54 protein-coding genes (2 of these 54 cut by a window edge) are annotated in these 55,371 nt (G+C 64.7%); 22 read left to right on the top strand and 32 right to left on the bottom strand.

What is annotated here, in order from left to right; genetic code table 11:
- Positions 1-72 carry the 3' end of a response regulator transcription factor gene (locus ACIQLF_RS01050; protein ID WP_400293732.1) on the top strand. Its footprint begins 639 nt before the window's first position, so 72 of the gene's 711 nt are visible here — the last part of the coding sequence; its start codon lies off the left edge, out of view; it ends in the stop codon at positions 70-72.
- Between the two features lie 6 nt (positions 73-78).
- Complete coding sequence (locus tag ACIQLF_RS01045) at positions 79-1,359, top strand: sensor histidine kinase (protein WP_400293731.1); 1,281 nt, start codon at positions 79-81, stop codon at positions 1,357-1,359.
- A 10-nt stretch (positions 1,360-1,369) separates the two neighbouring features.
- On the opposite strand, the gene ACIQLF_RS01040 is transcribed toward ACIQLF_RS01045, so the two are convergent.
- Positions 1,370-2,725, bottom strand: a complete 1,356-nt coding sequence (locus tag ACIQLF_RS01040) for an MATE family efflux transporter (RefSeq protein WP_400293730.1) — start codon at positions 2,723-2,725, stop codon at positions 1,370-1,372.
- A gap of 139 nt (positions 2,726-2,864) precedes the next feature.
- On the opposite strand from ACIQLF_RS01040, the gene ACIQLF_RS01035 reads away from it, so the two are divergent.
- Positions 2,865-3,524 (top strand): hypothetical protein, encoded by a 660-nt coding sequence (locus ACIQLF_RS01035; RefSeq protein WP_400293729.1) that lies wholly within the window; start codon positions 2,865-2,867, stop codon positions 3,522-3,524.
- A gap of 3 nt (positions 3,525-3,527) precedes the next feature.
- The gene (locus ACIQLF_RS01030) at positions 3,528-3,812 is read left to right on the top strand and encodes a transcriptional regulator (RefSeq protein ID WP_400293728.1); all 285 of its coding nucleotides are present in this window, start codon (positions 3,528-3,530) and stop codon (positions 3,810-3,812) included.
- Between the two features lie 7 nt (positions 3,813-3,819).
- Here ACIQLF_RS01030 and ACIQLF_RS01025 read toward each other — a convergent pair whose 3' ends face one another.
- The 5 genes from ACIQLF_RS01025 to ACIQLF_RS01005 all read right to left on the bottom strand — a co-directional run bounded on the left by ACIQLF_RS01025 (position 3,820) and on the right by ACIQLF_RS01005 (position 10,599).
- On the bottom strand, positions 3,820-5,058 hold the full coding sequence (locus ACIQLF_RS01025) for an MFS transporter (protein ID WP_400293727.1): 1,239 nt from the start codon (positions 5,056-5,058) through the stop codon (positions 3,820-3,822).
- 24 nt (positions 5,059-5,082) lie between these two features.
- The gene (locus ACIQLF_RS01020; protein WP_400293726.1) at positions 5,083-5,850 is read right to left on the bottom strand and encodes a type II CAAX prenyl endopeptidase Rce1 family protein; all 768 of its coding nucleotides are present in this window, start codon (positions 5,848-5,850) and stop codon (positions 5,083-5,085) included.
- A 53-nt stretch (positions 5,851-5,903) separates the two neighbouring features.
- Entirely contained in the window at positions 5,904-6,560 is a 657-nt protein-coding gene (locus ACIQLF_RS01015; protein ID WP_400293725.1) for a pentapeptide repeat-containing protein, read from the bottom strand.
- Between the two features lie 238 nt (positions 6,561-6,798).
- Positions 6,799-8,778, bottom strand: a complete 1,980-nt coding sequence (locus ACIQLF_RS01010; RefSeq protein WP_400294987.1) for an ABC transporter ATP-binding protein — start codon at positions 8,776-8,778, stop codon at positions 6,799-6,801.
- Positions 8,779-8,865: 87 nt separating this feature from the next.
- Positions 8,866-10,599 carry an ABC transporter ATP-binding protein gene (locus ACIQLF_RS01005; RefSeq protein ID WP_400293724.1) on the bottom strand — a complete coding sequence of 578 codons (1,734 nt, stop codon included), beginning with the start codon at positions 10,597-10,599 and terminating at the stop codon, positions 8,866-8,868.
- Between the two features lie 290 nt (positions 10,600-10,889).
- On the opposite strand from ACIQLF_RS01005, the gene bcp reads away from it, so the two are divergent.
- A complete protein-coding gene (gene bcp, locus ACIQLF_RS01000; protein ID WP_400293723.1) occupies positions 10,890-11,366 on the top strand; it encodes a thioredoxin-dependent thiol peroxidase in 477 nt (158 codons plus the stop codon).
- Between the two features lie 35 nt (positions 11,367-11,401).
- On the opposite strand, the gene ACIQLF_RS00995 is transcribed toward bcp, so the two are convergent.
- Together ACIQLF_RS00995 and ACIQLF_RS00990 are read right to left on the bottom strand one after the other, a co-directional pair.
- Positions 11,402-12,007 carry a hypothetical protein gene (locus tag ACIQLF_RS00995; protein ID WP_400293722.1) on the bottom strand — a complete coding sequence of 202 codons (606 nt, stop codon included), beginning with the start codon at positions 12,005-12,007 and terminating at the stop codon, positions 11,402-11,404.
- Between the two features lie 208 nt (positions 12,008-12,215).
- On the bottom strand, positions 12,216-12,860 hold the full coding sequence (locus tag ACIQLF_RS00990; protein WP_400293721.1) for a TetR/AcrR family transcriptional regulator: 645 nt from the start codon (positions 12,858-12,860) through the stop codon (positions 12,216-12,218).
- 411 nt (positions 12,861-13,271) lie between these two features.
- On the opposite strand from ACIQLF_RS00990, the gene ACIQLF_RS00985 reads away from it, so the two are divergent.
- Positions 13,272-14,933 (top strand): MDR family MFS transporter, encoded by a 1,662-nt coding sequence (locus tag ACIQLF_RS00985; protein ID WP_400294985.1) that lies wholly within the window; start codon positions 13,272-13,274, stop codon positions 14,931-14,933.
- 1 nt (position 14,934) lies between these two features.
- Complete coding sequence (locus tag ACIQLF_RS00980) at positions 14,935-15,423, top strand: MarR family winged helix-turn-helix transcriptional regulator (protein WP_400293720.1); 489 nt, start codon at positions 14,935-14,937, stop codon at positions 15,421-15,423.
- 79 nt (positions 15,424-15,502) lie between these two features.
- On the opposite strand, the gene ACIQLF_RS00975 is transcribed toward ACIQLF_RS00980, so the two are convergent.
- Positions 15,503-16,411, bottom strand: coding sequence for an EamA family transporter (locus tag ACIQLF_RS00975; RefSeq protein WP_400293719.1), 909 nt, complete (start codon positions 16,409-16,411; stop codon positions 15,503-15,505).
- Between the two features lie 84 nt (positions 16,412-16,495).
- On the opposite strand from ACIQLF_RS00975, the gene ACIQLF_RS00970 reads away from it, so the two are divergent.
- Positions 16,496-17,395, top strand: coding sequence for a LysR family transcriptional regulator (locus ACIQLF_RS00970; RefSeq protein ID WP_400293718.1), 900 nt, complete (start codon positions 16,496-16,498; stop codon positions 17,393-17,395).
- Between the two features lie 48 nt (positions 17,396-17,443).
- Here the strand turns inward: ACIQLF_RS00970 and ACIQLF_RS00965 are convergent, their stop codons facing one another.
- The 6 genes from ACIQLF_RS00965 to ACIQLF_RS00940 all read right to left on the bottom strand — a co-directional run bounded on the left by ACIQLF_RS00965 (position 17,444) and on the right by ACIQLF_RS00940 (position 24,472).
- A complete protein-coding gene (locus tag ACIQLF_RS00965; RefSeq protein WP_400293717.1) occupies positions 17,444-17,920 on the bottom strand; it encodes a GNAT family N-acetyltransferase in 477 nt (158 codons plus the stop codon).
- Between the two features lie 201 nt (positions 17,921-18,121).
- Positions 18,122-19,519, bottom strand: coding sequence for an allantoinase AllB (gene allB, locus ACIQLF_RS00960; RefSeq protein ID WP_400293716.1), 1,398 nt, complete (start codon positions 19,517-19,519; stop codon positions 18,122-18,124).
- Positions 19,520-19,558: 39 nt separating this feature from the next.
- A complete protein-coding gene (locus tag ACIQLF_RS00955) occupies positions 19,559-20,725 on the bottom strand; it encodes a glycerate kinase (protein WP_400293715.1) in 1,167 nt (388 codons plus the stop codon).
- 15 nt (positions 20,726-20,740) lie between these two features.
- Positions 20,741-22,546, bottom strand: a complete 1,806-nt coding sequence (gcl, locus tag ACIQLF_RS00950; RefSeq protein WP_400293714.1) for a glyoxylate carboligase — start codon at positions 22,544-22,546, stop codon at positions 20,741-20,743.
- Between the two features lie 178 nt (positions 22,547-22,724).
- Positions 22,725-23,636, bottom strand: coding sequence for a 2-hydroxy-3-oxopropionate reductase (locus ACIQLF_RS00945; protein WP_400293713.1), 912 nt, complete (start codon positions 23,634-23,636; stop codon positions 22,725-22,727).
- A 44-nt stretch (positions 23,637-23,680) separates the two neighbouring features.
- Complete coding sequence (locus ACIQLF_RS00940; RefSeq protein WP_400293712.1) at positions 23,681-24,472, bottom strand: hydroxypyruvate isomerase family protein; 792 nt, start codon at positions 24,470-24,472, stop codon at positions 23,681-23,683.
- Between the two features lie 312 nt (positions 24,473-24,784).
- On the opposite strand from ACIQLF_RS00940, the gene ACIQLF_RS00935 reads away from it, so the two are divergent.
- The gene (locus ACIQLF_RS00935; protein WP_400293711.1) at positions 24,785-26,302 is read left to right on the top strand and encodes an NCS1 family nucleobase:cation symporter-1; all 1,518 of its coding nucleotides are present in this window, start codon (positions 24,785-24,787) and stop codon (positions 26,300-26,302) included.
- Between the two features lie 40 nt (positions 26,303-26,342).
- The gene (locus ACIQLF_RS00930; RefSeq protein ID WP_400293710.1) at positions 26,343-27,095 is read left to right on the top strand and encodes an aspartate/glutamate racemase family protein; all 753 of its coding nucleotides are present in this window, start codon (positions 26,343-26,345) and stop codon (positions 27,093-27,095) included.
- Between the two features lie 411 nt (positions 27,096-27,506).
- On the opposite strand, the gene ACIQLF_RS00925 is transcribed toward ACIQLF_RS00930, so the two are convergent.
- The 6 genes from ACIQLF_RS00925 to ACIQLF_RS00900 all read right to left on the bottom strand — a co-directional run bounded on the left by ACIQLF_RS00925 (position 27,507) and on the right by ACIQLF_RS00900 (position 33,954).
- Complete coding sequence (locus tag ACIQLF_RS00925; protein ID WP_400293709.1) at positions 27,507-28,298, bottom strand: hypothetical protein; 792 nt, start codon at positions 28,296-28,298, stop codon at positions 27,507-27,509.
- 68 nt (positions 28,299-28,366) lie between these two features.
- Entirely contained in the window at positions 28,367-28,603 is a 237-nt protein-coding gene (locus tag ACIQLF_RS00920; RefSeq protein ID WP_400293708.1) for a hypothetical protein, read from the bottom strand.
- Between the two features lie 215 nt (positions 28,604-28,818).
- Positions 28,819-29,655, bottom strand: a complete 837-nt coding sequence (locus ACIQLF_RS00915) for a bifunctional allantoicase/(S)-ureidoglycine aminohydrolase (RefSeq protein WP_387529248.1) — start codon at positions 29,653-29,655, stop codon at positions 28,819-28,821.
- A complete protein-coding gene (locus ACIQLF_RS00910) occupies positions 29,648-30,925 on the bottom strand; it encodes a DUF6986 family protein (protein ID WP_400293707.1) in 1,278 nt (425 codons plus the stop codon). Before ACIQLF_RS00910 ends, ACIQLF_RS00915 begins: the two co-directional genes overlap by 8 nt.
- Entirely contained in the window at positions 30,922-32,547 is a 1,626-nt protein-coding gene (gene aceB, locus ACIQLF_RS00905; RefSeq protein WP_400293706.1) for a malate synthase A, read from the bottom strand. Before aceB ends, ACIQLF_RS00910 begins: the two co-directional genes overlap by 4 nt.
- 18 nt (positions 32,548-32,565) lie before the next feature.
- Positions 32,566-33,954, bottom strand: a complete 1,389-nt coding sequence (locus tag ACIQLF_RS00900; protein ID WP_400293705.1) for an NAD-dependent malic enzyme — start codon at positions 33,952-33,954, stop codon at positions 32,566-32,568.
- A gap of 189 nt (positions 33,955-34,143) precedes the next feature.
- Between ACIQLF_RS00900 and ACIQLF_RS00895 the strand changes: the two genes are divergently transcribed.
- Complete coding sequence (locus ACIQLF_RS00895) at positions 34,144-34,908, top strand: IclR family transcriptional regulator (RefSeq protein WP_400293704.1); 765 nt, start codon at positions 34,144-34,146, stop codon at positions 34,906-34,908.
- A gap of 259 nt (positions 34,909-35,167) precedes the next feature.
- Here the strand turns inward: ACIQLF_RS00895 and ACIQLF_RS00890 are convergent, their stop codons facing one another.
- From ACIQLF_RS00890 to aceE, 5 genes are all read right to left on the bottom strand, one after another.
- On the bottom strand, positions 35,168-36,748 hold the full coding sequence (locus ACIQLF_RS00890; protein WP_400293703.1) for a solute carrier family 23 protein: 1,581 nt from the start codon (positions 36,746-36,748) through the stop codon (positions 35,168-35,170).
- A 76-nt stretch (positions 36,749-36,824) separates the two neighbouring features.
- Positions 36,825-37,751, bottom strand: coding sequence for a factor-independent urate hydroxylase (gene pucL / locus ACIQLF_RS00885; RefSeq protein WP_400293702.1), 927 nt, complete (start codon positions 37,749-37,751; stop codon positions 36,825-36,827).
- 4 nt (positions 37,752-37,755) lie between these two features.
- The gene (uraH, locus tag ACIQLF_RS00880; protein ID WP_387529269.1) at positions 37,756-38,100 is read right to left on the bottom strand and encodes a hydroxyisourate hydrolase; all 345 of its coding nucleotides are present in this window, start codon (positions 38,098-38,100) and stop codon (positions 37,756-37,758) included.
- A 45-nt stretch (positions 38,101-38,145) separates the two neighbouring features.
- Positions 38,146-38,652, bottom strand: coding sequence for a 2-oxo-4-hydroxy-4-carboxy-5-ureidoimidazoline decarboxylase (gene uraD, locus ACIQLF_RS00875; protein ID WP_400293701.1), 507 nt, complete (start codon positions 38,650-38,652; stop codon positions 38,146-38,148).
- 1,083 nt (positions 38,653-39,735) lie between these two features.
- A complete protein-coding gene (gene aceE, locus ACIQLF_RS00870; protein ID WP_400293700.1) occupies positions 39,736-42,453 on the bottom strand; it encodes a pyruvate dehydrogenase (acetyl-transferring), homodimeric type in 2,718 nt (905 codons plus the stop codon).
- A 328-nt stretch (positions 42,454-42,781) separates the two neighbouring features.
- Here aceE and ACIQLF_RS00865 point away from each other — a divergent pair, with 328 nt between their 5' ends.
- The 3 genes from ACIQLF_RS00865 (at position 42,782) to ACIQLF_RS00855 (ending at position 45,402) form a co-directional block, all read left to right on the top strand.
- Positions 42,782-43,531 (top strand): formylglycine-generating enzyme family protein, encoded by a 750-nt coding sequence (locus ACIQLF_RS00865; RefSeq protein WP_400293699.1) that lies wholly within the window; start codon positions 42,782-42,784, stop codon positions 43,529-43,531.
- Positions 43,532-43,848: 317 nt separating this feature from the next.
- Positions 43,849-44,343, top strand: a complete 495-nt coding sequence (locus ACIQLF_RS00860; protein WP_400293698.1) for an FBP domain-containing protein — start codon at positions 43,849-43,851, stop codon at positions 44,341-44,343.
- Between the two features lie 282 nt (positions 44,344-44,625).
- The gene (locus ACIQLF_RS00855; protein WP_400293697.1) at positions 44,626-45,402 is read left to right on the top strand and encodes an SDR family oxidoreductase; all 777 of its coding nucleotides are present in this window, start codon (positions 44,626-44,628) and stop codon (positions 45,400-45,402) included.
- A gap of 3 nt (positions 45,403-45,405) precedes the next feature.
- Here the strand turns inward: ACIQLF_RS00855 and ACIQLF_RS00850 are convergent, their stop codons facing one another.
- Positions 45,406-45,852 carry an SRPBCC domain-containing protein gene (locus ACIQLF_RS00850; protein WP_400293696.1) on the bottom strand — a complete coding sequence of 149 codons (447 nt, stop codon included), beginning with the start codon at positions 45,850-45,852 and terminating at the stop codon, positions 45,406-45,408.
- 85 nt (positions 45,853-45,937) lie between these two features.
- Here ACIQLF_RS00850 and ACIQLF_RS00845 point away from each other — a divergent pair, with 85 nt between their 5' ends.
- Positions 45,938-46,273 carry a YnfA family protein gene (locus ACIQLF_RS00845; RefSeq protein WP_400293695.1) on the top strand — a complete coding sequence of 112 codons (336 nt, stop codon included), beginning with the start codon at positions 45,938-45,940 and terminating at the stop codon, positions 46,271-46,273.
- On the opposite strand, the gene ACIQLF_RS00840 is transcribed toward ACIQLF_RS00845, so the two are convergent.
- Positions 46,270-46,698 (bottom strand): YybH family protein, encoded by a 429-nt coding sequence (locus ACIQLF_RS00840; protein ID WP_400293694.1) that lies wholly within the window; start codon positions 46,696-46,698, stop codon positions 46,270-46,272. The two genes, ACIQLF_RS00845 and ACIQLF_RS00840, sit on opposite strands and share 4 nt — an antisense overlap.
- Positions 46,699-46,780: 82 nt before the next feature.
- On the opposite strand from ACIQLF_RS00840, the gene ACIQLF_RS00835 reads away from it, so the two are divergent.
- From ACIQLF_RS00835 to ACIQLF_RS00810, 6 genes are all read left to right on the top strand, one after another.
- Complete coding sequence (locus tag ACIQLF_RS00835; RefSeq protein ID WP_400293693.1) at positions 46,781-47,446, top strand: HAD-IA family hydrolase; 666 nt, start codon at positions 46,781-46,783, stop codon at positions 47,444-47,446.
- 64 nt (positions 47,447-47,510) lie between these two features.
- The gene (locus tag ACIQLF_RS00830) at positions 47,511-48,614 is read left to right on the top strand and encodes a WD40/YVTN/BNR-like repeat-containing protein (RefSeq protein ID WP_400293692.1); all 1,104 of its coding nucleotides are present in this window, start codon (positions 47,511-47,513) and stop codon (positions 48,612-48,614) included.
- Between the two features lie 2 nt (positions 48,615-48,616).
- Positions 48,617-48,904, top strand: coding sequence for a MoaD/ThiS family protein (locus tag ACIQLF_RS00825; protein ID WP_400293691.1), 288 nt, complete (start codon positions 48,617-48,619; stop codon positions 48,902-48,904).
- 75 nt (positions 48,905-48,979) lie between these two features.
- Complete coding sequence (locus ACIQLF_RS00820; protein ID WP_400293690.1) at positions 48,980-49,987, top strand: pirin family protein; 1,008 nt, start codon at positions 48,980-48,982, stop codon at positions 49,985-49,987.
- 64 nt (positions 49,988-50,051) lie between these two features.
- Complete coding sequence (locus ACIQLF_RS00815) at positions 50,052-50,447, top strand: ribonuclease E inhibitor RraB (protein WP_400293689.1); 396 nt, start codon at positions 50,052-50,054, stop codon at positions 50,445-50,447.
- 10 nt (positions 50,448-50,457) lie between these two features.
- A complete protein-coding gene (locus tag ACIQLF_RS00810) occupies positions 50,458-50,790 on the top strand; it encodes a GNAT family N-acetyltransferase (RefSeq protein WP_400293688.1) in 333 nt (110 codons plus the stop codon).
- A gap of 29 nt (positions 50,791-50,819) precedes the next feature.
- On the opposite strand, the gene ACIQLF_RS00805 is transcribed toward ACIQLF_RS00810, so the two are convergent.
- The 3 genes from ACIQLF_RS00805 to ACIQLF_RS00795 are packed head-to-tail and all read right to left on the bottom strand — an operon-like array spanning position 50,820 to position 52,702.
- Entirely contained in the window at positions 50,820-51,053 is a 234-nt protein-coding gene (locus ACIQLF_RS00805) for a hypothetical protein (RefSeq protein ID WP_400293687.1), read from the bottom strand.
- A gap of 57 nt (positions 51,054-51,110) precedes the next feature.
- Entirely contained in the window at positions 51,111-51,302 is a 192-nt protein-coding gene (locus tag ACIQLF_RS00800; protein WP_400293686.1) for a DNA-binding protein, read from the bottom strand.
- Complete coding sequence (locus tag ACIQLF_RS00795) at positions 51,299-52,702, bottom strand: MFS transporter (RefSeq protein ID WP_400293685.1); 1,404 nt, start codon at positions 52,700-52,702, stop codon at positions 51,299-51,301. The genes ACIQLF_RS00800 and ACIQLF_RS00795 overlap by 4 nt, the downstream gene beginning before the upstream one ends.
- Before the next feature lie 121 nt (positions 52,703-52,823).
- Between ACIQLF_RS00795 and ACIQLF_RS00790 the strand changes: the two genes are divergently transcribed.
- Complete coding sequence (locus ACIQLF_RS00790) at positions 52,824-53,261, top strand: SRPBCC family protein (RefSeq protein ID WP_400293684.1); 438 nt, start codon at positions 52,824-52,826, stop codon at positions 53,259-53,261.
- 86 nt (positions 53,262-53,347) lie between these two features.
- Here ACIQLF_RS00790 and dnaB read toward each other — a convergent pair whose 3' ends face one another.
- Positions 53,348-55,371, bottom strand: the 3' portion of a protein-coding gene (gene dnaB, locus ACIQLF_RS00785; protein WP_400293683.1) for a replicative DNA helicase. The gene runs 394 nt beyond the window's last position; 2,024 of the gene's 2,418 nt are visible here — the last part of the coding sequence; the start codon falls outside the window, past its right edge; it ends in the stop codon at positions 53,348-53,350.

The raw sequence follows: 55,371 nt of genomic DNA, 5'->3' as shown, positions 1-55,371 counted from the left end.
CGCCTTCGCCGCAAGATCGGGGCCGCGCGAGTGGAGACGGTGCGCGGTTTCGGGTATCGGCTACATGGTTGAGCAAGCATGAGCCTGCGGTGGAAAATCACGCTCGTCACCACGGTGTCGGTGTTCATGGCGCTGTTGGTCTCCGCGCTGCTGGTGCGCCAAATGATCAACACCTCGGAGGAGCAGCGGCTGCGTACCGAGGCCACGGCATCCCTGCAGCAGGCGGTGAAAATCCTGGGCGAAACCGGCATCAGCGTGCTCGGCGCAACCGTCAACGATCCGAACCTGCCGAGGCAGGCCCGGGAGGCAGCCCGCTCCGGGGACGTGGTGACGTACCGGGGCACCCTTGAGGGGGTGCCGGTGATCTTTGCTGCCGCGCCCGTCGAGCTCGGATCCCAGCCGGCGGTGCTCTCGCTTTCGGTGTCTTGGGCCAACAGCCTGCAGGTGCGCACGCAGATGGACACCGCCTTGTTCTGGGCGGGAATCGCCACGCTCTTTGTTGTCTCGGCGCTGGGAATCCTGGTCGCTTCGCGTCTGGTGCGGCGGCTGGCGGATGGAGCGCACGCGGCTCGAGCCATCGCCGCAGGGCAACGGCACATCGTGGTGGAGGAAGCCATCGGCCCTCCCTTTGGGGGCAAGGACGAGGTTGACGAATTCGCCGCAGCGGTGGACGTCATGGCCGCGGAACTGACGGCCAAGATCGCGGCGGAGCAACGCTTCACCGCCGACCTGGCACATGAGCTACGCACCCCGTTGACGGGACTGGTCACTGCGGCAAGCCTGCTGCCGCCCTCCCGGCCCACGGAACTGGTGCAGGACCGGGTGGCCAAGCTGCGCACTCTGATCGAGGACCTTCTGGAGGTCTCGCGGCTCGAATCGCGAACGGAATCCGTCGACCTGGCGGCCACCGACCTCGATGCCTGCGTCCGGGGCATCGTCTCCCGGATTCGGGACCACTGCCCCGACCAGTGCGCATCGTTGGTCTTGGAGCTGGACGCCTCGGAATGCGAGGTGTGGCTTGAACCTCGGCGGTTGGAGCGGATCCTCGAAAATCTGCTCCGCAATGCCCTCACGCATGGAGGAGGCCAGGTACTGGTCCGCAGTTCCCCCGGCCGTCTGGAAGTCTTGGACCATGGCGCCGGGTTCCCCGACTCCATCTTGGAGACCGGTCCCGAGCGCTTTGTCTCCAAGGGGGGCGGCATCGGGCTGGGCCTCACCATCGCCTGCGGCCAAGCCGCCGCCATGGGCGCGCAGGTGAAGCTGTCCAACGCCCCGGGCGCCCGGATCACCTTGGACTTCACCGACGCATTACTGCCACGCCCGATCCCCCTGCCGGCGAACCCGTCGTTGACGGCCTAAGGCCTGTGGACTAGGCCCCCAGACGCATCCACTTGTCGTTGCGCACCCGCCATGACAGCGTCGCCGCCCGTGACGCCATGAAGCCGATCCCGAAGGCCACCCAGATCCACGCCACGGCGGAAATCCCGCCATGTTCGAACCGCGTCACGGCGTAGAGCATCGGCAGGTAGACGACGAGGTTGATCATCCCGACAACGGCCAGGTAGCGGGCGTCGCCGGCTCCGATGAGCACGCCGTCGAGCACGAAGACCAGCCCGCAGAGCGGCTGCGCCACCGCAAGGATCCAGATTCCGACCATCGTCGCCTGGCGCACGGAGTCGTCGGTGGTGAAAAGGGCTCCGGCAAACGGTGCGACAACGGCCAGAACCGCACCCGTGACAAGGCCGAAGTAGACGCCCCAGCGGCACATGGTCCTGGTCAACAGGCGCGCCCGCTGCTCATTCGCAGCCCCGAGCTCCTTGCCGATCAGCGCCTGGGCGGCGATGGCCAGCGCATCAAGGGCAAATGCCATGAAAGTGAAGACGGTGAATACCAGCTGGTGTGCCGCGAGCGTGAGCGCGCCCTGCCCGGTGGCGACCCACACCGTCGCGATCAGCGCCAGCCGCAGGCTCAGGGTGCGCAGCATCAGCCACGAGCCGACCTGTCCGGTGCTCAGCACGCCGCGGCCGTGCGGGGCCAGCGACTGGCCGGCCTTGCGGATCCTCGGAACCAACATCCACAGGTACACCACGGCCATGCCCCACTGGGCGATCGAGGTGCCCAGCGCGGCGCCGGCGACCGACATATTGAGCGGGTACACCAGGATGAAGTTCAGGACGATGTTCGCGGCGAATCCGAGTCCCGCAACATAGAGCGGGGTCTTGGTGTCCTGCATGCCCCGCAGCACGCCGGTCGCGGCAAGCACCAGCAGCATCGCCGGGATCCCGAAGGTCGAATACTGGATGTAGTCGACGGCAAACTCGAGCACGGGACCCTGCGCCCCCATGGCAGCTGCCAGGGGCCGGGCGCCGAAGAAGCCGACCAGCGCCAGGACCGCGCCCAGGCCCAGCGCCAGCCAGATGCCGTCGCGTCCCGCCGCCATGGCCTTGCCCGTTTGGCCCGCGCCGATCGCCCGAGCCACCGCAGGCGTCGTCGAGTAGGCCAGGAAAACCATGAGTCCCACAGCGGTTTGCAGCACCGTGGTCCCCAGTCCCGCCCCGGCAAGTTCGTTGATTCTCAGGTGCCCGATGATGGCCGTGTCGGCCAGCAGGAAGAGCGGTTCGGCGATCAGCGCGCCGAGCGCCGGAATGGCGAGCGCCAGGATGGTGCGGCCAAGACCCCTGGAGGACTCGTGGGATGAAACCTTGTTTTTAGCTGCTGAACTCACAGGCCAAGCCTACTGGCGTGGTTCGTCGAAAGGAGTCGCGATCGACCCATTGACACAAATAGGTTTGCGTTACAAACTAGTTTGCAGATCGATCCTCACTTCACCATCCAGCTTTCCCGAAACCCGAAGGACAGGCATCATGGACACCAACTCAACCCCCGCCCCGGAACCGCAGCTGGACCCCCGCGCGGCGCTGGCCTCCATCAACCAGGCCGCGGCCGCCACCCGCGCCTCCATCGAACCCAACACGGCGGCGATCTACTTCGTGTGGGCCGCCGCCTACCTGGCCGGCTACGGCCTGCTGCACGGCGCGGCTTTCGGCTGGCTCCCGCTGGCCTACGGCAGCGCACTGCTCGTCGGCGCCGGCATCCTGTTCGCCGCCGTGGCCTACACCGCGGTCCTCGGCATCCGCTCCGGGTCCGGGATCCGGGGGGATTCGAAGTTCGCTGGTATGGCCTACGGGCTGAGCTGGATGGGCGGCTTCGCCACCGTGGCCGTGTTCTCGATCGCCTTCTCCAAGCTGCTGTCCGGTGGCAACCAGCTGGTCACCGGCTGGCTGATCAACGCCGTGGCCATCCTCGTGGTGGGCATCATGTACATGGCGGGGGCGGCGACGTTCCAAGACCGCCCGATGTTCATCCTGGGCATATGCTTCACTCTGCTGAACATCGCCGGACTCGTCGCCGGGGCTTCGGCATTCATTTCGGTCTTCGCCATCGGCGGCCCGGTCCTCTTCACGGCCGCAGGCATCACCATGTTGGTGCTGCGACGCCGCGACAACGCCGGGGCGGTGAGCTAGGCCATGGCCGAACTCGATCCGGTTATCCACGCAGACGCCCGGCTGCGCGTCATGTCAGCGCTGAACACCCTGGGGCTGAACGAAACCATGTCGTTCCCCAAACTGCGCGAGATCCTGGCCATGACGGCCGGGAACCTCTCCACGCACCTGCGCAAGCTCGAGGACGCGGGCTACATCTCCCAGCAAAAGGTAATCGAAGGGCGCTCCCCCGCCACTTACGTGGGCATCACGCCAGCGGGTGTCGCCGCATTCGATGCCTACAAGAGGCAACTCATGGAGCTGCTCTAGGAGCGCATTACGCGCCCGCCGCCGCGGGTTCGCGATTCCGCAATCCCAGCAGCGCCAACGCAGCAGCCACCAGCAGCAGCGACGAGACGGCAAGGCTCAGCGCGGGCCATCCTCCGGCGTCGAAGGCCAGCCCGATGGCCCAGCCGAAGAGCGAGGACCCACCGTAGTAGGCCAGGTTGTACAGGCTCGCGGCCTGGGCCCTGCCGCCGACGGCCACCAGGGGGATCCATCCGCTGGCCACGGCGTGGGCGGCAAAGAACCCCGCGGTGAACAGCAGCATGCCGAACACCACCGTCGGCAGCCAATCAACGAGGGTGACCAGCAGCCCGGCCAGCATCACGCCGATCGACCCAAGCAGCACCGGCAGCCGCGCGAAGCGCGCCACCAGCATCCCGGATCGGCGCGAGGACCAGGCGCCGGACAGGTAGGCGATGAACACCAAGGAGGCCAGCGAGGCGGGGATCAGGAACGGCGGGGCCTCCAGCCGGAAGCCCAGGTAGTTAAACACCGCCACGAACCCGCCCATGAGCAGGAAGCCCTGGGCGTAGAGCACCAGCAGCGAACCGCTGCGGAGGTTCATCCACAGCTTTTTCCACAGCGGGATCGTGTGCGGGCTGGACCAGGGCACCGGGGTGAACCCCCGCGGTTTGGGTGCGACGGCGATGAAGACCGCCGCGGCGATCGCGGCCATGACGCTCACCACCAGGGTTCCCGCCCGCCAGTTCCAGAACTCGCTCAGCGGGCCGGCGACCAGGCGCCCCGCCAGTCCCCCGAGGCTCGTGCCGGAAATGTAGGTCCCCGCCGCAACCGCCGCATGCAGGTTCGACACCTCCTCGGCCAGGTACGCCAGGGCCACCGCCGGAATCCCGCCCAACGCCAGGCCCTCGACAAAGCGCAGGGTCAACAGCCATTCGAAGCCCGGCGAAAAGGGCACCGCCAACCCCAGGACCACCGCGCAAACCACCGCAATGGTCATGGTGCGCAGCCGGCCCATGCGGTCGGCCAGCAACGACCACACCAACACCGAACAGGCCAGCCCCAGCGTCGCCGAGGAAACGGCCAGCGCGGCCTGCGACTGGCTGATGCCAAGGTCGCGCGCGAGTTCGGGGAGCACGCCCTGGACCGAGTACAACTGAGAAAACGTGGCAACGCCGGCGGCAAAAAGCGCGAGGATCATGCGCTTGTAGCCCCTGGTGCCGTGCATGTGCCCCTGCCACGGCGAATCGCCGTCCCCCTGGATTCCCACGATGTGTTCTTGCTCCTCGACGGGTTACTGCTGGAAGAGCGGCAGCAACGTATAGGAAATGACCAGCGCCACCGAATTGTTGAAAACGTGCAGGACGTACGAATAGGCCAGGGACTTGCCGGTGAGGACGTAGGCGACGGACATCATGATGCCCAGCGTCGTGTAGGGAATGGCAGAGGTGATGTCGAAGGACCCTGCGCCGATGAAATGCAGCCCGGTGAACAGCACCACGGAAATGGCAACGCACACCCACACGTTGATCTTGCGGCTCAGCTTCCCAATGAGCAGGTGCCGGAAAATGTATTCCTCCACGAACGGCCCCAGCAGCGCCGTGACAACGAACATCGTCAGGAACGGCACCGAACGGGTCATGCCCTCGATGGCCAGCTGGTTTTCGCTCTTCACCGGGTTGCCCAGCAGCACCATCACGATCGCCCCGATAATCAGCGTGGCAAACCAGGCACCCGGGACCATCGGGACCTTGACCCACGGGTAGTACTTGAACGTCGCAAACGACTTTCGCAGCGTGTCGGCCCCCATGATGATCGCCGCCGTGAAGAGCACGACGTAGGCAATCAGGTTCACCCCGAAGGTCGCGGCTTCCTGGTCCTTGAACGCCTCGGTGAACCCCGGGATCACGGTCAGCAGGCCCGCACCTCCGAAGATGAACAGCACCAGGTACATGCCAAGGACCGCCCAATCCCCGCGGCGCATCTTGCCCGAATCGAAGACGGGTTGGCGCGTCCGCGGCGCAGGCGGCACGTAGTGGTGCTGGGGGTGCGGTTGATGCATAGCCCCTAGCCTATCGAGCCAAGCTGTACGTGGGCGCCGGCGCCGCCGCGGCGCTATTCGATCTTGAGGCCCAGCTCGCCGGCCAGGATCGGGGCCAGGTCCATGAGCTGCTCGTAGGTGACGGTCGCGCCCTTCAGCGAGGAAATGCCCGAAAGCGTGCGCAGCCGGGCCCCGCGCAGGTCCACGTCCTTGAGCTTGGCCCCGTTGAGCACCAGGGTGTCGATCGTGCAGTCGATGAAGGAAACGCGCTCCAGGCTTGCGGTGCCGGCATCGAGTTCCTCGATGTGCACGTCGCGGAACATCACGTCCTTGATCTTGGCGCGGCGCAGGTTCAGGTAGCCGAGCTTGGCGCGCTCGAAAAGCACCGAGCGGAAGGTCGCGCCGTAGAGTTCGGCCGAACCGATGCGCCCGCCGACGACGGCGGTGTTCCACCAACCCGATTCGGGGGCCTCGAGCACCGGTGCGTTGATCTCCTCGATGCGGCAGTCCCCGAAGGTCACCCGGGCCATCGGTGCGCCCTGCAGCGCGACGGAACGGAAGATGCATTCCGTGAAGACGGTGTCCTCGAGGTCGACCCCGTCGGCGTCGTCCGAGTCGAAGAGCAGCCCCTCGGCACGCCCGTCGATATCCAGCCCGGTCAGGTCGCCCGATCCCTGTGTGGTTGGTTCCTTAAAGGCAGGCAGACGGGGTGCTTTCACGGGTGCAGACATGGGCATTAGTTTATGCCGCCCCGGAGTGCCTGCGCCGACACGGGGCGCGTTGCATTTCTCACCCGTCGGCGGCTTGACGAATCGGGGGTCGGCGCCTCTCATCCCGGATGGCAACGCAAAGGGGGCGGAACCGGCACCCGGGTTTCGGGAATGAGTTTCATTCCTTCCGCCCCTGCACAGGTTCCGCCCCCTTGGTGGCTACGGCTTGGTGTCCACGGCCGCGCTGTCCGGATGTCCGCTAGCTGGTCGCTCCCGGGCTCGGCTCGTCCTCCGGTGCCAGCACGCCCTCCAGGGGTGCGCCACCGGTGGCATGCACGGCGTCGTCCTCCACCGGGCCGGCGAATTGCGACTGGTACAGGCGGTAGTAGGCGCCGCGGACCGCGAGCAGTTCGCTGTGGTTGCCCTGCTCGACGATCTTGCCGTCCTCCATCACCAGAATGGTGTCGGCATCGCGGATGGTGGAGAGGCGGTGCGCGATCACGAAGCTGGTCCGGTCGCTGCGCAGCGCCGCCATGGCGTGCTGCACCAGCAGCTCGGTGCGGGTGTCGACGCTCGAGGTCGCCTCGTCCAGGATCAGCAGCGACGGGTTGGCAACGAATGCGCGGGCGATGGTGATCAACTGCTTCTCGCCGGCCGACACGTTGGTGCCTTCTTCGTCGATGACCGTCTCGTAGCCGTCGGGCAGCGCACGGACGAACCTGTCCACGAAGGTCGCCTTGGCCGCTGCCATGACCTCGGCATCGGTCGCGTCAAGGCGACCGTAGCGGATGTTCTCCATGATGGTTCCGCCGAAGAGCCAGGCGTCCTGCAACACCATGCCGACCTTGGAACGCAGGTCCGCGCGCGAAATCGCGGTCACGTCCACGCCGTCCAGGGTGATCCGCCCGGAGTTGAGCTCGTAGAAGCGCATGACCAGGTTCACCAGCGTGGTCTTGCCCGCGCCTGTGGGCCCCACGATGGCCACGGTGTGGCCCGGGTGCGCCTCGAAGGACAGGTCCTCGATCAGCGGCTTGTCCGGCGAGTAGGAGAAGCTGACGTTCTCGAACTCGACGTGGCCGTCGGTGCGGGCCGGCAGCTTGTCGGTGACGGTGTCCGGGTCCTGTTCCTCGGCATCCAGCAGCTCGAAGGTGCGCTCCGCGGAGGCCACGCCGGACTGCAGCATGTTGGCCATGCCGGCCATCTGGCCCAGCGGCTGGGTGAACTCGCGGGAGTACTGGATGAATGCGGTGGCATCGCCGAGGCTCATCTGGCCCGAGGCCACGCGCAGCCCGCCGACGACGGCGATGCCGACGTAGGCCAGGTAGGAAACGAAGTTCATGACCGGGAAGATCATGCCGGAAACGAACTGGGCCCCGAAGGATGCCTTGTAGAGTTCGTCGTTCTTCTCGTGGAAGCGGTCGAGCATGTCCTTCTCGCGGCCGAAGACCTTCATGAGGTCGTGGCCGGAGAAGGATTCCTCGATCTGCCCGTTCAGGGCGCCGGTGTTCTTCCACTGCGCGGTGAACAGTCCCTGCGCGCGGGAGCCGATGACGCCCGCGGCAACCGCGGAGAGCGGCAGTGCGATCAACGCGATCAGCGCCATCTGCCAGGAGACGATGAACATCATGATGACGATGCCCACGACCGTGAGCAGCGACTGCACCAGCTGGCTGACTGCCTGCTGCAGCGCGTTCTGGATGTTGTCCACGTCGTTTGTCACGCGGGAGAGCAGGTCCCCGCGCTGGCGGGTGTCGAAGTAGTTCAACGGCAACTTGTTGAGCTTGTCCTCGACGTCCTTGCGCAGCTTGTAGACGACCTTCATGACCAGGCGGTTCAGCAGCCAGCCCTGCGCCCACATGAACAACGAGGAGACGAAGTACATGGCCAGCACAATGAGGATGTAGCGGCTGAGCAGGGGGAAGTCGATGCCAAGCCCGGGGACCAGGTTCATCTTGGACATCATGTCCGCGAGGTCGTTCTGGCCCGATTGGCGCAGGCCCTCGACTACCTGGTCGACGGGGACGTTGGGATCCATCTTCTTGCTGAAGGCGCCGGCGAAGATGACGTCCATGGCCTTGCCCAGGATCTTCGGGGCAATGACCGAGAGCACGACGCCCGCGGCGACGAGCAGGAGCACCAGGCTCATGCCGGCCTTTTGCGGGGCCAGCAGGCCGATCAGGCGCTTGGCCGACGGCCAGAAGTTCTTGGCCTTGCGGACGGGCACCGAGTCGCCGAACATGTCGGAGGATCCGGCGGTGTCGAACTCGTCGATCTCGTCGGTTGTTTCAACCGCCGGTGCGGCGTTTTCCTTGGTACGTTTTGCCATTTAGGCCACCTCCTCCGCTGCCAGCTGCGATGTCACGATTTCTTGGTAGGTTTCCGAGGACTCAAGCAGTTCCTCGTGGGTTCCGCGGGCGACGATTTCGCCGTGGTCCAGCACCAGGATCTGGTTGGCCCCGATGATCGTGGAGACGCGCTGGGCAACGATGATGACCGCCGCGTCCTTGGTTGGCTCTTCCAGCGCGGCACGCAGCCGCGCGTCGGTCGTCACGTCAAGAGCCGAGAACGAATCGTCAAAGAGGTAGATCTCCGGCTTTGCCGCAAGCGCACGGGCAATGCACAAACGCTGGCGCTGGCCGCCGGAAACGTTGGTGCCGCCCTGCGAAATCCGGCCTTCCAGGCCGTCCTCGCGCGCGGAGACAAACTCGTGGGCCTGGGCCACGTCGAGCGCTTCCCAGAGTTCCTCGTCGGTGGCCGCATCTGCACCGAAACGCAGGTTGCTCGCGACGGTTCCGGAGAACAGGTACGGGCGCTGCGGGACGGTGGCGACGCTGTTGGACAGCTGGGCGCGGGTCAGTTCGGTGACGGGTGCACCGCCGACCAGCACCTGGCCTTCGCCAGCGTCGTAGAGCCGCGGAATCAGGTTCAGCAGGGTGGACTTGCCGGAACCCGTCGATCCGATGATTGCCGTGGTTTCGCCGCGCTTGGCGGTGAAGGACACGTTGTTGAGCACCGGGGCCTCGGCACCCGGGTAGCCGAAGGTCACGTTGCGGAATTCAACGGTTCCCGGGGCGGACATGTCCGTGACGTGGTCGGTCTGGTCCGTCAGGCTCGGTTCCAGGGTGACGACCTCGTTGATGCGCTCTGCGCACACGATGGCGCGCGGGATCATCATGGCCATGAAGGTGCCCATCATGACTGCCATGAGGATCTGGAGGAGGTATTGCAGGAAGGCGGTGAGAGCGCCGATTTCCATGCCGTTGTTTTCCACGCGGTGGCCGCCGAACCAGAGGACGGAGGCCGTGGCGATGTGCAGGATCATGCCGATCAGCGGGAACATCAGCACAAAGAGGTTGCCGACCTTCACTCCGATGCGGGTGAGCTTGGCGTTGGCGTCCTCGAAACGTTCGGTTTCGTGGGGTTCGCGCACGAAGGCGCGCACCACGCGGATGCCGGTGATCTGCTCACGCAGCACACCGTTGATGCCGTCGATGCGGTCCTGCATCTGGCGGAAGAGCGGCATCAGGAAGTACACGAGCGTGCCGACCACGGCGATGAGTACGGGCACCGAGACCCACACCAACCAGGAGAGGCCAACATCTTCGCGCACGGCCATGATGATGCCACCGATGCACATGATCGGTGCCGAAACCATGAAGTTCAGCCCCATGAGCACGAGCATCTGCACCTGCTGCACGTCGTTGGTGCCTCGGGTGATCAGGGTTGCGGCGCCGAACTTGTTGACGTCCTGCGCGGAGAACGAGGTGACGGATTCAAACACGGAGTGGCGAAGGTCCCGGCCGATGGCCATGGCCGTTTTCGCGCCGAAATAGACTGCGGCAATGGCCGTGAAGACCTGCACGAAGGCGACCGCGAGCATGACGCCGCCGGTGCGCCAGATGAAGTCGGTGTCGCCCTTGACCACGCCGGTGTCAATGATGCGCGCGTTGAGGCTTGGCAGGTACAAAGTGGCGATCGTTGTTGCCAGCTGGAAGAACAGGACGGCCACGATCCACCCGGTATAGGGCTTTGAATATCTGAGTATGAGTTTTAAGAGCATCTGGTTGGGTGTCCTCAGGGTGTTAGCTTCACAGAGGTCCGGTGATTCCGGGCTTTGAAAAGCGGCTCGACGATGGTTTTCGGCCGAAGCATTGGCCACTCTACACTCGATCGACCACGCGTTGACCCTCCCTGGGAGTGATTTTTTCGTTGCCGCCTACTTCATTTGGAGTAGTGTCAGGCCAATGACGTGGGCATTCAATTTACCGGCGTCGATCCCCTGTTGAACTGGCCCCAAATCCCTTAGTATGAAAATTCAATATCACGATGTGAAAATGATTGGAGTTCTTTGTGTCGAACCTTTCAACACCTTTGACAGTCGGCGAGCGCGCGCCCGAATTTTCCTTGGCCGATGCGCGAGGCAGCAAGATTTCGCTGTCCGACTACGCCGGCAAGAATGTCGTCGTGTATTTCTACCCGAAAGCAGCCACCCCCGGGTGCACCACCGAGGCCTGCGATTTCCGCGACAACCTCAATTCGTTGCGCTCGGCAGGCTACGAAGTCCTGGGCATCTCCCCCGATCACGGCGAGGCCCTCGGGTCCTTTGTCGAGGCCGAATCACTGAACTTCCCGTTGCTGTCCGACCCGGACTTTGCCGTGGCCACCGCCTACGGTTCCTTCGGCGAGAAGGAGTCCAATGGACAGAAGTCCAGCGGGACACTGCGCAGCACGGTTGTTGTGGGCCCGGAAGGTGACGTCGTGTTGGCGGAATACAACGTCAGCGCCAATGGACACGTGGCCCGGCTGCGGGAAGAGCTGGGCGTCTAACCCCTTACCGCCGGCACGACCCCCGCAGGAATGCCTCACAGCATCCGAGGTTGGCGGGCAGGATCGACCGCGTCGATCTCCCTGGGCTCCGGGGCCAACCCGAAATGTGCCGCCAAGAGCGCAAGTTCCTTGCACTCCGGATCACTCCAGGCCTCGATGGCGCCCGCTGTGCCATCGAGGCCCGTGATCCACAGCTGTTCGCGGCGGCGTTCATCGGGGCCCGCATCCCAAGCGACAAATTGAAGTGAACCTTCATTCATGGCAACCACGCGTGCGGGACCTTGGGTGCGTTCAAGCACCAGTCCCCCGTCATGGACGTGGGCCAAGAGCACTCCGCGAATCCCGGCACGGTACTTGCGCACCGATTCAAGGACATGATGCACCAAGATCGCGAGCCCGAGTGCAGACATCGCCAGGGCAATCACCCACACGACCGGGGAGGCCGGCCTCCAGCGCCAAAGGAACAAGACACTCGCGGTGCCCACGATGAGCCCGACGACCACTCCCACGATTTCGCTTTTGAGCGAGTTGCTGTCCGCTTTCCTGCTCAGCCGCATGGTGTAGCGCCAAAGCCCCAAGCCTGCCGCGCTCGCTTGTTCGCTGGCTCGGTTGGTGATTTCCCACCCCGGGAGAGTGCTCATTGACTGGTTGCCGTTCGGCATCGCGCCTGAGACGGCCCACCCGGCGGTGCCGAGACGGAATCCCAATGGTCACGACGGATGAACGGTGCCGCAAACAGACGGGGCTTCATGCTGCGAGACTAGCAGAGCCGGGAACGAATGTACCGGGCCGCGAGGAGTTAATTTGGACCACCTACCGAGGGGTCCAGATACCGGCAAACCGGCGCAGCTATCCCCCGTCCGGACCGTCGACGGACAACCCCGGCGTTGGGCCCAATGCCTGCAGGAAGCCGATGATCGCGGCACCCATGTCCAGCTCCGGTTCACTGAGCCAGAGCAGCTGCAGGCCGTCGGCGAGCGCGTGCAGCGCCAGAGCAATCGCCTCGGCATCGACTTCCGCTGGAAGCAACCCGATCTCCTGCATCCTTCGCAATGCGTCTGCGTATTCGCGTCGGACCATTTCGCGTCGCTCCGCGAAGAAACCGTGGGCTTCGTGCGTCGCGTCGCCAGCGGCAAGGGCCATGTAGCTGTAGATCTCCACCAGCCCCGGCGTGGCGGCGTTTGCGCGCATCAAGGCCGCAAGTTCCTGGCCGAATCCCGCAACGTCACGGTGTTCCCGTCCGGCGGCAGTACCGAGACCCGCCCACCGGCTGGTTGCGAGGGCATCTCGGTCGTGTCGGCGCAGCACCTCGATGAACAGGCTGTCGCGATTCGGGAAGTGATACAGAACTCCGGGCTGGCTCAGACCAACTTCGTCGGCGATTTCCTGGATGGAGGTTTCCTTGAAGCCCTTGCGTGCCGTGAGCGCCAATGCGGCGTCAAGGATTTCCCCTTGTTTTGCCCGGCCCTTCGCATATGTGCCTCGTGTAGCCATTGAAGTATTTTGTCACAGGGGAATCACCCCGCAATGCCACGTATGAGGCGCACTCCGCGTTCGGGGTGACGGATGCGCCGACGCCTGCCCCACAGAACCGCTGCGCATGGAATCGGCGCCCTCACTGAACCGAGATTGAGTCGTCCAGTACCGGGGCAGCGCAGAACCCGACAGATTGACATCCGCGCATGCCCTTTACCCGTTGTTGCTGCCGGAAGCCCGTAGGCACGACGGCGGCTCGCCGTAGGGGGTCGAGCCGCCGCGCCCCTCGGCCACCCTGCGCAACTAGTTGTTTTTTTACAACTAATTCTATATGGTTGATATCAGTCAACCATATTCTTTCTTGTTTTGGAGCCCCTTTTGTCCCAGGCACACACCACGAAGGCGGAACCGGAGAAATCCGAATCGGGCATGACCCACCGCCAGGTAATGCAATCACTGACCGGCCTACTCATGGGCATGTTCGTATCGATCCTCGCCGGAACCGTCGTCTCCACCTCGCTTCCCGTCATCGTCTCCGACCTCAAGGGCGACCAGACCTCCTACACCTGGGTGGTCACCGCGACCTTGCTGGCCACCACCATCTCCACCCCGATCTGGGGCAAGCTGGCCGACCTGTCCAACCGCAAGCTGCTGTTGCAGCTCTCACTGCTGATCTTCGTGGTCGCCTCGGCCATCGCCGGTTTCTCGCAGGACACCTCGATGCTCATCACCATGCGCGTCTTCCAGGGCCTGGGTGCCGGCGGCCTGACCGCCCTCACCCAGATCGTCATGGCCGACATCATCTCCCCGCGCGAGCGCGGCAAGTACATGGGCCTCTTCGGCGCCGTCATGGCGTTGGGCACCGTGGGCGGACCGCTCATCGGCGGGTTCATCACCGACGCGGTCAACTGGCGCTGGAACTTCTTCATCGCCCTGCCGTTCGCGGCCGTCGCGATCATCCTGATCCAAAAGACCCTCCACCTCCCCGCCCAGGCCAAGCGCAAGGTCTCCATCGACTACGCGGGCATCGTGCTGCTCTCGGCCGGCGTCTCGCTGCTGCTGATCTGGGTTTCCATGGCCGGCAAGAACTTCGAATGGGCCTCTGCGACCACCGCGTGGATGGTCGGTGGCGCCGTTGTCGCCCTGGCAGCCTTCGTGGTCGTGGAGCTCAAGGCCTCCGAGCCGATCATCCCGTTGACGATGTTCAAGAACAACACCTTCTCCCTCTCGGTGGTCGCCTCGATTTCCGTGGGCGTATCGATGTTCGGCACCTCGGTCTTCCTGGCCCAGTACATGCAGCTTGCCCGCGGCGCCAACGCCACCCAGTCCGGCCTGATGACCATCCCGATGATGGCGGGCCTGCTGGTGGTCTCCACCGTCGCCGGCTCAATGATCTCCCGCTTCGGCAAGTGGAAGGCCATCATGGTCTCCGGCTCGGTGCTGCAGCTCGTCGGACTCTACCTGCTGGGCACCATCCACTACGACACCAACTTCGTGCTGGTCTCCGTCTACATGTTCGCCCTCGGCGCCGGCCTGGGCATGGTCATGCAGAACCTGGTGCTGATCGTCCAGAATGCAGTCACCCCTGCAGAGATCGGCGTGGCATCCTCCGGCATCGCGTTCTTCCGCTCGCTCGGCGGAACCATCGGCGTCTCGGTCCTCGGCGCCCTGATGGCCACCAAGGTCGCCGACCTGATGGGCGCCAAGAGCGCCGAACTGGGCGCCGCCATCGCCGCGCTCGGCGAAAAGGGCAAGGCCGTGACTGCCTCGCTGGCCTCCGGAAACATCCCGGCCGTCCACTCCCTGCCCGACTCGGTCCGCTCCATCATCGAGTCCTCCTACGGCGACGCCGTGGCCTACGTCTTCATGGTTGCGGCGCCGCTGAGCATCCTGACCATCCTGGCAGTGGTCTTCATGCCGAACCTGGAGCTGGGCACGCAGACCCGCCACCAGCGCGCGGAGGCCGAGGCCGCCGTGGGGTCGAACCGCTCGGAGCTCGAGTCCGCCGAGCAGAACCTGGCCGAGGTGAGCGAGGCCGCCATGGCTGCGACCCCGCGCACTACTGACGAGAACGCCTCGGCGCGCCGCTGACATGGCCGCCGCCGTCGATCCCTTTGCCGCCGCCGAACCCGCCATGGCCGATGCCACCGTCATGGCCGGGCTGGTGGGCGAGGTCGAAAAGCAGTTCGCGACGATGTTCATCAACGCTCGCAACAGCATCCGGGCCCGGGCCGCGGCCATCCACCCGGAGCTGCCCCCGATGGGGTTCAAGGTGCTCACGACCCTCGCCAATTCGGGGCCCCGGCAGCAGGGATGCCTGGCCGAGTCGCTGGAGGTGGACAAGGCCATGATGAGCCGGACGATCAAACAGCTCGACCAGCTTGGCCTGGTCGAGCGGAGCACGGATCCCAGCGACGGGCGGGCCCAGTTGGTCTCGATGACCGTCGAGGCCCGGGCTCGCTTCGACGCGAACCTGGCCAACACCCGCCGGGTGCTCCACGACAGGCTCGCGGACTGGGAGCCCGGCGAGGTCCGCCGCTTCAGCGAACTGTTGGCCAAGCTGAACGAATCCACCATCTAGCAACCGGATTCCCAGTGGTCCCTGCCCCGGAACAATACGTTCCGGGGCAGGGACCACTGGCGTTTCGGGCAGCGGCCGGCTAGATGATGGAGTGCGCAGCCGCGGCAACGGACGGCGCGGCATCCTCCGCGGGGTCGCGCCGTCCGCTGCGCGTGGCCCCGATGCCCGCAACGATGACCAGCGCTATCCCCGCGATCGCCGCGGGGCGCGGCACCTGGTGCAGGATCAAGAGCCCGACGATCATGGCGATGGCCGGTTCCAGGCACATCAGCGTGCCGAACGCGGCCGTTGTCATCCGGCGCAATGCCAGCATCTCGAGGCTGAACGGGATCACCGGCAGCAGCAGGGCCAGCACAAACCCAAGCGCCAGCAGTTGCAGATCCAGGCGCGCGATCGCCGCCGGACCCGTGACGATCGTTGCGGCCAACGCCGCGACCGGCATCGAAACGGCCAGGGCGCCGATGCCGTCGACCGCATCACCGGCGCGCTGCGTGAGCAGGACGTAGAGCGCCCAGCAGACCGCGCCGCCCAGGGCGAAAAGCACGCCGGTCAGGTCCGCCGCTCCGTGCCAGGGCTCGGTCAAGCCGAGCACGCCGGCCGCTGCAACCAACGCCCACCAACGCCCTGCACCCCGGCCCTGGATGATGGCAACGCCCAGCGGGCCCATGAATTCCAGGGCGCTGGCGGTGCCCAGCGGGATCGTTTCCACAGCTTTCATGAACCCCAGCGTCATGCCTGCGGTGGCCAGGCCCAGCAGCGCACAGATCCCCAGCACGGCGCGGTCGAGCTTCAGCCTCCACGGCCGTGCGATGGCCACCAGGATGACAGCGGCCCAGGCCAGCCGCAACCAGGCGACGCCCTCGGATCCCACGGCTCCGACCAACCCGATCGACGCGGCCAGGCCCAGCTGCACGCAACCCATCGAGGCAAAGGCCATCATGGAGCCGAGGCCGGCGACGTTGCGTGTTGATGCGGGGGTTGAAGTCATGACTCCAGTAGAGCCGAGGCAGGTTGTCAGCGTCCACGCGAGAATCATCAACATATCGTTCAGGGATCCTGCACAATGGTGGATATGGAAACCCGGCGACTGCAGTACCTTTACGAGCTTTCCCGCGTGGGGTCGATGCGCGGGGTCGCCGACCTGTTGGGGACAACGACATCGTCCGTGTCCCAGCAGATCGCGCAGCTCGCCCGGGAAACCGGTGCCCGGCTGCTGGAACCCGACGGGCGCGGGGTGCGGCTCACTCCCGCGGGGCGCCGGCTGGCCGAACACGCGCAGACCATCCTCGCCGCAGTCGACGCCGCCAAGCTTGACCTGGATCCCGGGGCCGAACCGTCCGGCACGCTGCGGGTGGCCGGATTTGCCACGGCAATCCGCAAGACCCTGATGCCCGTCATCGAAGACCTGGCTGAATTCCATCCCCGGGTGGGGATCGTGGTGTTCGAGCACGAGCCGACCGAGGCACTGAAGCAGCTTGCGATGGACGACATCGACCTGGCCCTGACCTACGACTACAACCTCGCCCCGGACGAGGTCGGCACGGAAGTCGAAACCCTGCCGCTTTGGAGCACGCCGTGGGGCCTGGGCGTACCGAGCGCCGCAGCGGAACTGTTCGCGCCGTCCGCCGGCACACCCGACGCGGCAACGGTGTTCGCCGCTTTCCGCGACCACGACTGGATCGGGAATTCCCGCAACATTGCCGACGAGACGGTGCTGCGCACCATCTCCTCGATGGCGGGTTTCGAACCCGCCCTGCGCCACCAGTCAGACAGCCTGGACCTGGTCGAGGACCTCATTCTCGCCGGGTTGGGCGTTGGCCTGCTGCCCGAGGACCGCCCACGCCGGGAAGGAATCACGATCCTGCCGCTGCACCATCCCGACCTGAGGCTGCGCGCCTACGCCCGGACCCGCCGCGGCCGCAGCGCCTGGCCCGCCCTGGCCCTGGTGCTCGAGCGGCTGCGCCCCGGCTGACCGGCACTGCTGACCCCGCGGGCAGCGGGGCCAACCCTTGGGATGTCGTCACTCGGTGGGCCTGGTGGATTCGGCCACGCTCACGGTGGCCACCTCGTAAAACGGGTGCGCGGCCGTGTCGTTGTGCTCGTTGGCGGTGAAGCCCAGCCGCGCATAGAACTCGACGGCGCCCACGGAGGACTGCCATTCCATCCAGTACACGTCCGGCCGCTCGGCCGCCCACAGCCGAGCCCGCTCAAACAGGGCCCGACCGATGCCCGAACGGCGCTGATCCTCGACCACAAACAGGTCGTGGAGCCGGGCGGCCCTCCGGCGGGCCCGGATGGTGGGACCGCGGTCTTGGACGGCGGCGTTGCCCACCAGCTCGCCACCGAGTTCGGCAACAAAGATCCCGTGGAACGGGTCCTTCAACAGGGCGGCGATGTTCGCCTTGCTCTGTTCCAGGTCCAGGTCCATGGCTTCAACCATCACCGCCAGCGCCGGGACATCGCTGCGCACTGCCGGACGGACCAGATAGGAGCTCATGGATGCGGGCCTCTCGCCATGCGTCTGGCATTGCCCGGCGCGCTCAACGGTTAACACCCAGCGTAGGTGCTCGACCCGCGTTCCGCACCCCCTCTCGTGGCCGCGCGGAGCGGTCGGTGGCATGAAAAAAACCCGGGCCGTTCCCTCTTGGTCACTGAACTGTGAGGGAACGGCCCGGGAAACTTCCGGTGTTGCTGCGGCCTAGATCTCGCCGCGGCGGATCAGCTGGCCCTTGGGGGTCTTGAAATCGACCTCGGTGCCGCGGACGAACGTGCGGCGGACCTTGCCCGCGAGAACCTTGCCCTGGTAAGGGGAAATCGGGTTCTTGTGGTGCAGCTTGTTCACGTCGACCACAAAGCTGTCGCCCGGGGCGAAGAACGCGAAGTCGGCGTCGTTGCCCAGCGCGATGGCGCCCTTGTGGTGCAGGCCGGCGATTTCCGCCGGACGGGTGGACATCCACTTGAGCACGGTTTCCAGCTTGATGCCGCGGCGCTGCGCCTCGGTCCAGATCAGGGCCAGGCCCAGCTGCAGCGATGCGACGCCGCCCCAGGCAACGCCGAAGTCGCCGTTTTCGATGTCCTTCAGATCCAGCGTGGACGGCGAGTGGTCGGAGACGATGCAGTCGATGACCCCGTCCTCCAGGCCCTTCCACAGCAGCTCGCGGTTGGAGGCCTCGCGGATCGGCGGGCAGCACTTGAACGCGGTGGCGCCGTCCGGGATTTCCTCGGCCAGCAGCGTGAGGTAGTGCGGGCAGGTCTCGACGGTCAGCTTCACGCCGTCGCGCTTGGCCGACTGGATCATGGCCAGCGCGTCGGAGGAGGACAGGTGCAGGATGTGGGCGCGGGCCCCGGTCCAGCGGGCGCGCTCGATGACCTCGGCGACGGCCACGTTCTCGGCGCCGCGCGGGCGGGAGGCCAGGAAGCGGTCGTAGTGGTCGCCCTCGGCGTTCGGCGCGCGGTCGATGGCGCGGGAGTCCTCGGCGTGGACCAGCATCATGGAGTCGAACGAGGCGATCTCGCCCATGTCGTCTTCCATCTCGTCCGGCTCGAGGTACGGGAATTCCTCGACGCCCGAGTGCAGCAGGAAGCACTTGAAGCCGAAGACGCCGGCGTCGTGCAGCTTGCGCAGGTCGGTTTTGTTGCCCGGAATGGCACCGCCCCAGAATCCCACGTCGACGAAGGCCTTGGGCCGTGCGGCGGCCTGCTTGAGTTCCAGCGCCTCGACGTTGACGGTCGGCGGGATGGAGTTCAGGGGCATGTCCACGATGGTGGTCACGCCGCCGGCTGCGGCGGCCTTGGTGGCGGACTCGAAGCCTTCCCATTCGGTGCGGCCCGGCTCGTTGACGTGCACGTGCGTGTCTACGAGGCCCGGGATCAGCACCTCCTCGTCGGTCAGGTCGATGGTCGTCGTGCCACGCAGGTTGTTGCCCAGGGGCTCGATGGCGACGATCTTGCCGGCGCGGATGCCGACCTCTCGGGCGACGGTGCCTGCGGTGGTGACGATGTGCTCGCCACGGATCACCAGGTCGAAATCGGCACCGGCGCCATGCGCTGAATCATCGCTTGGCGTCGTGTCCGCGGCGAGCTCTGTGTTGCTCATGGGATTCATTCCTTACGTTGTTGAGGTGTGGTGGGGGTGCTAGCTGACGACTGTGTTCAGGTCGGAAGGATCTGTCGTGCTCAGCAGCATCGGTGCGATGCGCTCGGCCGCCTGGGTCACCAGGGCCTCGGCGTTGTCCATTGAACGACGCACATCCGGTTCGAGTTCCTGCAGGGAGACAACGTGCACGAATCCCGCGGCTCTCAGTTCATCCGCGCCCAGCAGCGTGCGCCCGCAGATGGCAAAGACGGGGACCCCGTGGCGGGCCGCAAGTTCGGCCACCCCGATCGGCGTCTTGCCCTCGAGCGACTGGCTGTCCAGGCTGCCCTCGCCGGTGATCACCGCGTCGGCGCCCTCGAGCGCTCGTTCCAGCCCCGTGAGTTCCAGGACCACGTCGATGCCGCGCCTGCGGGTCGCGCCCAGCACGGCCAGGGCCGCGAAGCCCACGCCCCCTGCGGCGCCGGCGCCCGGGGCAACGGCCTGGGCCGCCACTGTGACGGGGTCCAGCGCCAGGCCAAGCACGCGGGCGAAGTTGGCAAGACCGGCGTCCAGGAGCTCGACGTCCTGCCGGCTTGCACCCTTCTGCGGCCCGAACACCGCCGCCGCCCCATTGGGGCCGGTGAGCGGGTTGTCCACATCTGCCGCGAGCACCACGGCGCTTTCGGCGATGCGCGGGTCAAGCCCGCCCAGGTCCACGCTGGCCAGGTCGGTCAGCGCCCCGCCGCCGCGTGGCAGCTCGGCACCGGCCGCATCCAGCAAGCGTGCCCCGAGGGCCTGGATCATTCCGGCTCCCCCGTCGGTGCAGGCGCTGCCGCCGACGCCGAGCACGATTTCCCGTGCCCCGGCGTCCAGCGCGGCAGCGATGAGTTCACCCGTTCCGTAGCTGGTAGCCCCCAGCGGATCCTTGGTCCCGCCCGGAAGCAGGTCCAGCCCGGAGGCGGTCGCCAATTCGACGACCGCGGTTCCCTCGCGGAGCCCGATGGAACCCGCAACGGGCTCCCCGGTGGGGCCCGCGACCGTCAGTTCGCGGGCAACGAATCCGGCGTCAAGGGCCGCACTGAGCGTGCCCTCGCCGCCGTCCGCCACGGGCACCACGCGGGTGCGCAGCCCGGGGATCTTGCGGCCCAGGCCCGTCTCGACGGCACTGGCCACCTGGGCCCCGGTGAGGGAGCCCTTGAACTTGTCGGAGGCGATAACTACCAGCATGATGGGAGGTTTCCTTTAGGCGGAGATGTCGGCCCGAAGACCGGTCTCGGCATCCATGAGGACCAGAGCGCTCGGCGCGTCCTCGGCCGCGGCGGCCAGGTCCTCGAATTCGTTGACCGCATCCAGTTCAGCACCCATGGCGATGTTTGTCACCCGTTCCAGGATGACCTCGACGACAACCGGCACCTGGAATTCCTTGACCAGGCGGCCGGCCTCGGCGAAGGCCTCGGCGAGCTTGGACGGATCCTCCACGCGCACGGCCTTGCAGCCCAGGCCCTCGGCGACCTTGATGTGGTCCACTCCGTAGCCGTTGGTTTCCGGGGAGTTGATGTTGTCGAAGCCCAGCGAGACGTGGTAATCCATCTCGAACGGACGCTGCGACTGGCGGATCAGGCCCAGGTAGGAGTTGTTGACGACCACGTGGATGTACGGCAGCTTGAACTGCGCGCCGACGGCCAGTTCCTCGATCATGAACTGGAAATCGTAGTCGCCGGAGAGGGCGACGACGGTGGAGTTCGGCTTGGCCCGGACGACGCCCAGTGCGGCGGGACCGGTCCAGCCCAGCGGGCCGGCCTGGCCTGCGTTGATCCACTGGCGCGGACCGTAGACGTGCAGCATCTGCGCGCCGGCGATCTGGCTCAGGCCGATCGTGGAGACGTAGGTGGTGTCGCGGCCGAAGGCCGTGTTCATTTCCTGGTACACGCGCTGCGGCTTGATCGGGATGTTGTCGAAGTTGGTCTTGCGGTGCAGCGTCGACTTGCGGGCGGTGCACTCGTCGGCCCAAGCCGAGTAGTCCGGCAGGGTGCCTGCGGCCTGGCGGTCGCGGGCTGCGGCGAGCAGCTGCTCGATCGCTGCCGCGGCGTCGGAGGTGACGCCCAGGTCCGGCGCGAAGACGCGGCCGATCTGAGTGGCCTCGATGTCGATGTGCACGAACTTGCGGCCCTTGCGGTACGTGTCCAGGCCGCCGGTGTGGCGGTTGGCCCAGCGGTTGCCGATGCCCAGCACGAAGTCGGAGGCCAGGAAGGAGACGTTGCCGTAGCGGGTGTGGGTCTGGATGCCGACCATGCCCGACTGCAGGCGGTGGTCGTCCGGGATCGAGCCCCAGCCCATCAGGGTCGGGGAGACCGGGATGTTCAGCAGTTCGGCCAGCTCGACGAGCTGTGCCGAGGCGTTGGCGTTGATGACGCCGCCGCCGGAGATGATGATCGGGCGCTCGGCCGCGACCAGCATGTCCAGGACCTTCTCGATCTGGGCGCGGGATGCCGACGGCTTGTCTGCGGCCAGCGGCTCGTAGGCGTCGATGTCGAATTCGATCTCGGCCAGCTGCACGTTGATCGGCAGGTCGAGCAGGACCGGGCCGGGACGTGCCGAGCGCATGATCTGGAAGGCCTTGGCGAAGTAGCCCGGGATCTGGCCCGGCTCAAGGATGGTGGCGGCGAACTTGGTGACCGGCTTGGCGATGGTCTCGATGTCCACTGCCTGGAAGTCTTCCTTGTGCAGCTTGTCGGTCGGCGCCTGGCCCGTGATGCAGAGCATCGGGATGGAGTCGGCGATCGCGGCGTACAGGCCGGTGATCATGTCGGTGCCTGCCGGGCCGGAGGTGCCGAGGCACAGGCCGATCTTGCCGGTGGCACGGGAGTAGCCGTCTGCCATGTGGCTGGCGCCCTCAACGTGGCGGGCCAGCGTGTGGCGGATGCCGCCGTGGGCCTTCATGGCCGAGTACAGCGGGTTGATGGCGGCACCCGGAAGGCCGAAGGCTTCGGTTGCGCCTTCCTTTTCCAGAATCAGTGCAATGGCGTCTACTGCGCGCATCTTGGTCATGGGTCCTCGTCCTTAGCTTGTGGCCCGGGTCCCGACCTGTCTGATGCGGTTGGTCATCCGGGGGAAAAATTGTGAATCGTTGGGAAGTTTTACGGTCGCCGGCACCCATCAGGGAGCGGATGCCGGCGACCGAGTCTTGCCGGGCCCCCGCCAGGAGGAAGGCAGGGGGCCCGAAAAATCAGGAAGCGGAAAGAGCCGCAACCTCGGACTTGCCGGAGAGTCGCTCGACACCGCGGAACAGTGCCGAGTGGTCAAGGGCGCCGTCGCCGCTGGCCACGGTGGAGGCCACGAGCTGGGCCACGATGGCACCGAGCGGGAGGATCACCCCGGCTTCGCGGGCGGCGGAGGTCACGATGCCCATGTCCTTGTGGTGCAGGGCCAGGCGGAAGCCGGGCTCGAAGTTGCGGTCCAGGATCTTCTGGCCCTTCTGGTCAAGGACCTTGGAGCCGGCAAGGCCGCCGCCGAGCACCTTGAGTGCCGCGTCGGTGTCCACGCCGTATGCCTCGAGGAAGACCACTGCCTCGCTGAGCGCCTGGATGTTGGCGGCAACGATCAGCTGGTTGGCTGCCTTGACGGTCTGGCCCGAGCCCGAGGGACCCACGTGGACGATGGTCTTGCCCACGGCGTTCAGGACCGCTCCTGCATCCGCGAAGTCGGCACTGTCGCCACCGACCATGATGGAGAGTACCGCGTCGATGGCGCCTGTCTCGCCGCCGGAGACCGGGGCGTCCAGCGGGCGGATGCCTGCGGCGCGGGCCTCGGTGGACAGGCGTGCCGCCACGTCCGGGCGGATCGAGGAGTTGTCGATCCACAGGGCGCCGAGCTTCGCGTTGGCGAAGACGCCGTCCGCGCCGGTGACGACGCCTTCGACGTCGGCGGAGTCCGGAACCATGGTGATGATGACGTCGGCGCCGGTGACGGCCTCGGCAACGCTGGAGGCGCCAGTGCCGCCTGCGGCGACGAGTTCAGCGACCTTTTCCGGGCTGCGGTTGTAGCCCGTGACGTTGAATCCGGCCTTGGTCAGGTTGATGGCCATGGGCAGGCCCATGATTCCGAGACCGATGAAGGCGATGTTTTGGGTGTTCGACATGTCTAGCTCCTGAAAATTCTTGGGTCCGTGACGGGGAGGTGGCGTTAGGCGTTCTGGCGGATCAGCCAGTTGAAGGCGGTTTCACGTTCCTGCTTGTATTCCAGGGCGATGCCTCCGGTGTAGCCAAGTTCGCGGGACCGGGTGATCCACTCGCCCAGCGGCAGGGTTCCGGTTCCTGGTGCGCCGCGGCCCGGCGCGTCGGCGATCTGCACGTGGCCGAATTCGTGGGCGTGCTTCTCGATGACAGCGGCGACGTCGTCGCCGTTGACCGACAGGTGGAAGAAATCGGCGAGCAGCGCGATGTTCCCGGCGCCCGTTTCCTTGACCTTGTTAACAACCGACAGGGCGTCGGCGGCGGTCTTCAACGGGTAGGCGGGGGTGCCGGAGACTGGCTCGATGAGCACAGTGCCGCCGATCGATGCCACGCCGGCGGTTGCGACGAGCAAGTTCTCCAACGCGAGCGCGTCCTGTTCCTCAGGGGTGTGCTCGTCCTGGCGGTTTCCGTACAGGGCGTTGAATGCCTTGCAACCGGTGGCTTCGCCGATAGCTGCAACAACGGCAACGTTGTCCTTGAATTCGGAGTCTCGTCCGATCCAGGAAACGAGACCGCGGTCGCCCGCGGGCATGTCGCCTGCGAAGAAGTTCAGTCCTGCAAGTTGAACGCCGGCGTTCTTAATGGAGGCAACGAAGGCGTCCACGTCTGCATCTGCAGGGACAGCCGTGGCAAATGGCCACCAGAATTCAACGCTGTCGAACCCCGCAGCCTTGGCCGCTTCGGCGCGTTCGAGCAACGGAAGCTCGGTCAGCAGGATTGAACAGTTGACGGTGTAAGACATCTTCGACTCCTTCACAGGATTATTTCCGCAGAGCGAAATATGATTATTGCTTTATGAGAACTTTAGCGAGTGGCGCCAGTCACTGTCAAGGGGTTTCAATTCCGATCAATGGGCGACTTTGCCGCGCGGCAGTGCTGATAATGACGCAGATAATACAGTCTCAAAGCGGCCATGACCCACACGTTTACCCACGTCAGCATTCCACTATATTTCCACAATGCGGAAATGCTTTTCTTTTGGGTGGAATCGTGTCATCATTTTTTCAGCAGCTGTAATCCCCATCACACCGCTCGGCCGAAAGGCGCAAATCCCATGACTACCCCAAACGTGAGCACCTCGCGACGCAAGGCTCCGGCCATCGTCGATCCACTTGAGCTCAACCCCCACGACCTCAGTGCAACGCTCTACAACAACGACCTGGCACCGACCACCAAGAAGGGCCGGACCTGGTCCAGCTACAGCATCTTCACGCTGTGGGCCAACGACGTCCACTCCCTTGGAAACTATGCGTTTGCCATCGGGCTCTTCGCTCTCGGTTTGGGCGGCTGGCAGATCCTGCTGGCACTCGGATTTGGCGCAATCTTCCTCTTCGCGCTCCTTAACTTCTCCGGGTTCATGGGCGAGAAGACCGGTGTCCCGTTCCCGGTCTTGAGCCGCATCGCCTTCGGCATCCGCGGGGCGCAAATCCCCGCACTGATCCGTGGCGCAGTCGCAGTTGCCTGGTTCGGCATCCAGACCTACCTGGCCTCGGTCGTTCTGGCGGTCATGGTCCTCGCAGTGGCACCGGGTGCCGCGGCTATCAATGACAACAACATCCTCGGGCTCTCCACGCTCGGCTGGATCTGCTTCGTGTCCCTGTGGGCCATTCAGCTGGTCATCGTCAGCTACGGCATGGAAATGATCCGTAAGTACGAGGCCTTCGCCGGCCCCGTCATCCTGTTCACCATGGGCGCACTGGCGATCTGGATGTTCATCCAGGCCGGCGGTTCAATCGCATGGTCGACCGGTGAAGCCAAGACCGGTGCGGACATGTGGCTCGGCATCCTGGGCGGCGGCGCACTGTGGGTTTCCATCTACGCCACCTTCGTACTGAACTTCTGCGATTTCACCCGCGGCGCCAAGTCCAAGGGCTCGATCGTACGCGGCAACTTCTACGGCATTCCGCTGAACATGCTGCTCTTCGGCGTGATCGTGGTCGTGATGACCGGCGCCCAGTTCAAGATCGACGGCACCATCATCCAGAGCCCTTCGGACGTTGTCGAATCCATCCCGAACACCTTCCTGCTGCTGGCCGCCTCGACGGCACTGCTGGTCCTGACCATTGCCGTGAACCTGATGGCAAACTTCGTCGCCCCGATTTACGCGCTGACGAACCTCTTCCCGAAGCACCTGAACTTCCGCCGCGCCGGAATGATCTCGGGCGTCATCGGCCTGCTGATCCTGCCGTGGAACCTCTACAACTCCCCCGCAGTCATCACCTACTTCCTGGGTGGCCTGGGCGCCATCCTCGGCCCGCTGTTCGGCATCATCATGGCCGACTACTGGATCATGCGCCGTGCCAAGGTCAACATCCCCGACCTGTACCGCACCGACCCCAAGGGCACCTACTTCTTCACCCGCGGCGTGAACTTCCGGGCAGTCATTGCCCTGGTCGTCTCCGCGGTCGCGGCCCTGATCCTTGCCTTCTCGCCGGCATTCACCCACCTCTCCTCCTTCGCCTGGTTCATCGGCTCCGGACTGGGTGCGATCGTCTACTTGGCAATCGCCAAGCACGGCCAGGACTACAAGGACGTCAGCGGCGAAGAAATCGCCGTCGCACCAACCCACTAACCGCTTCGTCCCACTTCGCTAGCCACCAAGGAGTTTCACAATGCGAATTCTGGTCCTCAACGTCAACACCACGGCCAGCATGACCCGTTCCATCGGGGACTCGGCCCGTTCGGCAGCCTCGCCAGGCACCGAAATCATCGAACTGACCCCGAACTTCGGCGCAGATTCCTGCGAAGGCAACTTTGAAAGCTACCTGGCTGCTATCGCAGTGATGGACAAAGTGGTGAACTACACCGAGCCATTCGATGCAGTCATCCAGGCGGGTTACGGCGAACACGGCCGCGAGGGCCTGCAGGAACTGCTCGACGTTCCGGTCGTGGACATCACCGAGGCCGCCGCATCGACGGCCCAATTCCTGGGTCACAAGTACTCGGTGGTGACCACGCTGGATCGCACCGTTCCGTTGATCGAGGACCGGCTGAAGCTGGCCGGACTCACCGATCGCTGCGCCTCGGTTCGGGCCAGCGGGCTGGGGGTGCTCGAGCTCGAATCCGATCCGGAGCGGGCGGTGGCCGCGATCGTGGAGCAGTCCCGCCAGGCCGTGGAAAACGACAAGGCCGAGGTCATCGTACTTGGCTGCGGAGGCATGGCGGAACTCGAGGCACGGGTCGCCGCGGCGACCGGGGTACCCATCGTGGATGGCGTTCGGGCAGCGGTGACGATCGCCGAATCCCTGGTCCGTTTGGGCCTGAGCACCTCGAAGGTTCGCACCTATGCCACGCCGCGGCCCAAGGTCGTGACCGGGTGGCCGATCACCAAGGAAAACATCGCGGCTGACGTGGCATCCCGCTGATTCCGGCTCCACGAAGAACGTCCCCGGCAGAATTTCTGCCGGGGACGTTCTTCATTTAATCAATGGCCCGGGCGGAACTTTGAAGCACCCCCGGCAACAGGGCACCAACCCCAACAAAATACAACAATGACCAGTACAAACATCGCCGCGGACTTCTAATCCGGCCACCGACTGGCAAATCCCGGAAACCAGCCTCGACTGTGGCGACGAGTGCGCCGGTTGCCGGCGTGATGGCGCCGGACACCGAGGGTTTCCCGAACATGCCTCACAGTGGCTTTGGAATGCGAGAATTTGCTTTGGTCCGGCAGATGAACCGGTGGCAGAGGAACGAAAATAGTCCGTGCCCGCTCGCTTCAAGAACGGCGGGCGCCCCGGGATACCCCGGAACGGATTGTCGTGGCCAAGGGCCGATCATGAGACCTTGACAGCCCCCGAGTACTTGGTGTTGGCCTTGAAGCCGACGTTCTTCTTGGTCCAGGCAGACGGTCGGCATGTGGTCTCCAGCCGCAGCGTCTTGCCGGCATCGGCAGTGGTCGTCGTGTAGTTCAGCCGTGAGGCTCCCTTGATGTCCTTCTTGTCCCGCTGCCATTGGAATGCACACTTGGAATCGCCATCGACCCAGTTGTTGACGGAGAAGCTGTCTGGTCGTTGTGCCCGAATTGTTTCACCGGCACGTGCGGTATTTTGCGAAACCCGGGGTGCATCGAATACGACCTTGCCCGGGGTGCAGAGGATCAGGTTCCGGCTATCGCGAACCGTGAGCCTGCCCAGATCGTAGATCTTCATCATGACGACGTCGGCCATGCCTGTTCCGGGCGACACGACGCTCATGATCTCTGAGTGCGCTCCCTGCCAACCGATTGCGATGTCGATGTACGCGTCTCCGGAGCCGCGCGGGATCGTGTATTTCTGCCCCTTGGCGAGCTTCTTGGCTTTTGTGCCCCGCTCGATGTAAACAGAATCCATGGACTTGGCTTTCAGCAGAGGCTTCAGCGACTGGTTGAAGTTGCCGGAGAACCCTGCCGCTTCCAGTTTTGGCAATTTCGCCAAGGAGGTCATGTTGACCTTGCCGGAGACAACATTGGTACTGACTGCAGCCAGCTTCGGCAGGCGGGACAGCACCGTGTAGCTCATGGCCTTGCTGGTCGACACATCCACAGCTTGCAGGCCCTTAAGCTTGCCGACGTTGGCGAAGGTGCTCACCTGGGTCGGCCCAATCCTCAGTTCGTTGACCCGCGGGAAATCCTTGAGGAAAGCGAAGGACGCGTCGGTTACGGAGTGTCGATATACAGGCTCTTGATGCCCCGCTGGCTGAGTTTGGCGGTTCCCTTGATCTTCAGCTTCTTGCCCGCGTCCAGGCTCAACGACTCCAGATTCTTGGCGCCCTTCAGCGGCCCAAGATCGGCGAGGTCCTTGCAGACGATTTGGGCGGCCGTGCCCAGGTTCTTCTTCGTCATCACGTCGCGGCTGCAGATCCCGGTCGAGTCGACCGGCTTCGTGTCGTTCACGCCCTCGCCGGGCTCAATCACCCACCTGACGCACGACGACCTCTGGCGCAACCGCAGCGTGGCCGACCTGGCCAACGTCTCCCATTTGGGCCGACACGGCCGCTGAGGGCATGGACCGGGCCCTGCCGGACAGCAAAAAACCGGGTGCATGTGAATCCAGGAAGATTGGATTCACACACACCCGGTTTTGGCCGTTGAGCCTACAAGGCGCCTATTTACAAGGCGATCTGGCGGTTCTGGTCCTTGTACAGCAGATAGCGGAAGTTCGACGGTCCACCGGCGTAGCAAGCCTGCGGGCAGAAGGCACGCAGCGACATGTAGTCGCCTGCCTCGACCTCGACCCAGTCCGCGTTGAGGCGGTAGACGGCCTTGCCCTCGAGCACGTACAGGCCGTGCTCCATGACGTGGGTTTCCGCGAACGGAATCGAGGCACCCGGCTCGAAGGTCACGATGTTCACGCCGAAGTCGAACGCCACGTCCTCGGGATCAAGCATGCGCGTGGTGCGCCACTTGCCCTCGGTGCCCGGCATTGCGCCCGGCACGACGTTCTTCTCGTTGCCAACGACCGGGCCCGGTGCTGCGACGCCGGCCAGCGGCTCGTAGCGCTTGCGGATCCAGTGGAAGGTGGCGATCTCGGCGCCGTTGTTCAGCACGGACCATTCGGCACCTGCCGGAACGTAGGCGTAGCCGCCCTCTTCCAGCTTGTGCTCGGCACCGTTGATGGTCACCGTCAGCTCGCCGGCGACGACGAAGATGAACGACTGGACCTCGGCCTGCGGCTCCGGCTTCTGCGAACCGCCGCCCGGGGTGACCTCAACGATCGACTGCGCGAAGGTGGTCGAACCGCCGGCAACCGGGCGGTTCAGCACCCAAGCCCGGGTGCCCGTCCACTCGGGGAAGACGGAGGTGACGATGTCGCGCAGCACGCCGCGCGGGATCACCGTGTACGCCTCGGTGACGATGGCACGGTCGGTCAGCAGATCGGTCTGCGGCGGGTGTCCGCCGTAGTTCGTGTAGTAGCTAGCATCGGCACGAGTCTCGGTGTTAGGCATTGGATTCCTCCGTCTGTATTGCTCGCGCCAGGGCGATCGATTCAAGGGTGGTCACGGAAATCTCGGCCTTGGCCGTGATTTCCTCGGCGGTCAGCGCGCCGCAGATCAGGCCGCGGCGGATGAAGTTCGCAAGCGCCTTGGCGGTTGCGGGCTCGTCCATGATCGCGGATTCGAACTTGTGCACGTAGTTGCGCAGGCGGGCCGCGGCTGCCTCGAAACCCTCGCGGTAGAACGCGTAGGTTGCCAGGTAGCGGGTGGCCAGCTGGTTCTGGTGCAGGTCCCAGCCCTGGTAGATGCCGCGTTCCAGGTGGCGGCGCACCAGGCGGGCATGCAGTGCCCAGGCGCGTTCCATGGCTTCGGGATCGCCCAGCGGCAGGATGTTCGTCGAGCCGTCGGAAAGGTGAACGCCGGTGCCGGCGACTGCAACCTGCATGACGTTCTTGGCGTAGTCCGCAGCGGGGTGCTCCATCGACTGGTAGGCCGCGGCGATGCCGAGGGAAGCCGAGTAGTCGTAGGTGCCGTAGTGCAGCGAGGAAACGCGTCCCTTGCCGGCGTGGATCAACGCGGCGGAAGGCACTGTGCCCTCGTGCGAGAGGATCAGCTGCGGGGTTTCCATCTGCACCTCGAAGCGCAGGCGGCCCGCGGGCAGGCCGTGCACCTCCTCGAGCTTTTCGCAGACGTAGACCATGGCCTCGACCTGGTCGATCGTGGTGACCTTGGGCAGCGTCAGCACGAGCCCCTCCGGCAACGGACCCTGGGCGACGAGTTCGGAAATGAACAGGTCAAGGGTGCGCAGCGCGCGGGCCCGGGTGGGCGCCTCGAAGCACTTGAAGCGGATGCCGATGAAGGGCGGTGCCACGCCGTCGGAAACGGCCTTGGCTACCTGGCGTGCGGCCTCGACGACCGCTGCATCTTCCTCGGCGTCGCTGCGGACCCCGAATCCGTCCTCGAAGTCCAGACGCAGGTCCTCGATGGGTTCGCTGTTCAGCTTCGCAGCCACCAGCTCGGCCAGGGCTGCGGGGTCTTCCAGCCCGAGCTTCTGGGCCAGGGCCGCAAGCCCCGCAAAGCCGCCCGCTGCGTTCAGCGCGTCGGCTCCCCATTGGGCGGGAAGCTCGGGCGTGAAACGGTCGGCCGGGACATACGCGGTGTGGATGGGCTGGCGGCGCCCGTCGTCGCCCGGGTAGCTGTTTGCCAGCAACTCGTCGGTGGCGGCCAGTCGCGATTCAACCTCGGCCAGGGCCGCGGCATCCAGTGCGTGACGGGGGCTCACTTGGCCACCAGTTCGGTGCTCAGCAGGCGGTAGGCCGGAAGCGTGAGGAAGTCCTCGAAGTCTTCCTCGCGGCCCGAGACCAGGCGCCCGATGAGGGCGGCGGCCGGGACGTAGAACTTCTCGAACTCCGCGGCGTTGTCGACCTCGCCGCGCAGCTTCTCCACCTGGACGGCGAGGGCCTTGGAGACGAGTTCGGCGGTGATGGTGTTGCCGGTGTCGGCGGCCACGACCTTGTTGTTGATCTGCTGCCAGATCTGCGAACGGGAGATCTCCGCGGTTGCGGCGTCCTCCATGAGGTTGTGGATGGCCACGGCGCCGGTGCCCGAGAGCCAGACGGCGGTGTAGGCGACCGCCACGTAGAGGTTGGCGTTGACGCCGGCCTCGGTGACGGAGCCCGGTGCCGAGGCGACGTCGAGCAGCTGGTCGGCGGTCACGGAGACCTCCGGGCGCTGGCGGTCGACCTGGTTCGGCTTTTCGCCAAGCACCGAGTCGAAGACGTCCTTGCAGATGGAGACCAGGTCCGGGTGTGCAACCCAGGAACCGTCGAAGCCGTCGTTGGCCTCGCGGGTCTTGTCGTTGCGGACCTTGTCAAAGGCCGCTGCGGTGACCTCTGGTTCGCGGCGGTTCGGGATGACTGCGGCCATGCCGCCCATCGCGAAGGCTCCGCGCTTGTGGCAGGTCTGCACCAGAAGCTCGGTGTAGGCGCGCATCATCGGGGCCGTCATCGCCACGTCGGCGCGGTCCGGCATGATGAACTTCTCGCCGGCTTCACGGAAGTACTTGATGATGGAGAAGAGGTAGTCCCAGCGTCCGGCGTTCAGGCCCGAGGCGTAGTCGCGCAGCTCAAAGAGCATCTCGTCCATCTGGAATGCCGCAGGGATGGTCTCGATAAGCATGGTGGCACGGATGGTGCCGTGCTCGATGCCCAACTCGGCCTCGGCGAAGGCGAAGACGTCGTTCCACAGGCGGGACTCGAGGGCGGACTCCATCTTCGGCAGGTAGTAGAACGGGCCCTGGCCCGATTCGCTGAGAACCTTGGCGTTGTGGAAGAAGTGCAGGCCGAAGTCGACGAGGGCGCCGACGGTTGCCTCGCCGTTGATCAGCAGGTTGGCTTCCTGCATGTGCCAGCCGCGCGGGCGGACCACGACGGTGGCCAGCGGAGCGTCGGTGCGCAGGGCGTATTCCTTGCCCTCCGGGGACACGAACTTCAGGGTGCCGCGGGCGGCGTCGCCCAGGTTGGCCAGTGCGTCGATGACGTTGTGCCAGGTCGGGGTCGAGGCATCCTCGAGGTCCGCGAGCCACACCTTGGCGCCGGAGTTCAGCGCGTTGATGGCCATCTTGGCAGGGGTTGCCGGGCCGGTGATTTCCACGCGGCGGTCCTGCAACGCTGCAGGTGCCGGTGCGACCTTCCAGTCGCCGTTGCGGATCTCGGCGGTGGCCGGGTCGAAGTCCAGGGTTCCGGTGCGGGCTGCCTCGGCGCGGGCCACGCCGCGGGCCTCAAGCAGGGAATCGCGGGTGGATGCGAACTTTTCGTGCAGTTTTCCAACAAAGGCCAGTGCCTCGGCGGAGAGGATCTCTTGGGCCTGTGCAACGGCCGGGTAGTGGGTGACGGTGATAGTCATTGGAGGCGCTCTTTCTTGCTACTTGTTCTTGGCTGCCGCGTTGACGACGGCTTCGGCCACATCGGAGGCCACATGCGGGTCAAAGACGCTCGGGATGATGAACCCCGGGTTCAGCTCGTCCTGGCTCACGCGGGCGGCGATTGCGTCGGCCGCGGCCAACAGCATCGAGTCGGTGATGTCCGAGACTCCGGCATCGAGCAAACCGCGGAAGAAGCCGGGGAATGCGAGCACGTTGTTGATCTGGTTCGGGAAGTCGGAACGGCCCGTGGCGACGATGGCCGCGTGGCGTCCCGCTGCGATCGGGTCGACCTCGGGATCCGGGTTGGCCATGGCGAAGACTATTGCGTCCTTGTTCATGGAGGCAATGTGCTCCTCTTCGAGGATGTTCGGTGCGGAGACGCCGATGAAGACGTCGGCGCCGACCATGGCCTCGTGCAGGGAACCCGTGAAATTCTCGGGGTTGGTGTTTTCGGCCAACCAGTTGCGGTGCGCATCGGGCGAGACATCTGTCTTGCTGATGGCGCCGTTGCGACCACAGGCGATGATGTTGTTTGCGCCGCGTGCGGCCAGCAGCTGGATGATCGCGTTGCCCGCGGCACCGACGCCGGAGACAACGATCCTGACCTTGTCGATCTGCTTGCCGACCACCAGGAGTGCGTTGGTCAGCGCGGCAAGGGTGACGATTGCGGTGCCGTGCTGGTCATCGTGGAAGACCGGGATGTCGAGCTCTTCGCGCAGGCGCGCTTCGATCTCGAAGCAGCGCGGGGCTGCGATGTCTTCGAGGTTCACGCCGCCGTAGACGGGTGCCAGGGCCTTGACGATCATGATGATCTCTTCGGTGTCCTGGGTGTCCAGGCAGACCGGCCAGGCGTCGACGTTGGCGAACTGCTTGAACAGTGCGGCCTTGCCTTCCATGACCGGCAGTGCAGCGGCGGGGCCGATGTTGCCCAGGCCCAGGACGGCGGAACCGTCGGTGACCACGGCAATGGTGTTGCGCTTGATGGTGAGGTTGCGGGCGGCCGCCGGGTTCTCGGCGATTGCCAAGCAGACGCGGGCAACGCCCGGGGTGTAGGCGCGCGAGAGGTCGTCGCGGTTGCGCAGTGCGACCTTGGGGACGACCTCGAGCTTGCCGCCCAGGTGCATCAGGAAGGTGCGGTCGGAGACGTTGCGGACGGTGACACCCTCGAGCGCATTCAGAGCGTCGCGAATGAGATCCCCGTGGGCCGCATCGGTCGTGTTGCAGCTGACGTCGACAACCATGTGGTCATGGCCGGATTCGGTCACGTCCAACGCGGTGATCGAACCGCCGGCCTGACCAACGGCAGCGGCGAGTTCGCTCGTTGCAGTAATCGTTGCAGGGGTTTCGACCCGAAGGGTCAATGAATAGCCTGGGCTAGGTACAGCCATGAGGTCCTCCTCGAGAAAAGTTTTCCGTATAGTGGATACTATTATCTACAGGATGAAAATACAAGCCCCAAATGTGGCTTGGCTCATACATTTTCCGCCACACTTCCGGATCGCGGAATAATTATCACGCTCTCCGGTAAGTTAAGTACAGACCCTTCCATCGATCCCCCACTTATGAGGAGCTTCGTAATGTCCGAACCCAAGGCGGCATCCGGCGTCCAATCCGTCGAACGCGCGTTTGAGCTGCTGGAAGTCATCGCCCGCGCGGGCGGAGAAGCAGCTCTCAGTGAGCTCGCCGTCGATACTCCCCTGCCGCTGCCAACCATCCACCGCTTGCTGCGGACCCTCGTAGGCATCGGCTACGTCCGGCAACTGGCGAACCGCCGCTACTCCCTGGGCCCGCGACTCATCCGCCTTGGCGAGGTCGCCAACCGACAGCTCGGCGCCCTGGCCACGCCCGTGCTCAAGAACCTGGTGAACACCCTGGGGGAATCGGCGAACATCGCGGTCCTCGACGGCGACATGGTCACCTACATCGCCCAGGCACAGTCGCCGCAGTCCATGCGCATGATCACCGAGGTCGGACGCCGTTCCACCCTTCACGGAACCGGCGTGGGCAAGGCCATCCTGTCCGTCCTGGATGACGATCGGGTCCGTCGCCTTGTCGACCAGGCCGGAATGGCCGTTTACACGCCCAACACGATCACCACCGTGAGCCGCCTCTTTGCCGATCTCGAACAGATTCGCCGCCGCGGATACGCAATCGATGAAGAAGAGCAGGAACTTGGCGTCCGCTGCTTTGCGATGGCAGTGCCCGGCGCACCGACCCCGATGGCAATCTCCATCTCCGGGCCCGTCACCCGCGTCACCGAGGAATTCGCCGAACGCGCCATCCCCGAACTGAGGAACGCCGCCCAGCAGCTGTCCAGCTCCCTTGCCGTGCGCGTCGACTGACCGTTCGCACACAATCGGCCAAGGCAGCATTCGAGCCTGGCTATAAACGCAGATCACCCGGGGCCGCATGAACGGCCCCGGGTGATCTGCGTTTTCCGCCGCGAATGGATCGCGAACCAAGGGCCGGGGTGTGTCCGTTCGACTGCGGCGGAATCCGGGCATGGCACCGAACGCAAAAGCGGGGCGGGTGTCCGAAGGCCCATCTCCTCCGATCACCCGCCCCGCCAGTCATCTGGTTGGCAGTTGTATTCCCCGCCCGCTAGGCGTGTTTGAACTCGTTTCCTTTCACCCTGTGCCCGGCATTTTCAGCCGGGACCCGAATACCGACCCTGGCCAGCTCCTGCTGGTGCTGTTCAAGGGCCTGTTTGAACTCTTCGTCGCTCACCACCGGCACTTCCTCGCCGTCGGCGTCGATAAGCTTGCCTGCCACGTAGTGGTCACCGTCCATCAGGCTGCGGACTTCCTCTTCACGCACCATGCGCGGCGGAGCCGCGACAAATACCGATGCATCCTTCTTGGGCGTGCCGAACTTCATTTCGTTGAACAGCAGGTTCAGGAGGATGGCCATGACCGCGGCCGAGCTGATGCCCGAGTGGAAAATCGTCCCGAACCAGGTGGGGAACGCATCGTAGAAGTCGGGCTTGACGATCGGAAGGCAGCCGAAGGCAACCGAGGTGGCAACGATGATCAGGTTGAGGTTTCCCTCGTACTTGACCTTGCTCAGCGTGCGGATGCCGGACGCGGCCACGGTGCCGAAGAGGACGATCCCCGCGCCGCCCAACACCGCGGTGGGCACGGCGGCAACGACCCGGCCCAGGATCGGCAGGAGGCCAAGCACCACCAGGATGCCGCCGCCGGCGGTCACCACAAAGCGGCTCTTGACGCCGGTGATGGCCACCAGGCCCACGTTCTGGGCGAAGGCGCTCTGCGTGAACGTGTTCAGGAACGGCGCCACCATGCTTGATGCCATGTCGGCCCGCAGGCCGTCGGCGATGCGGCGCGAGTCGACCTTGGTGCCAGCAATCTCGCCCACGGCAAGGATGTCCGCGGTGGTTTCCGTGAGGATCACCAGGACCACGATGGTCATCGAAATGATGCCGCCAAGCTCAAAGACCGGCCAGCCGAAGGCCAGCGGCTGCGGGAAGGCAAAGAGTGCGCCATGGCCGACCTTGGAGAAATCCGCCATGCCCAGCAGCAGCGCCAGGACGGTTCCCAGCACCATTGCCAGGAGGATCGACAGTCGCGAGATGGCTGCATTGCCGAGCTTGGAAAGCAGCAGCGCAATCAAGAGCGTGGCGCCGGCCAGCCCGATGTTCTCAAGGCTTCCGTAGTTCTCGGCCTTGGCGTTCCCGCCCATGGCCCAGTTGGCAGCCACCGGCGTCAGCGAAATGCCGATCATGGTGATGACCACGCCGGTCACCACCGGCGGGAAGAAGCGCACGATCCTGGCGAAGAAGGGAGCTATCAGGAAGCCGACGGCGGAGGCCGCGAGCACGGCCCCGAGCACGGCCTGGATTCCCCCGCCGCCGTTGACGATTGCCACCATGGTGGCCACCGAGGCGAACGACGTGCCCTGCACCAACGGCAGCTGGCAGCCGAAGAACGGGATGCCCACCGTCTGCAGGATGGTTGCGAGGCCGCCGACAAAAAGACAGCTGGCGATCAGGACGCCGATCTCTTCCGAGGACAGCCCCGCGGCACCGCCGATGATCAGGGGCGGTGCGATGATGCCCCCGTACATGGTCAGCACATGCTGCAATCCATAGGCGATCGTCTTGCCCAAGGGAAGCCGCTCGTCCTCGGGTCGAAGTTTGGTAGTTTTGACTTGCGTAGCGTTCACAACTGACCTCCTAGTCGGTTGCTGCGATGAAGGGTGCGCCGGTGGTGCTACACCGGCGCACCCTGTTACTCATCGCTTAGCAAAAACCGGGTGTGTTTTCCCAGATCGGATGCGTGGCGGGGACTCCCTCACGCGTGATGGTTGCTTCAATGAGTCCGTACGGGCGGTCCGCCGCGAAGAAGACTTCATTGGGGTTGTCCTGGCCGAACGGAGTGAGGTCCACCAGGAAGTGGTGCTTGTTGGGAAGCGACATCTTGATCTCATCGATTTCCGGATGCGCTTCGAGCACCGCACGGCCCATTTCAAACATGGTCTGCTGCAGCGCGTACGAGTGGTTGTTGGCGAATTCCGCGAGCAGGTGTCCACGGACCGAGGCGTAGATCGCGTCGAAGTCGAGCTCTCCCCCGTTGACGACCTTGGTGTTGTAGCGCCAACGGGCGGTGACATCCGTGGCCAGGATGCGGTCCGAGGTTTCCTGCAGCGTGGTGTAGCGGTCGACGGGAAAACCGTTGAACTCGCTGCCCGTGGACTTCAGGACAGTGAGCCCCTGGATGCCTGCAACAATGTTCTTCTCGCCTTTGGCAATCTCGAGAACCGCGGTGCGGACCTCGGACTTGTTGCGGGAGAACGCGTGGTCGTGGTCGTTGATGCGGTCCCAGAAGTACTGTTCGGCCGACCAACGGCCACCGGTGATCCAGTCGAATTCACCGGTGAAGTGCGTTCCCAACCGAACCAGAAAGTTCTCGATGGCTCCCACGCCGTCACGGGCCAGGCCGTAAACCGTGTTCTTCTGGGTGTCGGTGGGCACCACCAGGGCGTTGTCGCCATCGATGTGCGCACGGGTGAAATCGCCATGGAGTTGCGAAGTGACGTTCAGGTCCTCGATCTCGTGGCGCTTGGTGTCGCGGGTGATCTTGACGAGCCGGACTTCGGCCTTGCCGTACTGGTTCTGTCCCAGGACGATCTTGGTCGAAACAGGGGTTTCGATCTTTGTGGCAGTCATTGTATTAGCTCCCTCGGTACGTGGAAAATGCAAACGGGCTGATAAGAAGGGGTACGTGGTAGTGATCGGCGGTGTTGCTCACCAGGAAATTGATCGTTACCGCGGGGAAGAAGGTTTCCGTACCCTTCGACCCGAAGTAGGCACCGGTATCGAATGAAACCCGGTATTCACCTGCTTCAACCTGCACCGGACCAAGGTTTGCGATCCGACCATCACTGTCGGTCACCCCGGTTCCGATTTCTTGCCAACCGGATGCCGTCTTGGCTTCCAGCGTGGCCTTGACACCGGAGGAAGGCCTCCCGGTCCCGGTGTCGAGTACATGGGTTGTGATGTGGCTGCGATTTGTCATGATTGCGGGCTCAGAGCTCCTCAAAGAAAGTTTTGGCGAATGCCGCTAGTGCGCGGAAACGGGCTCGAAGAGCGCATCGAGGCGAAGTAACGCGATTTCGCGCAACTGCTGCCCGACCTCGCGCGTTTCCTCTTCGTCGTCGTTCAAGAGTCGTCGATCAAGCTCGGCCAGGATTTCTTCACTGCTGCGGCCGGCGGCGCGAATGAGAAAGACACGGTCAAACCGCTGTTCATAGGCACGGTTTCCCGCGGAGAGGGATTCCTTGATGCCCTCGCCCAGAGCGAGTGTCGACTGTTCCGCGCGGCTCAGTGTCGCTTCGGCCGAGCCGCCCTCGGCGCGTTCGCCAATTCGAGGGTGATGGGCCAGTGCCGAGGCGATTTCTTCCGCGGATAGCGGCGACGCGGCAAGCCCTGCATGAGCAACAAGATTGTCGATCGAGGCGAAGGGGCGCTTGCCGACGATGGAATCAATCCATCGGTCCACATCAAGGCAGGGACGAAGGACGCTTGCAGCGGCAGGGGCGTCGAGGGTGTTGAAATGCAACAAGTTCATGGGTGATCAGCTCTTTCAAAACTTTTAGGCCACGCCCAAACGCTGAACACCCTTACCACCGGCAACGCCGGCTTCGACTCGATGTTTTTGAATCGTGGAAACTTTCTTCGTTATATGTAACCCGCATCACAGCCTTGCCGTCAAGGGTTTTCCGAAAATAGCTCCCTCGACCCCTCGGCGCGCCCGAAACATTCGACCCTGGAGGCAAGATTTCACGCCAACCCCTTGTGGAAGCACCGAGATTAAGGTCATAATTATTCCGTCAGACAAAATCAATATTCCGCGATATGAAAACAATCACCTCGAAGGGGGTAAACATGAACACCGTCGATTCAGCAGCTGAATCATCCAAAGGACATGAAGCACTGGCATCCGGAGAACTATCTGTGAGGCCTTTCATCGCGATGTTCGAACCCATTCGAGGCCTGGATCCCGATTTCGGACCCGGGACTTCGCGGAACAGGAAGTCGACATCGTGGTGGTCTTGGCTGCACCGCAGCAAGGCACACAGCTAAATCCACGGATGCAGTAGCAAGCATCAACACCCCACCAGACCACGAGGGGATGCCATTGGAGGCGCCATGGCATCCCTTCGTTTGTGGTGTTTAAGGACTGTTTGCGCTCCAAGGGACGACCTTCGACCAGGTCCCGCCACACGGCCCACCCACGACATGAACTCGCCGCGTACGCGCAGCCTGGCTCCTGCTGGCTGTTGGGGCCCGACCGTCTTTCCCATGGCGATGGCGCGTCGCTCCATGGCCGCGTGGCGCGTTTCCAGCGGCCCACCCAGCGGCCAGGCCCGGTCCTCTGCGGCATCGCCCCAGACACGTTTCCAACCTGGCTCCAGCGCACTTCGAGCCCGGATGGGGCACCGTCAAGCGCGCAGACCCGGATCCAAGCCACAGCGATCGACGTGGGTGACAGGCGACCCCGATGCGCACGCCCGGAATCCACGAATTGCCTCGGCGAAAAGGACAAAGAAAATGTCCCCGGCATCATCAGCCGGGGACATTACCCCACAATCCATGTCACGGGCGGCTTCGGTTCCGAAGCCGCCCGTACTGACCGTTCGAGCTCTGGCTGCTAGGCGTCTCCGCCTGCACCTCCGCTGGTGCCGGCGTTGACGTCGTTGAGCTGGTACTTGGCGAAGGCGGCTCCCGGCGCCGAAGCGTCGACCTCCCCGCGCTTGGCCAGCATCTGCAGCGTGCGCACGACCATTGACTGGGCGTCGATCTTGAAGAAGCGGCGCGCAGCGGCGCGGGTGTCGGAGAAACCGAACCCGTCGGCGCCCAGGGTCGCGAACTCGTTCGGCACGAACTGGCGGATCTGGTCCGGCACCAAGGACATATAGTCGGTGGCGGCAATAACCGGTCCCTGCGCACCCTCAAGCTGCTGGGCGACGAACGGAACGCGCGGCTCCGAGCCTGGGTTCATGAAGTTTTCACGCTCGGCAGCCAGGCCGTCGCGGCGCAGCTCGTTCCACGAGGTCACCGACCACACGTCGGCCGATACGCCCCACTCCTCGGCGAGCAGGCGCTGGGCCTCAAGTGCCCAAGGCACTGCAACGCCCGACGCCATGAGCTGGGCGCGGGGGCCTTCCATGTGGTTCTCGGAGACCCTATAGATTCCCTTGACGATGCCTTCGACGTCCAGGTCCTCGGGTTCCTTCGGCTGCTGGTACGGCTCGTTGTAGAGCGTGATGTAGTACATCACGTTCGGGTCCTCGTGCTTGCCGCCATACATGCGTTCCAGGCCGGAGCGCATGATGTGGCCGATCTCGTACCCGTAGGCCGGGTCGTAGGTGAGCACCGCGGAATTGGTGGCCGCGAGGATCGGGGAGTGGCCGTCCGCGTGCTGCAGGCCCTCGCCGGTCAGCGTGGTGCGGCCGGCGGTGGCGCCCATGATGAACCCGCGGGTCATCTGGTCGGCGGCCGCCCAGAAGGAGTCGCCGGTGCGCTGGAAGCCGAACATCGAGTAGAACACGTAGATCGGGATCAGCGGCTCGTCGTGGGTGGAATACGCGGTGCCGGCGGCCGTGAAGGCCGCGACGGCGCCGGCCTCGTTGATGCCCGGGTGGATCAGCTGCCCCGCCGGGGATTCCTTGTACGCCAGGACCAGGTCGCGGTCCACGGACAGGTAGTTCTGGCCGGCCGGGTTGTAGATCTTGGCGGTCGGGAAGAAGGCATCCATGCCGAAGGTGCGCGACTCGTCGGGCACGATCGGGACCACGCGCTTGCCGAAGTCCTTGTCGCGCATCAGGTCCTTGAGCAGGCGCACGAACGCCATGGTGGTGGCCGCCTGCTGCTTGCCCGACCCGCGCGAAGCGGTCTCGTAGGCCTTGTCCTCCGGGAGGTGGATCTCCTTGGACTTGGCGCGCCTCGAGGGGACGGAACCGCCGAGGGCGGCGCGGCGTTCCATCATGTACTTGAACTCGGCCGAGTCGTCGGCCGGGCGGTAGTACGGCGGCAGGTACGGGTCGGCCTCCAGCTGCTCGTCGGTGATCGGGATGCGCAGGTAATCGCGGAAGCCCTTGAGGTCCTCCAGCGTCATCTTCTTCATCTGGTGCGTCGCGTTGCGCGCCTCGAAGTGCGGGCCCAGGCCGTAGCCCTTGACCGTCTTGGTCAGGATGACCGTCGGCTTGCCCTTGAACTCGGTGGCGGCCTTGTAGGCGGCGTAGACCTTGTGGTAGTCGTGGCCGCCGCGCTTGAGGTTCCAGATCTCCTGGTCGGTGAGGTCGGCGACCATTTCCTTGGTTTCCGGGGACTTGCCGAAGAAGTGCTCGCGCACGAAGGCGCCGTTCTCGGCCTTGTAGGTCTGGTAGTCCCCGTCCGGCGTCTCGTTCATGATCTTGACGAGAGAGCTTTCCTTGTCCTTGGCCAGTAGGTCGTCCCACTCGCGGCCCCAGACGACCTTGATGACGTTCCAGCCCGCGCCGCGGAAGAACGCCTCAAGCTCCTGCATGATCTTGCCGTTGCCGCGCACCGGGCCGTCCAGGCGCTGCAGGTTGCAGTTGACCACGAAGGTGAGGTTGTCGAGCTTTTCGTTGGCCGCAAGCTGCAGGAACCCACGAGCCTCCGGTTCGTCCATTTCGCCGTCGCCCAGGAAGGCCCAGACGTGCTGGTCGGAGGTGTCCTTGATGCCGCGGTTCTGCAGGTAGCGGTTGGACTGCGCCTGGTAGATCGCATTGGCCGGGCCGATGCCCATGGACACGGTCGGGAACTCCCAGAAGTCCGGCAGGGAGCGCGGGTGCGGGTAGGAGGGCAGGGCGTGGCCCTGGCGGGACTTTTCCTGGCGGAAGCCGTCCATGTCCTCCTCGGAGAGGCGGCCCTCCATGAAGGCGCGGGCGTACATGCCCGGGGAGGCGTGGCCCTGGAAGAAGACCTGGTCGCCGCCGCCGGGGTGGTTCTTGCCGCGGAAGAAGTGGTTGAAGCCCACCTCGTACAGGGTGGCGGCGCCGGCGTAGGTGGAGATGTGTCCGCCGACCCCGACGCCGGGGCGCTGGCCGCGGTGGACCATGACGGCGGCGTTCCAGCGCATGTAGGCGCGGTAGCGGCGTTCGACCTGCTCGTCGCCCGGGAACTCGGGCTCCTGGTCCACGGGAATGGTGTTCACGTAGTCCGTGGTGTGGACCAGCGGCAAATTCACGCTGGCCTGGCCCGCTCGGCTCATGAGGGAACTCATGATGCCTTCCGCGGTTTGCGTTCCGCGTGCCTGGACCAACGCATCAAATGATTCGATCCATTCAGAGGTTTCCTCTGGATCGAACGACGATGCTTGAGCGAACTCATCAACGAGGGTCATGGGTGTTTCCTTCAGATGTGGAGAGGGGTGGCTTCTTGTGGTCACCATTTGAAGCACGAGAGTATTTCACTGTACGAAATCTTTCTCTCGCATACTAAGATTAAGTGAACGCTTTCTTAAGCCCAGAAGTCAACGCCGCGTCATGAATTTCCGCAATATTTACAGAATTTCACGCCGCATGGCACGTCCTCCTGAGACGCATCCTCGCAACCCGTTTGCGATCACAAGGACATGCGGAAGACTTGTGCCCATGCCCCACGCACCCGAAAATTCCTGGCCATTCGCATCGGATAGCCACAAACATGCACGTGGTGCGGTCGGCTTGGAGATGCAGTTCGCATCGATCCCTGCGGGGACCATGCAGCTGCGGGACGCCCGATCCTCATCCACGCGCACCGTGGAACTCATTCCCTTCGAAATTGGAACAACTCCGGTGAAATTCGGCCAGTGGCCCAACCCGGGCACTACGACCAACATGCAGGACTCTTTGCCAGCACACCCAGTGATGTGGTTTGCGGCAATAGCTTGGTGCAATGCCGAGTCGATTGCCGCCGGGCTGAAGCCCGCTTATGTCGTCAACGGCCGAGAGGTCCACTGGAACGTTGATGCAGACGGCTACAGACTGCCCACGGAGGCCGAATGGGAATGGGCCTGCCGCGCGGGAACCACAGAGCCAACATACGGGCCCCTCGAAGACATCGCTTGGACGGCAGCCGACAATGTCACAGGACCGCAAGGCGTTGCACTGAAGCAGCCAAACGACTTCGGCCTTTTCGACATGATCGGCAATGTCTGGGAATGGTGCTGGGACTATGCGGACACCGCGAGGTACGGGGATTACCGAAGTTTGCGAGGAGGAGGCTGGGCGGACAAGAAGTGGAGTTGCCGCGCGGCGGTGCGCCGCGGAAGCGCTCCCGACGCGGTGTTGGAGGATGTCGGGTTCCGGGTGGCACGCGGCCCCGTCGGAAAACATCGCGACGCCGCCGCCCAAGGCTGGTCCGCCGAGGCCGACCGCCTGCGCGCCGGCATCCGCGGCCCCTTGCCTGTTGGCTGGACGCCGTTGCGCGGTCTGCTCTAATCCAGCGAGAGCCCGCAGGCGCGGACGACCGCCGCGGCTCTCCCCCGTACGGGCGTATAGTTTTTCCCATGTTCGATTTCATCTCGACCCAGCTGCCCACGCGGCGTCCGGAGGTTGCCGGCGTCTTTTCCGCCGGCTCGAGATAACACTGTCTTTCGCGGTTCTTTTCCCGCGCCATACGGCGCGGTTGATTCCGTAATGCGGACTTGGCCCGATTCCGGGCGCCCTTGAACGGTTTCTTTCCCACCCGAATCACCTTCCCGCCTCGTGCCCGGCAACTGCCGCCGAGCGGAAAAGACAGTTAGGCAACATTCTTCATGCTTCCCCTCACCGAACAGCAAATCCGGTCATCGTTCATCAACGCCTCGCTCCGCGAGCGCAAGTCACTTACCCTGCCGAGCAACTTTGACGAGCTCTCTTGGGAAAACCTCGATTTCCTCGGTTGGCGCGACGAAAAGCTTCCGCTCATTGGCTACGTGGTTGCGTTCCTGGACGGCGAACCCGTTGGCATCATGTTCCGCAAGGCCGACGGCAAAACCCGCAATCGCCCCCAGTGCTCATGGTGCGAAGACGTCAACCTGCCCAACGACGTGACATTCTTCAACGCAAAGCAAGCCGGGCCCGCCGGGCGCAACGGCGACACCATCAGCACGCTGGTGTGTGAGAAGTTTGAATGCTCGGTCAACGTCCGCACGCCGCAGTCCCTGCCGTATGTCGGCTTTGACCGGGATGCGGCAATCGCGCACAGGATCCAGGTGCTGCAGGACCACGTGCAGAACTTCACCCAGCGGGTCCGCGACGGCGAAAAGTAGGACACTTCCCGTGCAGGCGAATCAATCGTCTGCACCGGAGGTTGGCCTGTACGTGGCGAGTCGCGGACAAGACGTCGAGGAATGATGCTCTGAACTCATGGTCATTCCGTCCTGTCTCGGGACCCCCTGAACTGACGTGCGTGAAACAGCCTTTTCCCGCTCTGTAACCGACATGCACGGAAGATATTCCGCACAGTAGGATCGTGGAAACCCACCACCCAAGACCCGTTCGGGGACAACACCACGAATCAGTCGACTCGTTGACAGCCAAGGACCACCCCCATGAATGCTTCATCCCCGCAAGACACAGCATCGAACCCCCTGACCCGAACAATCCTTGTCACCGGCGCCGGTTCGGGCATCGGGCAGGCGGTGACTCGGCGCATGCTGGCGTCGGGATGGAATGTGGTGCTAGCCGGTCGTCGGGAACAGCCGTTGCTCGACACCGCGGCACAGCACCCGCAGGCCATGGTGGTTTCCGCCGACATCACGGATCCGGAGGCCGTGGAGGAACTTTTTGCGGCGGCCATTGAACGGTTCGGACGCATCGACGTGCTTTTCAACAACGCCGGGATCTTCGGGCCCGCCGCAAACATCGGCGAACTCAGCCCCGCACAGTGGCAAGAGGTCTGCGCAGTGAACCTCAGCGGCGCCATGTACTGCGCCGGTGCGGCGTTCAGGCACATGCAGCACTCCGGCGGCGGACGGATCATCAACAATGGGTCCATCAGTGCCCAGGTTCCACGCCCGTCAACGGTTGCCTACGCGGTCACCAAACACGCAATCACGGGCCTGACCAAGTCCATCGAGCTGGACGGACGGGCCCACGGCATCACCTGCTCCCAGATCGACATCGGAAACGCCGCCTCGGAAATGATGCAGGATGTCGGGGCCAACTCGGGTGCGCTCCAAGCGGACGGAAGCCGCAAGCCGGAACCAACCTTTGACCTGGAGCAGGCCGCGGCGACCATCGAATTCATTGCAGCGTCCCCCGCCAATGTCGCAGTCAACCACGTGACCATCACGGCCGCGGGCATGCCGTTCATCGGCAGGGGCTAAGGGCTACATAAAGTCCGCGAAGACCCGCTCGAGCTTGGTGAAGGAGGATTCCCAGCCGGCACGGGCGGTTTCGATGACCTCCACGGGCAACGGACCCTGGGTGATCTTCAGCAGGGAACCGTTGGGACGGTCGAAGAGCTCGACGCGCATTTCGATGACAAGGCTCAGTGTCATCTCGTGCGGGCCGTCCTGGCCCACGAGCAGCTCATGCTCGCGCACCTCGGTAAACTTTGCCTGCACCGGGGAGGTCTGGGTCGGGTCTTCCAGGGAGTGCATGACGAATTCCTGGACACCGCCGACGCGCGGGTCAATGGTGACGGTGTCAAGGTGAACGCCCCAGCCCTCGGGGCCAAACCATTCGGCAAGGATTTCGGGTTCAATAAAGGCCGCCCACAATGCTGGGCGCGGCACGGCGAATTCATGTTCAAGTACGAGTTGTCCCATATCCATGCGCACGAGATTACCGCTAATCCGCCGCCGAACCGAATGCCGGGCTCGCCCGTGCGGAGCCTCCCGGGGTGAAATGATGTAGCCCATGACAATACTCAAATCGGTTCTGCTCTTTGGTGTTGCGGCGCTGCTGGAAATCGGCGGCGCCTGGATGATCTGGCAGGGCATCCGAGAACACCGCGGCTGGTTGTGGATCGGGGCAGGAGCCATCGCGCTGGGGCTCTACGGTTTCGTCGCCACGCTGCAGCCCGACGCGAACTTCGGCCGGATCCTGGCCGCCTACGGCGGGGTGTTCGTCGCGGGCTCGTTGCTCTGGGGCGTGCTGGTTGACGGGTTCCGGCCCGACCGCTGGGATGTCGCCGGCGCCATCGTCGCACTGGGCGGCGTGGCCCTGATCATGTACGGGCCGCGCAACGCCTAGGAACCGAAGACGGCTTTGCCTGTCTCCGCGTCGACGGGCAGCGAGGAATGTTCGTGGGCGACTGACCACCGCCCCTTGGAACGGTGCAACGCGACGGTGAAACGGTTGGTGACGGAACGCAGCCTCTTGCCCTCCGGAGAAATCCCGGAATATGTCACCAGCGCCGAGACGAACGCCAGGTCGCTGCCGTTCATGGCCTGCACGTCGTTGAAGGCCACCTCGACCTTTTCGTCGTTCAACGACGAGAACCACTGCCCGACGACCGGCGCCCAAGCTTCACGGCCGCGGTACTCGGTTTGATCCCACGCGTCGAACACCACCACCTCATCCGCGTAGAGGCGCATGAAGCCGTCGAGGTCCCTGCCCCACACCGCCGCGGCGTACGAGGCCAGGAATGAATCAACGGGTTCCATCGCAACGCTCATGCGGCGGTCCTTTCTGCAGGTGCGGCTTCCACGCCGCCTGCAGGCGATGCTACACCCCGGGCACACCGGTTAGGCTGATCGCATGATTCCGGAAACCCCGCCGTTCCCCGCACTGAAAGCCCGGGCACTGCTCTTTGACATGGACGGAACCCTTGTCGATTCCACCGCCGTCGTCGAGGGCCTGTGGACGGATTTCGCAAGGCAACACGGAATCGACATCGGCGAACTGCTTGATTACTCGCACGGACGCCAGACCCTGGACACCCTGCGCCGGTTCCTGCCCGGTTCCCCCGGAGACCTGGCCAGGCTCGCCGCCGAACTCGAAGCACGGGAGGTCGACCGAGTGGAGGGAATCATCGAGATCCCCGGCGCCGGGGCATTCCTGCAGCAGCTGGGAAACGTCCCACATGCCGTTGTCACCTCGGCCGGACGGACACTTGCCGAAACCCGGCTGCGGGCCGCCGGCCTGCCCGTCCCCGAGGTCCTGGTGGCAGCGGAGGACGTCATCGCCGGCAAGCCGTCGCCCGAGGGCTACCTGCAGGCGGCAGCGGAACTGGGGATCGACATTTCCGACTGCGTGGTCTTCGAGGACGCGCCGGCCGGGCTGCAGTCGGCCGTCAATTCGGGGGCCGCCACCGTCGTCGTGGGAACCCACGAATCCCCGTTGACGAGACGCCTTCCCCGCATCAAGAACTACAGGGGTCTGCGCTACGCGGGCGGGTTCGTCACCGGCGCCGACGTCCCTTGAAAACTTCGCGCCGGTGCCCGGCCCGCCCTTGAATTCGGCATCGGGCGATGTTGCACTGTTTCCCATGGGAAACGACCAAAACACCGTGCTTGCCATCGGGACCAAGAAGGGCCTTTGGCTGGCCCAGAGCCGGAACCGGCAGGATTGGACGCTCACCGGGCCGCATTTCACGACCCTCGAGGTTCCGTCCGTCGCCATCGACACCCGAGGCGGCCGCACCAGGATCTTCGCCGGGGTCAACGACTGGCACTGGGGACCCACCGTGGTGCACAGCGACGACCTGGGTGCCACCTGGTCCGAGACCGAGAAGGGCGCGGTGAAGTTCCCCGAGGACACAGACACCGCGCTGGCCCGCGTCTGGCACATCCGCCCCGACACCGCCGATCGCCCGGGCGTCGTCTGGGCTGGCTGTGAACCCATTTCCGTCTTCAAGTCCACCGACGACGGCGAGAACTTCGAGCTGAACCGCGGGCTCTGGGACCACCCGCACCGCAGCGAATGGGGTGCCGGATTCGGCGGGGCCGCGGTGCACAGCATCGTGCCTAACGCTGCCGACTCGAACGTGGTCCACGCGGCGATGAGCACCGGCGGCGTGTACCGCAGCACCGACGGCGGAGCCTCCTGGGAACCCCGGAACAAGGGCATCAAGGCCGACTTCTTCCCCGAACCGTGGCCCGAGTTCGGCCAGTGCGTCCACCACATCACCGCGGACGCGGGAGACCCGGACAGGCTCTACGCCCAGAACCACGGCGGCGTCTACCGGACCGACAACTCCGGCGATGAATGGACAAGCATTGCCCAGGGGCTTCCCGCCGACTTCGGGTTCGTGTTCCTCGCCCACCCGCGCACCCCCGGCACCGTCTGGACCATTCCGCTGAAGGGCGCCGAGGAACGCAACCCGGTGGGCGGGCGGCTCTCCGCCTACCGGTCCACCGATGCCGGGGAGCACTGGGAGGAACAGCACGACGGGCTGCCGGAGCCCGACTACAACGCGGTGCTGCGCGACGCGGCGGCCGTGGACGACAACCCCGGCTCCGTCGGGGTGTACTTCGGCACCCGCGGCGGCGAGGTCTTCGCGAGCCCCGACGAGGGCGCCCACTTCAACACCGTCGCCCAGCGGTTGCCCGACGTGCTCAGCGTGCGCGCCGCAGTGGTTGTTGGCGGCTGAGCATGCAGACGATCCAGGTCGAGGTGCCCTCGGTGCTGGCCTCGACCCTCGGCGGGAACCGCAGGCTCGAAGCCCATATGCCGGTGGGCTCCAACGTCGGCAACCTCCTCGACGAGCTCGGCGAGGCCTACCCGCTCTTTGCCCGCCGGGTCAGGGACGAGCGCGGGCAGGTGCGCCGCTTCGTGAACATCTTCATCGGGCCTGACAACATCCGCGCACTGCAGGGGCTGGAATCCGAGCTGCCCGCCGGCTCCACGGTCATGATCATGCAATCGGTGGCCGGAGGCTGAGGCGGGCCACGGACACCGACATGCCCGGCAGCGGGCACCCTCGCCGGATCCGGAGACCGGCACTACGCTATGGTCATGAGCAACCTGGAGACCGCACCCGAAGAACTTGTGTGCAACGACCACCACGCATGCGCAGGCATCGAGCTGCTGGCCCCGCGCAACGTTCCGCTGGGCGGGCCGCGGGCCATGGATGTGCGCAGGACCCTGCCGCAGAAGCAGCGCAGCCTGATCGGCGCCTGGTGCTTCCTCGACCACTACGGGCCGGACCCCGTGGGCGAATCGGGCGGCATGCGCGTTCCGCGCCACCCGCACACCGGCCTGCAAACCGTTTCCTGGCTCTTCACCGGCGAGATCGAGCACCGCGACTCCGCGGGGCACCACGCCATGGTCCGTCCCGGCGAGGTCAACCTGATGACCGCCGGGCGCGGCATCAGCCACTCCGAGTTCTCGACCCCCGACACCCGGGTGCTGCACGGCGCCCAGTTGTGGATCGCGCTGCCGGACCGGGCCCGGCACACCGCGCCGACCTTCGTGCACCACCGCCCGGAGCCCATGGGAACCGCGGACTGGATCGTACGCGTGTTCCTTGGGTCGCTCAGCGTCTCCGGCGACCGCGGGGCCGAGCACTACTCGGCCTCCCCCGTCCACACGCACACCGAGCTGGTGGGTGCCGAGATCCTCATGGAACCGGGCGCACGGATCAAGGTGGCGCTCAAGGCGCACCACGAACACGGCATCCTGCTCGATGCGGGGTCCCTGAAGGTCGAGGCGGACGACGTCCCGGTCGACCACTTGGCGTTCCTGCCCGCCGGGTTCCAGGCCGTCACGCTGACCGCCGGAAACAAGCCCGTGCGCGCGCTGCTGATCGGCGGCGAGCCGCTCCACGAGCAGATCCTCATGTGGTGGAACTTCGTGGGTCGCACCCACGAGGAAGTCGTGAAATACCGCCAGCAGTGGCAGGCGGAAATCGGCGCCGAACCCGGGGACGGATCGGCCAGGCGGTTCGGCGATTTCCCGGACGGCGAACCCGCGCCGCTGCCCGCCCCGGTGTTGCCCACCGTCCGCCTGCGCCCGCGCGACTAGGCGCCACACGCCCGATGATTCCCGCACCCTGCGACTTCGCGGGGGCGGCCGAAGGAAGGAACCCATGAGCCTGGAGATGGAGCTTGAACGGCTGAGGCGATCGCTGAGTGAACGGGCCGAGCTCGGCGACCTGCTCCAAGCCAAGCGCGAGGTGGAACATTTCGTTTCCTACGCCTCGGCGCAGCAGGCGGAAGACGCCTGCGCGCACTTCGAAAGTGCCGGCTGGTCGGTCGACCGTTCCGACGGGCAGGATGCCAACGGACTGTTCCCGGTGCGCGTGTACCGGCGGCAGGCCCTGGACGCGGAGCACGCCGAACGCTCCATCCGCGCGGTCTACGCCATCAACGAGCAGCACCAGGGATACTACGACGGTTTCGGTGCCATGGCGGTCCTGGCCGAGGGCAGCGAGCCGCCAGGGTTCTTCAGCCGCCTTTTCGGCCGGCACACCGGTGACGGATAGGGGGCGGACCATGGGCGAAATCCACCTCGGGCAGATCGCCGAACGGCAGCGCTATGCCCTGTTCGACGGCGACAAGGTCATCGGCGCAGCCCACTACCGGGACCTGTCCACCGACCACGGCATCGAGCGCGTCTTCTTCCACACCGTGGTCGACGAGGCCTACGCCGGGCAGGGGCTGGCCGCGAGGCTTGCCGCCTTCGCCCTGGAGGACACCATTGCGCAGGGGCACAAGGTCGTGGCGGTGTGCCCCTACATCAAGGCGTACACGGCCAAGCACCGCCAATACGACGCCCGCCTCGTGGCGCCGGGGGCCCAGCACCTGCGGATCCTGCCGACGGCGTAGCCGCCCGGCCCCTGCGGTTGCGGGGCCCGTTACTTGGCGCGCTCGCGGTTGAACTTCTTCTGGCCGATCACGGCATGGGTGATGGCCGCAGCGGCGAGCACGGCGCAGGTTCCCACGCCCCAGGTCAGGATCGTGTCGCGCGGGACCCAGCTGTAATCGGTGGTGCCGAAGAGCCCTCCCAGCGTCACCCAGGCCGTCAGCGCACACAGGAGGATTACGGTGAGCCAGCGGCCCAACGGGGCTTTTGCTTCGGGGGTTCCCATGGTTTTCGTGCCTCGATCGGTAGTCGTTGTGCGGCGGTCGTTGCGCCAGTCCGGACTTCAGTCGGCCAGCTCCGAGCCCAGCTCCCGCAGCGCTTCGCGCAGTATCAGGATGGCCTTGGGGCCGACCCCGTGCATGGCCTGCAGGGCCTTCTCGCCCAAGGCCGCGGCCTGTTCAAGCGTGGTGATTCCGTGGGCGTTCAGTGCCCGCGTTGCGGGGGCGCCGATCTTCGGCAGTTCATGATCGCTCATGCTCCGAGTGTATTGCGCACTTCGACCGCCTGCACGGTCTTTTCAACGGCCCGAGTCCGCGGGGTCAAGACGATCAGCGCCAGTCCGATGAGCGCGGTGAAGGCGAACACCGCGACGAACGAGTCGTTTCCGCTGAAGGCGGCGAAGATCAGCCCGGCCGCGGCCAGCGCAAGCGCCGAGCCCATGGAGTCGGCGATGGCCAGCGCCGAGGAATTGAATCCCTGGTTCGCGGTGGTCGACAACTTGATCATGTGCACGTTCTGCCTCGGATACACCAGGCCCATGCCGGCCCCGCCGAGGCCCCAGGCTGCGATCGCCACGAAGGCCGGCCAGTGCCAGGCTGCGGTCGCCAAGACCAGCACGATTGCGGTCACGCCGAGCACCGAGCCGATGAGCATGGCCCGCTCGTTGCCCAGGCTCTCGCCCATGCGGCCCTGGACCGCGGATCCCAGCGACCAGAAGATCGCGCCGCCGGTCAGCGCCAGGCCCGCCACCGCAGGCGTGAGCGCGTAGCGGTCCATCAGCAGGTACGGCAGGTACACCTCGGTGCCGAAAAACGCTGCCGCCGCAAGCCCGCGAACCAGGATCGTGGTCGGCAGGCCACGCCCCGCGCTCAGGGTCCTTCGCGGGAACAGCGGGCGCACCGCCACGAGCACCACGGCCAGGGACAGCACCATCAGCCAGGTTCCCACCGAGGGGATGTCGGCAAGCAGGTTCATGGCCAGGACGGCGGCCGCGGCCAGGGCCGCCCAGCACAAGGGCAGCCAGGCGATCTTGCCGTCTGGGTTCTCCCCGCCGCCGAGACCGCGCAGCGACGGCAGAACCGCGGCCATTGCCAGGACCACGAGCCCCACGACGCCCAGGAACACCCAACGCCAACCAACGGTTTGAGCTGCAAGGCCGGCTGCAAACGGGCCGATCAGCGACGGAATGACCCAGGCCGCGGCAAAAGCGGCGAAAATCTTCGGGTGCAGGCGCGGAACGTAGACCCTTGCCACCACCACGTAGAGCGCCACGGTGCTGGCGCCACCGCCGAGTCCCTGGACCAGCCGTCCGGCCACCAGCGCCTGCATGCTCGGCGCCAGGCCGCATAGCAGCAGGCCGATGATGAATACGATCAATGACACGTAGAGCGGGCCCGTCGGGCCCTTGCGGTCGGACCAGCCACCCGCGGCCACCATGCCGATGACGCCGCTGGCCATGGGCGCGGCAAAGGCCAGCGCGTACAGGGATGCACCACCCAACTCCCTGCTGACCAGTGGCATGACCGTCGTGACGGCCAGGGATTCGAACGCGACAAGGAACACCAGGGAGAACATCCCCACGGTGATCCAACGGTACTGGGGAGCGAAAAGACCAAGTGGCGCATTCGCGCCGGATCCGGCAGCAGACAAGGACATGATTAGAGCTTAAAGCCTGCCCTTTGCCCTGTTGCATCGACCTGCGGAGTGTCTTGTCAGCAATGTTTTTCCAGGGCGGATCCGCTCCCAAACGGGGGCGGCCGCAGGTAGGGTTTCGAGCATGGACTTCGCTCAGGAAATAACCGTCAACATCCCGCGCAACAGATTCATCGAGCTCTTCGACGACCCGGAGAACCTGAAGCACTGGCAGAAGGGGCTGCTCTCCTTCGAAGCGGTCTCAGGCACGCCCGGGGAACCCGGCGCCACCTCGAGGCTGACCTACAAGCAGGGCAAGGGCACCATGGAAATGGTCGAGACGGTCACCCGCCGCGAGCTGCCCGACGCATTCGACGGAACCTATGATGCCAAGGGCGTCCACAACATCTGCAAGAACGAGTTCCACGACGTGGGCGGAACCGCGACCCGCTGGGTCGCCCACAACACCTTCGAATTCACGGGCCTCATGAAGATTGTCGGGCTGCTTTTCGGCTCGATGTTCAAGAAGCAGAGCCTGAGAATGATGAATGAGTTCAAGTCGTTTGCCGAAGCTCGGGCGTAGAGGCGCCCGGCGCCTGAGAGCCGATTAACGCAGTGGTGCGGCCTTCCCGGAATAGGGAAGGCCGCACCGCGGCAGGATCGGAACGGCTACATCCCGCCTTCTTGCGCCATGTTGTTGAAGCGCGAGTAGTGGCCCTGGAAGGCAACCACGATGGTCTTGGTAGGACCGTTACGGTGCTTAGCGACAATCACGTCGGCTTCACCGGCCCGAGCCGATTCCTTGTCGTAAATGTCTTCACGGTGCAGCAAGATGACCATATCGGCGTCCTGCTCAATGGAGTTGTGAACTGCGATGCCGTTGGCGATGAAGTTGTGGTTTCCAATCACCGTTGCATCGAAGACTTCTTCTTCGCCATCGGCTTCGATGGAGATGATGTTGTCCCAGAAGATGTCGTTGATGGCCTCAACCTGAAGTTCAGCATCGTCCAGGGTTTCGGCAACGCGGCTCAGCGGCTGGCGCACCGCGGTCTTGAGCACACCCTCGCCTTCCGAAGAACTAGTGCTTTCCTCGAGAATCTCGCGAACGCTATTCCACACCTGAAGTGGCGCGGCACCCAGTTCAACCGGTTCGTTGTTGTTGATGATGGCATCAAGCAGGCTCTGCGCCGCGCTGGCCTGTTCGCCTTCAACTCCGATTTCCTGCAGGAAGCGTTTCTGGTCATGATCGCCAACAATTTCCACAACACAGGTGTTGGTGGTGCGCTGGCTGATCTTGCAGGTGACGCCGAAGCGCAGGAGCAACCGTGCGATGTCGTCAGCAAGCTTGCGCGAGTGGGCGCGGTACCGGATCTGCCCAGAGGCACCGTTGGCGCTCACCGTTCCGGCTGTTGCCCACAAACTACTGAGGAAGAGTGCAATGCCGGTCTTGGGCAGCGAGAATACGCCCTCGGGAATGAACTTGATCAAATCCCCAAGCTTGGCCGGGTCATCGTTGTCCACGGGCACTTCATCGGCAACCGGCGCGTTGCCAATGAACTCGGCAATGGTGATGATCTGTTCGTCATCCCAATCGGTTCGCTGCGAAGGTCCATTGACGTGGCGCGGAATACCCAGACGGTCGCCGACCTGCAGGTCGCCAAGAGCCTGCCACCCTTCATAGGTGAAGAATGGGTGGTTGGCGGTGGCACGGATGGTGCGTCCGGAGGCGAGCGTCATCTTGTACACAGGCTTTACACCCGTGGAGAAGACGTGAGTAAGGTGGCGTTCGACGTAGCGCAGGCTGTCATCAAGTGACCACACCGGAACGTCCTTGGCACCGGTGGCAAAGAGTTCACCCATGGTGGTCTCGGCGCCGGTATCCGAACGCAGGACCTTGGTCCCTGCCGTGAGACAGCCGGATTCACGGAGGTCAGAAACCATTGGCTTCTTATCGGTACGCTGTTCGGAACCACGGTTCAGCTGGGAAAGCGCAATAACCGGCACATCTAGTTCTTTGGCGAGCAGCTTCAAGGAACGAGAGAACTCGGAGACTTCCTGCTGACGCGATTCCACACGTTTACCCGAGCTCATAAGCTGCAGGTAGTCAAGGATCACGAGCTTTAGATCGTGCTTTTGCTTTAGGCGCCGGCACTTTGCACGAATTTCCATCAACGACATGTTCGGGGAATCATCAATGAACAGCGGCGCGTCGTTGAGCCTGCCCATGGTGGTAGCAATCTTGGACCATTCGTCGTCCTTGATGGTGCCCTTACGCAGGTTCTGCAGAGCAATGCTTGCCTCTGCCGAAAGCAGACGCATGGCAATTTCGTTGCGGCCCATTTCCAGGGAGAAGAAAACAGCGGTCATATTGTTCTTAATGGCTGCTGACCTGGCAAAATCCAATGCAAACGTGCTTTTGCCGACGGCCGGGCGCGCTGCGATAACGATCATCTGGCCGCCGTGCAAGCCCTGGGTTAGCTCGTCGAGTTCATAGAAACCGGTGGGAACACCGATGACGCCTTCGCCACGGCTACCAGCGGATTCAATTTCATCGACGGTCCCTTCGATGATGTCGCGCAGCGGAACGTAGTCTTCTGCGGTACGACGTTCGGCTACCTTGTAGACCTCAGCTTGGGCTTCGTTGACGATTGCATCGACTTCGCCGTCCTGGGAGTAGCCCAGCTGGACGATTT

Source organism: Paeniglutamicibacter sp. NPDC091659, from assembly GCF_044756805.1.
Classification (GTDB): Bacteria; Actinomycetota; Actinomycetes; order Actinomycetales; family Micrococcaceae; genus Paeniglutamicibacter.
This window is presented reverse-complemented; position numbering and strand designations above follow the sequence as displayed.

What these genes read in the sequence shown, in the direction of transcription:
- ACIQLF_RS01045 (WP_400293731.1), top strand. Translation starts at nt 79, where the DNA reads ATGAGCCTGCGGTGGAAAATCACGCTCGTCACCACGGTGTCGGTGTTC.
- ACIQLF_RS01035 (WP_400293729.1), top strand. Translation starts at nt 2,865, where the DNA reads ATGGACACCAACTCAACCCCCGCCCCGGAACCGCAGCTGGACCCCCGC.
- ACIQLF_RS01030 (WP_400293728.1), top strand. Translation starts at nt 3,528, where the DNA reads ATGGCCGAACTCGATCCGGTTATCCACGCAGACGCCCGGCTGCGCGTC.
- ACIQLF_RS01020 (WP_400293726.1), bottom strand. Translation starts at nt 5,850, where the DNA reads ATGCATCAACCGCACCCCCAGCACCACTACGTGCCGCCTGCGCCGCGG.
- ACIQLF_RS01015 (WP_400293725.1), bottom strand. Translation starts at nt 6,560, where the DNA reads ATGTCTGCACCCGTGAAAGCACCCCGTCTGCCTGCCTTTAAGGAACCA.
- ACIQLF_RS01010 (WP_400294987.1), bottom strand. Translation starts at nt 8,778, where the DNA reads ATGTTCGGCGACTCGGTGCCCGTCCGCAAGGCCAAGAACTTCTGGCCG.
- ACIQLF_RS01005 (WP_400293724.1), bottom strand. Translation starts at nt 10,599, where the DNA reads ATGCTCTTAAAACTCATACTCAGATATTCAAAGCCCTATACCGGGTGG.
- ACIQLF_RS00995 (WP_400293722.1), bottom strand. Translation starts at nt 12,007, where the DNA reads ATGAGCACTCTCCCGGGGTGGGAAATCACCAACCGAGCCAGCGAACAA.
- ACIQLF_RS00990 (WP_400293721.1), bottom strand. Translation starts at nt 12,860, where the DNA reads ATGGCTACACGAGGCACATATGCGAAGGGCCGGGCAAAACAAGGGGAA.
- ACIQLF_RS00985 (WP_400294985.1), top strand. Translation starts at nt 13,272, where the DNA reads ATGACCCACCGCCAGGTAATGCAATCACTGACCGGCCTACTCATGGGC.
- ACIQLF_RS00980 (WP_400293720.1), top strand. Translation starts at nt 14,935, where the DNA reads ATGGCCGCCGCCGTCGATCCCTTTGCCGCCGCCGAACCCGCCATGGCC.
- ACIQLF_RS00975 (WP_400293719.1), bottom strand. Translation starts at nt 16,411, where the DNA reads ATGACTTCAACCCCCGCATCAACACGCAACGTCGCCGGCCTCGGCTCC.
- ACIQLF_RS00970 (WP_400293718.1), top strand. Translation starts at nt 16,496, where the DNA reads ATGGAAACCCGGCGACTGCAGTACCTTTACGAGCTTTCCCGCGTGGGG.
- ACIQLF_RS00965 (WP_400293717.1), bottom strand. Translation starts at nt 17,920, where the DNA reads ATGAGCTCCTATCTGGTCCGTCCGGCAGTGCGCAGCGATGTCCCGGCG.
- allB (WP_400293716.1), bottom strand. Translation starts at nt 19,519, where the DNA reads ATGAGCAACACAGAGCTCGCCGCGGACACGACGCCAAGCGATGATTCA.
- ACIQLF_RS00955 (WP_400293715.1), bottom strand. Translation starts at nt 20,725, where the DNA reads ATGCTGGTAGTTATCGCCTCCGACAAGTTCAAGGGCTCCCTCACCGGG.
- gcl (WP_400293714.1), bottom strand. Translation starts at nt 22,546, where the DNA reads ATGACCAAGATGCGCGCAGTAGACGCCATTGCACTGATTCTGGAAAAG.
- ACIQLF_RS00945 (WP_400293713.1), bottom strand. Translation starts at nt 23,636, where the DNA reads ATGTCGAACACCCAAAACATCGCCTTCATCGGTCTCGGAATCATGGGC.
- ACIQLF_RS00940 (WP_400293712.1), bottom strand. Translation starts at nt 24,472, where the DNA reads ATGTCTTACACCGTCAACTGTTCAATCCTGCTGACCGAGCTTCCGTTG.
- ACIQLF_RS00935 (WP_400293711.1), top strand. Translation starts at nt 24,785, where the DNA reads ATGACTACCCCAAACGTGAGCACCTCGCGACGCAAGGCTCCGGCCATC.
- ACIQLF_RS00930 (WP_400293710.1), top strand. Translation starts at nt 26,343, where the DNA reads ATGCGAATTCTGGTCCTCAACGTCAACACCACGGCCAGCATGACCCGT.
- ACIQLF_RS00915 (WP_387529248.1), bottom strand. Translation starts at nt 29,655, where the DNA reads ATGCCTAACACCGAGACTCGTGCCGATGCTAGCTACTACACGAACTAC.
- aceB (WP_400293706.1), bottom strand. Translation starts at nt 32,547, where the DNA reads ATGACTATCACCGTCACCCACTACCCGGCCGTTGCACAGGCCCAAGAG.
- ACIQLF_RS00900 (WP_400293705.1), bottom strand. Translation starts at nt 33,954, where the DNA reads ATGGCTGTACCTAGCCCAGGCTATTCATTGACCCTTCGGGTCGAAACC.
- ACIQLF_RS00895 (WP_400293704.1), top strand. Translation starts at nt 34,144, where the DNA reads ATGTCCGAACCCAAGGCGGCATCCGGCGTCCAATCCGTCGAACGCGCG.
- pucL (WP_400293702.1), bottom strand. Translation starts at nt 37,751, where the DNA reads ATGACTGCCACAAAGATCGAAACCCCTGTTTCGACCAAGATCGTCCTG.
- uraH (WP_387529269.1), bottom strand. Translation starts at nt 38,100, where the DNA reads ATGACAAATCGCAGCCACATCACAACCCATGTACTCGACACCGGGACC.
- uraD (WP_400293701.1), bottom strand. Translation starts at nt 38,652, where the DNA reads ATGAACTTGTTGCATTTCAACACCCTCGACGCCCCTGCCGCTGCAAGC.
- aceE (WP_400293700.1), bottom strand. Translation starts at nt 42,453, where the DNA reads ATGACCCTCGTTGATGAGTTCGCTCAAGCATCGTCGTTCGATCCAGAG.
- ACIQLF_RS00865 (WP_400293699.1), top strand. Translation starts at nt 42,782, where the DNA reads ATGCAGTTCGCATCGATCCCTGCGGGGACCATGCAGCTGCGGGACGCC.
- ACIQLF_RS00860 (WP_400293698.1), top strand. Translation starts at nt 43,849, where the DNA reads ATGCTTCCCCTCACCGAACAGCAAATCCGGTCATCGTTCATCAACGCC.
- ACIQLF_RS00855 (WP_400293697.1), top strand. Translation starts at nt 44,626, where the DNA reads ATGAATGCTTCATCCCCGCAAGACACAGCATCGAACCCCCTGACCCGA.
- ACIQLF_RS00850 (WP_400293696.1), bottom strand. Translation starts at nt 45,852, where the DNA reads ATGGATATGGGACAACTCGTACTTGAACATGAATTCGCCGTGCCGCGC.
- ACIQLF_RS00845 (WP_400293695.1), top strand. Translation starts at nt 45,938, where the DNA reads ATGACAATACTCAAATCGGTTCTGCTCTTTGGTGTTGCGGCGCTGCTG.
- ACIQLF_RS00840 (WP_400293694.1), bottom strand. Translation starts at nt 46,698, where the DNA reads ATGAGCGTTGCGATGGAACCCGTTGATTCATTCCTGGCCTCGTACGCC.
- ACIQLF_RS00835 (WP_400293693.1), top strand. Translation starts at nt 46,781, where the DNA reads ATGATTCCGGAAACCCCGCCGTTCCCCGCACTGAAAGCCCGGGCACTG.
- ACIQLF_RS00830 (WP_400293692.1), top strand. Translation starts at nt 47,511, where the DNA reads ATGGGAAACGACCAAAACACCGTGCTTGCCATCGGGACCAAGAAGGGC.
- ACIQLF_RS00825 (WP_400293691.1), top strand. Translation starts at nt 48,617, where the DNA reads ATGCAGACGATCCAGGTCGAGGTGCCCTCGGTGCTGGCCTCGACCCTC.
- ACIQLF_RS00820 (WP_400293690.1), top strand. Translation starts at nt 48,980, where the DNA reads ATGAGCAACCTGGAGACCGCACCCGAAGAACTTGTGTGCAACGACCAC.
- ACIQLF_RS00815 (WP_400293689.1), top strand. Translation starts at nt 50,052, where the DNA reads ATGAGCCTGGAGATGGAGCTTGAACGGCTGAGGCGATCGCTGAGTGAA.
- ACIQLF_RS00810 (WP_400293688.1), top strand. Translation starts at nt 50,458, where the DNA reads ATGGGCGAAATCCACCTCGGGCAGATCGCCGAACGGCAGCGCTATGCC.
- ACIQLF_RS00805 (WP_400293687.1), bottom strand. Translation starts at nt 51,053, where the DNA reads ATGGGAACCCCCGAAGCAAAAGCCCCGTTGGGCCGCTGGCTCACCGTA.
- ACIQLF_RS00800 (WP_400293686.1), bottom strand. Translation starts at nt 51,302, where the DNA reads ATGAGCGATCATGAACTGCCGAAGATCGGCGCCCCCGCAACGCGGGCA.
- ACIQLF_RS00795 (WP_400293685.1), bottom strand. Translation starts at nt 52,702, where the DNA reads ATGTCCTTGTCTGCTGCCGGATCCGGCGCGAATGCGCCACTTGGTCTT.
- ACIQLF_RS00790 (WP_400293684.1), top strand. Translation starts at nt 52,824, where the DNA reads ATGGACTTCGCTCAGGAAATAACCGTCAACATCCCGCGCAACAGATTC.